The organism is Streptomyces sp. NPDC093149, from assembly GCF_044754145.1.
Taxonomy (GTDB): Bacteria; Actinomycetota; Actinomycetes; order Streptomycetales; family Streptomycetaceae; genus Streptomyces.
The window spans coordinates 113,962-158,089 of record NZ_JBIVON010000004.1 but is presented as its reverse complement, the minus strand read 5'-3'; the positions used below and the strand labels follow the sequence as shown (position 1 = coordinate 158,089).

General features: G+C 70.1%; 45 protein-coding genes and 1 pseudogene (1 of these 46 cut by a window edge). 30 read left to right on the top strand and 16 right to left on the bottom strand.

What is annotated here, in order from left to right; genetic code table 11:
• Nucleotides 1-306: 306 nt before the first annotated feature.
• A complete protein-coding gene (locus ACIQCZ_RS14335; RefSeq protein ID WP_402282371.1) occupies nt 307-531 on the bottom strand; it encodes a DivIVA domain-containing protein in 225 nt (74 codons plus the stop codon).
• 470 nt (nt 532-1,001) lie between these two features.
• Between ACIQCZ_RS14335 and ACIQCZ_RS14330 the strand changes: the two genes are divergently transcribed.
• Entirely contained in the window at nt 1,002-1,925 is a 924-nt protein-coding gene (locus ACIQCZ_RS14330) for a DMT family transporter (RefSeq protein WP_402282370.1), read from the top strand.
• On the opposite strand, the gene ACIQCZ_RS14325 is transcribed toward ACIQCZ_RS14330, so the two are convergent.
• Nucleotides 1,915-2,118: a hypothetical protein gene (locus ACIQCZ_RS14325; protein WP_402282369.1), complete on the bottom strand. Its 204-nt coding sequence runs from the start codon at nt 2,116-2,118 to the stop codon at nt 1,915-1,917. The two genes, ACIQCZ_RS14330 and ACIQCZ_RS14325, sit on opposite strands and share 11 nt — an antisense overlap.
• A 144-nt stretch (nt 2,119-2,262) precedes the next feature.
• On the opposite strand from ACIQCZ_RS14325, the gene ACIQCZ_RS14320 reads away from it, so the two are divergent.
• The 4 genes from ACIQCZ_RS14320 (at nt 2,263) to ACIQCZ_RS14305 (ending at nt 6,052) form a co-directional block, all read left to right on the top strand.
• Nucleotides 2,263-3,480, top strand: coding sequence for a sensor histidine kinase (locus ACIQCZ_RS14320; protein ID WP_402282368.1), 1,218 nt, complete (start codon nt 2,263-2,265; stop codon nt 3,478-3,480).
• A 155-nt stretch (nt 3,481-3,635) separates the two neighbouring features.
• Complete coding sequence (locus ACIQCZ_RS14315; RefSeq protein WP_402282366.1) at nt 3,636-4,370, top strand: response regulator; 735 nt, start codon at nt 3,636-3,638, stop codon at nt 4,368-4,370.
• Between the two features lie 55 nt (nt 4,371-4,425).
• The gene (locus ACIQCZ_RS14310; protein WP_402282365.1) at nt 4,426-5,616 is read left to right on the top strand and encodes a cytochrome P450; all 1,191 of its coding nucleotides are present in this window, start codon (nt 4,426-4,428) and stop codon (nt 5,614-5,616) included.
• A 16-nt stretch (nt 5,617-5,632) separates the two neighbouring features.
• Nucleotides 5,633-6,052: a PaaI family thioesterase gene (locus ACIQCZ_RS14305; RefSeq protein ID WP_361452089.1), complete on the top strand. Its 420-nt coding sequence runs from the start codon at nt 5,633-5,635 to the stop codon at nt 6,050-6,052.
• A 48-nt stretch (nt 6,053-6,100) separates the two neighbouring features.
• On the opposite strand, the gene ACIQCZ_RS14300 is transcribed toward ACIQCZ_RS14305, so the two are convergent.
• Nucleotides 6,101-7,138 (bottom strand): Gfo/Idh/MocA family oxidoreductase, encoded by a 1,038-nt coding sequence (locus ACIQCZ_RS14300; RefSeq protein ID WP_402282362.1) that lies wholly within the window; start codon nt 7,136-7,138, stop codon nt 6,101-6,103.
• Nucleotides 7,139-7,275: 137 nt separating this feature from the next.
• Between ACIQCZ_RS14300 and ACIQCZ_RS14295 the strand changes: the two genes are divergently transcribed.
• The 6 genes from ACIQCZ_RS14295 to ACIQCZ_RS14270 all read left to right on the top strand — a co-directional run bounded on the left by ACIQCZ_RS14295 (nt 7,276) and on the right by ACIQCZ_RS14270 (nt 13,169).
• The gene (locus ACIQCZ_RS14295) at nt 7,276-8,034 is read left to right on the top strand and encodes a GntR family transcriptional regulator (RefSeq protein WP_402282361.1); all 759 of its coding nucleotides are present in this window, start codon (nt 7,276-7,278) and stop codon (nt 8,032-8,034) included.
• 333 nt (nt 8,035-8,367) lie between these two features.
• Nucleotides 8,368-9,351: a sugar ABC transporter substrate-binding protein gene (locus ACIQCZ_RS14290; RefSeq protein ID WP_391740658.1), complete on the top strand. Its 984-nt coding sequence runs from the start codon at nt 8,368-8,370 to the stop codon at nt 9,349-9,351.
• On the top strand, nt 9,348-10,400 hold the full coding sequence (locus ACIQCZ_RS14285; RefSeq protein ID WP_402282360.1) for an ABC transporter permease: 1,053 nt from the start codon (nt 9,348-9,350) through the stop codon (nt 10,398-10,400). The genes ACIQCZ_RS14290 and ACIQCZ_RS14285 overlap by 4 nt, the downstream gene beginning before the upstream one ends.
• Nucleotides 10,397-11,269, top strand: a complete 873-nt coding sequence (locus tag ACIQCZ_RS14280; protein ID WP_402282359.1) for an ATP-binding cassette domain-containing protein — start codon at nt 10,397-10,399, stop codon at nt 11,267-11,269. The genes ACIQCZ_RS14285 and ACIQCZ_RS14280 overlap by 4 nt, the downstream gene beginning before the upstream one ends.
• Before the next feature lie 131 nt (nt 11,270-11,400).
• Nucleotides 11,401-12,564, top strand: a complete 1,164-nt coding sequence (locus ACIQCZ_RS14275; RefSeq protein ID WP_124721377.1) for an ROK family glucokinase — start codon at nt 11,401-11,403, stop codon at nt 12,562-12,564.
• Between the two features lie 14 nt (nt 12,565-12,578).
• Complete coding sequence (locus ACIQCZ_RS14270; RefSeq protein ID WP_402282357.1) at nt 12,579-13,169, top strand: hypothetical protein; 591 nt, start codon at nt 12,579-12,581, stop codon at nt 13,167-13,169.
• A gap of 329 nt (nt 13,170-13,498) precedes the next feature.
• Here the strand turns inward: ACIQCZ_RS14270 and ACIQCZ_RS14265 are convergent, their stop codons facing one another.
• The gene (locus ACIQCZ_RS14265) at nt 13,499-14,116 is read right to left on the bottom strand and encodes a hypothetical protein (protein ID WP_402282355.1); all 618 of its coding nucleotides are present in this window, start codon (nt 14,114-14,116) and stop codon (nt 13,499-13,501) included.
• 178 nt (nt 14,117-14,294) lie between these two features.
• On the opposite strand from ACIQCZ_RS14265, the gene ACIQCZ_RS14260 reads away from it, so the two are divergent.
• The gene (locus tag ACIQCZ_RS14260; protein ID WP_402282354.1) at nt 14,295-15,230 is read left to right on the top strand and encodes an SDR family oxidoreductase; all 936 of its coding nucleotides are present in this window, start codon (nt 14,295-14,297) and stop codon (nt 15,228-15,230) included.
• 271 nt (nt 15,231-15,501) lie between these two features.
• Here ACIQCZ_RS14260 and ACIQCZ_RS14255 read toward each other — a convergent pair whose 3' ends face one another.
• Nucleotides 15,502-16,686, bottom strand: coding sequence for an MFS transporter (locus tag ACIQCZ_RS14255; RefSeq protein WP_402282353.1), 1,185 nt, complete (start codon nt 16,684-16,686; stop codon nt 15,502-15,504).
• Nucleotides 16,687-16,852: 166 nt separating this feature from the next.
• Here ACIQCZ_RS14255 and ACIQCZ_RS14250 point away from each other — a divergent pair, with 166 nt between their 5' ends.
• On the top strand, nt 16,853-17,761 hold the full coding sequence (locus ACIQCZ_RS14250; RefSeq protein ID WP_402282352.1) for a helix-turn-helix transcriptional regulator: 909 nt from the start codon (nt 16,853-16,855) through the stop codon (nt 17,759-17,761).
• A 376-nt stretch (nt 17,762-18,137) separates the two neighbouring features.
• On the opposite strand, the gene ACIQCZ_RS14245 is transcribed toward ACIQCZ_RS14250, so the two are convergent.
• The gene (locus tag ACIQCZ_RS14245; RefSeq protein ID WP_402282350.1) at nt 18,138-18,704 is read right to left on the bottom strand and encodes a TetR/AcrR family transcriptional regulator; all 567 of its coding nucleotides are present in this window, start codon (nt 18,702-18,704) and stop codon (nt 18,138-18,140) included.
• A gap of 84 nt (nt 18,705-18,788) precedes the next feature.
• Between ACIQCZ_RS14245 and ACIQCZ_RS14240 the strand changes: the two genes are divergently transcribed.
• The 4 genes from ACIQCZ_RS14240 to ACIQCZ_RS14225 all read left to right on the top strand — a co-directional run bounded on the left by ACIQCZ_RS14240 (nt 18,789) and on the right by ACIQCZ_RS14225 (nt 22,266).
• Nucleotides 18,789-19,214: a nuclear transport factor 2 family protein gene (locus tag ACIQCZ_RS14240; protein WP_402282349.1), complete on the top strand. Its 426-nt coding sequence runs from the start codon at nt 18,789-18,791 to the stop codon at nt 19,212-19,214.
• Nucleotides 19,215-19,500: 286 nt separating this feature from the next.
• Nucleotides 19,501-20,778, top strand: coding sequence for a 4-carboxymuconolactone decarboxylase (gene pcaC, locus ACIQCZ_RS14235; protein WP_402282347.1), 1,278 nt, complete (start codon nt 19,501-19,503; stop codon nt 20,776-20,778).
• Nucleotides 20,779-20,790: 12 nt separating this feature from the next.
• Nucleotides 20,791-21,438, top strand: coding sequence for an MBL fold metallo-hydrolase (locus ACIQCZ_RS14230; protein WP_402282346.1), 648 nt, complete (start codon nt 20,791-20,793; stop codon nt 21,436-21,438).
• Between the two features lie 48 nt (nt 21,439-21,486).
• Nucleotides 21,487-22,266, top strand: coding sequence for an exodeoxyribonuclease III (locus tag ACIQCZ_RS14225; protein WP_402282345.1), 780 nt, complete (start codon nt 21,487-21,489; stop codon nt 22,264-22,266).
• A 19-nt stretch (nt 22,267-22,285) separates the two neighbouring features.
• Here ACIQCZ_RS14225 and ACIQCZ_RS14220 read toward each other — a convergent pair whose 3' ends face one another.
• The 6 genes from ACIQCZ_RS14220 to ACIQCZ_RS14195 form a co-directional block, all read right to left on the bottom strand.
• The gene (locus ACIQCZ_RS14220; protein WP_402282343.1) at nt 22,286-22,549 is read right to left on the bottom strand and encodes a mycoredoxin; all 264 of its coding nucleotides are present in this window, start codon (nt 22,547-22,549) and stop codon (nt 22,286-22,288) included.
• A 192-nt stretch (nt 22,550-22,741) separates the two neighbouring features.
• Nucleotides 22,742-23,920, bottom strand: a complete 1,179-nt coding sequence (locus ACIQCZ_RS14215; protein ID WP_402282341.1) for a Cmx/CmrA family chloramphenicol efflux MFS transporter — start codon at nt 23,918-23,920, stop codon at nt 22,742-22,744.
• Between the two features lie 849 nt (nt 23,921-24,769).
• Nucleotides 24,770-24,979: a hypothetical protein gene (locus ACIQCZ_RS14210; protein WP_351086487.1), complete on the bottom strand. Its 210-nt coding sequence runs from the start codon at nt 24,977-24,979 to the stop codon at nt 24,770-24,772.
• A gap of 217 nt (nt 24,980-25,196) precedes the next feature.
• Entirely contained in the window at nt 25,197-25,598 is a 402-nt protein-coding gene (locus ACIQCZ_RS14205) for a hypothetical protein (protein ID WP_402282339.1), read from the bottom strand.
• Nucleotides 25,599-25,793: 195 nt separating this feature from the next.
• On the bottom strand, nt 25,794-26,030 hold the full coding sequence (locus ACIQCZ_RS14200; RefSeq protein WP_402282338.1) for a hypothetical protein: 237 nt from the start codon (nt 26,028-26,030) through the stop codon (nt 25,794-25,796).
• Nucleotides 26,031-26,078: 48 nt separating this feature from the next.
• Nucleotides 26,079-26,252 carry a hypothetical protein gene (locus ACIQCZ_RS14195; RefSeq protein ID WP_402282336.1) on the bottom strand — a complete coding sequence of 58 codons (174 nt, stop codon included), beginning with the start codon at nt 26,250-26,252 and terminating at the stop codon, nt 26,079-26,081.
• 460 nt (nt 26,253-26,712) lie between these two features.
• On the opposite strand from ACIQCZ_RS14195, the gene ACIQCZ_RS14190 reads away from it, so the two are divergent.
• From ACIQCZ_RS14190 to ACIQCZ_RS14170, 5 genes are all read left to right on the top strand, one after another.
• Nucleotides 26,713-27,153, top strand: a complete 441-nt coding sequence (locus ACIQCZ_RS14190) for a DUF6278 family protein (protein WP_402282335.1) — start codon at nt 26,713-26,715, stop codon at nt 27,151-27,153.
• Nucleotides 27,154-27,277: 124 nt separating this feature from the next.
• Complete coding sequence (locus ACIQCZ_RS14185; protein ID WP_402282920.1) at nt 27,278-28,021, top strand: amino acid ABC transporter ATP-binding protein; 744 nt, start codon at nt 27,278-27,280, stop codon at nt 28,019-28,021.
• A gap of 12 nt (nt 28,022-28,033) precedes the next feature.
• On the top strand, nt 28,034-28,945 hold the full coding sequence (locus tag ACIQCZ_RS14180; protein WP_402282333.1) for a glutamate ABC transporter substrate-binding protein: 912 nt from the start codon (nt 28,034-28,036) through the stop codon (nt 28,943-28,945).
• 16 nt (nt 28,946-28,961) lie between these two features.
• Nucleotides 28,962-29,606: an amino acid ABC transporter permease gene (locus ACIQCZ_RS14175; protein ID WP_376216788.1), complete on the top strand. Its 645-nt coding sequence runs from the start codon at nt 28,962-28,964 to the stop codon at nt 29,604-29,606.
• Nucleotides 29,603-30,475, top strand: coding sequence for an amino acid ABC transporter permease (locus tag ACIQCZ_RS14170; RefSeq protein WP_402282331.1), 873 nt, complete (start codon nt 29,603-29,605; stop codon nt 30,473-30,475). The genes ACIQCZ_RS14175 and ACIQCZ_RS14170 overlap by 4 nt, the downstream gene beginning before the upstream one ends.
• Nucleotides 30,476-30,823: 348 nt before the next feature.
• Here the strand turns inward: ACIQCZ_RS14170 and ACIQCZ_RS14165 are convergent, their stop codons facing one another.
• Nucleotides 30,824-32,038: an Ig-like domain-containing protein gene (locus tag ACIQCZ_RS14165; RefSeq protein ID WP_402282918.1), complete on the bottom strand. Its 1,215-nt coding sequence runs from the start codon at nt 32,036-32,038 to the stop codon at nt 30,824-30,826.
• A 224-nt stretch (nt 32,039-32,262) separates the two neighbouring features.
• Here ACIQCZ_RS14165 and ACIQCZ_RS14160 point away from each other — a divergent pair, with 224 nt between their 5' ends.
• From ACIQCZ_RS14160 to ACIQCZ_RS14130, 7 genes are all read left to right on the top strand, one after another.
• Nucleotides 32,263-33,429, top strand: coding sequence for a lipid II:glycine glycyltransferase FemX (locus tag ACIQCZ_RS14160; protein ID WP_402282330.1), 1,167 nt, complete (start codon nt 32,263-32,265; stop codon nt 33,427-33,429).
• On the top strand, nt 33,426-35,087 hold the full coding sequence (gene murJ / locus ACIQCZ_RS14155; protein ID WP_402282328.1) for a murein biosynthesis integral membrane protein MurJ: 1,662 nt from the start codon (nt 33,426-33,428) through the stop codon (nt 35,085-35,087). The genes ACIQCZ_RS14160 and murJ overlap by 4 nt, the downstream gene beginning before the upstream one ends.
• 65 nt (nt 35,088-35,152) lie before the next feature.
• Complete coding sequence (locus ACIQCZ_RS14150; protein WP_376216796.1) at nt 35,153-35,836, top strand: response regulator; 684 nt, start codon at nt 35,153-35,155, stop codon at nt 35,834-35,836.
• Entirely contained in the window at nt 35,833-37,266 is a 1,434-nt protein-coding gene (locus tag ACIQCZ_RS14145) for an ATP-binding protein (protein WP_402282327.1), read from the top strand. The genes ACIQCZ_RS14150 and ACIQCZ_RS14145 overlap by 4 nt, the downstream gene beginning before the upstream one ends.
• Nucleotides 37,263-37,793 (top strand): hypothetical protein, encoded by a 531-nt coding sequence (locus tag ACIQCZ_RS14140; RefSeq protein ID WP_402282326.1) that lies wholly within the window; start codon nt 37,263-37,265, stop codon nt 37,791-37,793. Before ACIQCZ_RS14145 ends, ACIQCZ_RS14140 begins: the two co-directional genes overlap by 4 nt.
• 305 nt (nt 37,794-38,098) lie before the next feature.
• Nucleotides 38,099-38,806: a hypothetical protein gene (locus tag ACIQCZ_RS14135; protein ID WP_402282325.1), complete on the top strand. Its 708-nt coding sequence runs from the start codon at nt 38,099-38,101 to the stop codon at nt 38,804-38,806.
• A 152-nt stretch (nt 38,807-38,958) separates the two neighbouring features.
• On the top strand, nt 38,959-39,339 hold the full coding sequence (locus ACIQCZ_RS14130; RefSeq protein WP_402282323.1) for an antibiotic biosynthesis monooxygenase family protein: 381 nt from the start codon (nt 38,959-38,961) through the stop codon (nt 39,337-39,339).
• 151 nt (nt 39,340-39,490) lie between these two features.
• Here the strand turns inward: ACIQCZ_RS14130 and ACIQCZ_RS14125 are convergent, their stop codons facing one another.
• The 3 genes and pseudogenes from ACIQCZ_RS14125 to ACIQCZ_RS14115 all read right to left on the bottom strand — a co-directional run bounded on the left by ACIQCZ_RS14125 (nt 39,491) and on the right by ACIQCZ_RS14115 (nt 41,932).
• Nucleotides 39,491-40,126, bottom strand: a complete 636-nt coding sequence (locus tag ACIQCZ_RS14125) for a hypothetical protein (RefSeq protein ID WP_402282322.1) — start codon at nt 40,124-40,126, stop codon at nt 39,491-39,493.
• A gap of 219 nt (nt 40,127-40,345) precedes the next feature.
• Nucleotides 40,346-40,951 (bottom strand): cysteine hydrolase family protein, encoded by a 606-nt coding sequence (locus ACIQCZ_RS14120; RefSeq protein WP_402282320.1) that lies wholly within the window; start codon nt 40,949-40,951, stop codon nt 40,346-40,348.
• A gap of 406 nt (nt 40,952-41,357) precedes the next feature.
• A pseudogene (locus tag ACIQCZ_RS14115) lies at nt 41,358-41,932 on the bottom strand (DUF1062 domain-containing protein).
• 402 nt (nt 41,933-42,334) lie between these two features.
• Between ACIQCZ_RS14115 and ggt the strand changes: the two are divergent.
• Nucleotides 42,335-44,128, top strand: partial view of a gamma-glutamyltransferase gene (ggt, locus tag ACIQCZ_RS14110; RefSeq protein ID WP_402282319.1) — the 5' portion only. It continues 15 nt past the right edge of the window; only the first 1,794 of its 1,809 coding nucleotides appear in the window; it begins with the start codon at nt 42,335-42,337; its stop codon lies beyond the right edge, outside the window.

Here is a 44,128-nt window from a genome sequence, read left to right as displayed (position 1 = left end):
GGGGGGGGGGTTGGGGGCGGGGGGGGGGGGGGGGGGGGGGGGGGGGGGGGGGCGGGGGCGCGGGGGGGGGGGGGGGGGGGGCGGGGGGGGGGGGGGGGCGGGGGGGGCCGCCCCCCCCCCCCACGACGCGAGAGGTCCTTCAGAACTCTTCGTGCGCCTCGGGGTCCCCGCCGCATCTCCCGTGCGACCCGTCGGAGACGCGGACCGGCTCGTCCGCTGTCAGCTCGAACCCCAGGAGGCCGAACCGTTCCGACAGGGCGGGGCGGACCGCGGCGCCGGGCGGAGGCCGGTGCGGGTGAGCCCGGTTCACAGCCCTGCTGCCCTGCGCAATCGAGTGATGGCTTCGTCCACCTGGCCCCGCTCGTAGCCACGTCGGACCAGGTCGAAGCCCGGGAAATCGCTGGGCGGGCTGCCGTCGCGAAGCCGCGTGAGGTAGTCGTCGACCTGATCGCGGTCATAGCCGCGCCGGGCTATGTCGAAGCCGAACTGCTCGTGCGGCGGACGATCGTCGTGCCGACCCGGTCCGGACATGGGCCCCTCCTCCAGCAGGAATCGTTGCCCCACCCTCCCACGTCCGTACGGTCAGGCCGCGTGGCCCCCGTCCACGGTCACTTCCGTACCCGTTGGGTTCCTTGTGCTCGGGCCGTTGTTTCGACACGGACCAGGAAGGCCCTTCGGCCGTACGCGCACCGGCGGGAATCGGACGTCGAGGCGGGGCACGCGGCGCCGTCCGCCGGACCGACGGAATCCGGTCACCCGCGCGTGGCCCTCGGACGCTCCCGGAGGCGATGCGGCCGACCACTTCCACCCCGCTTCCCCGGAGGACGATCCCTCCTCGGCCGTGCGGGCGGCCGGTCGGGGCAGCGGAACTTCCGCTGGTGAGACGGGTGTTCCCACCGGAGGGAGCGGCCCGTTACGGTGAGCGCCCCGCGTGCGAGCCACCGAGGTCTCCACATGGCCCCGCCCCCTTCCCGTTGTGGAGAACCAGGAGAACCAGCCAGGTGTCCTCGATCGCCGCGCCGTCCCTCGCCCCGCCGCGCCGTGCCTGGCTCACCGATCTGCCCGTGCTGCTCGTGGCGGTCGTCTGGGGGTCCAGCTACCTCGCGGCCAAGGGCATCACCACCGCCCAGACCGTCGTCGCCGTCCTCGTACTGCGCTTCGTCGTGGTACTGCCCGTGCTGGCCGTGGCCGGCCGGCGCGGCCTGCGGGCACTGAGCGCGGCGCAGTGGCGGGGAGCGGGTCTGCTGGGCCTGGTCCTCAGCGGGATCTTCCTGGTGGAGACGTACGGAGTCGTGCACACCTCGGCCACCGACGCCGGGCTCGTCATCAGCCTCACGATGATCTTCACCCCGCTCGCCGAGGCCGCCGTGACCCGTGTCCGGCCGTCCCGGGCGTTTCTCGGCGCCGCAGGGCTCTCGGTGGCCGGTGTGGCACTGCTGACCCAGGGCGGCGGATTCACCGGCCCGTCGGCGGGCGACCTGCTGATGCTCGTGGCCGCCCTCGCCCGTACCGTGCACGTGCTGCTCATGGCCCGCATGAAATCGGTGCAGGGGGCGGACTCGCTGTCGCTGACCACGGTCCAGCTCGGCAGTGCCGTCGCCGTCTTCGCCGTGCTCGCGGCCGCGCCCGGCACCGGCCGGGCGCCGTGGACGGTGGCCGCGGGCTTCGGGGTCCGGGAGTGGGGCGGGCTGCTCTTCCTCTCCGTCTTCTGCACGCTCTTCGCCTTCTTCGTGCAGATGTGGTCGGTGCGCCGCACCTCGCCGTCCCGGGTCGGTCTGCTGCTCGGTACGGAACCGCTGTGGGCCGCCGCCGTGGGCATCGCGATCGGCGGTGAACGGCTCGGCGTCCTCGGTGCGGTGGGTGCTCTGCTGGTCCTGGTGGGCACCGGCCGGGGGCGCCGCGCGGTGAACCCCGCTACTCCTTGAGCCGGTCGGCCGCCACCATCACCGCCGCACCCGCCACGGCGAGCACGATGTTCACGAAGGTCGCGTAGGGACCGACGAAGTCCAGCCGCCGCACCAGAGTCCAAAACCGGAACCATCCCGTCCATTCGTTGACGAGTCCGGCGACCCCCTGGACGAAGACGAGGAAGCCGACCGACTCGCAGATTTTCTTCATGGCGGGAGCCTCCCGGCTCCCGTCGGCCCGCCGCGTCGGCCACCGGACTGCCGCGCCGCGCCGAAAGTCTCGCGTCCTGCGACTTTGGTGTCTCACTGTGCCGGGATCGTCGGCACCTGTGCCTGACCTGGGTAGTTTTGTCGTATGACGCGTACGGAGTACCCCTGGCTGCTGCCCTCGGCGATGGCCGACCCGGAGCTGCCCGGTGACCAGGCCGGCCGCTCACGACGCACCGTGCGGGACTGGATCGTCGACCTCACCGCCTTCCTCTGCGCCGCCGGCGTCGGCCTGCTCGCCGCGTCGGCTCTCGACGCCGACCGCACCACCCCGGACGGCGTCGTCTTCGTCGACTGCCTGATCGGAGCCGCCGCCTGCTGCTCCCTGTGGGTGCGACGGCGGTGGCCGGTCGGCCTCGCGGTGGGCCTGATCCTGGTCTCCACCGTCGAACCGGTCGCCGCGGGCGCCCTGCTCGTGGCCCTGTTCAGCGCGGCCGTGCACAGGCCGTTCCGCCCCGTGGCGGTCATCGGGGCACTCGCTCTGATCACGGCCCCCGTGCAGCCGTATCTGCGGCCCGACCCGGACACCTCGTTCACCGCGGCCACGGTCGTCGGCGTGCTGCTGTCGCTGCTGGTGCTCAGCTGGGGCATGGTCGTACGGTCCAGACGCCAGCTCGTCGTCACGCTGCGCGAGCGCGCCCGCCGGGCCGAGACCGAGGCGGAGCTCCGCGCCGAACAGGCACAGCGGCTGGCCCGCGAAGCCATCGCCCGGGAGATGCACGATGTGCTGGCCCACCGGCTGACCCTCCTCAGCGTCCACGCCGGTGCCCTCGAATTCCGCCCCGACGCGCCCCCGGCCCAGGTGGCGCGGGCCGCCGGGGTCATCCGGGACAGCGCGCACGAGGCGCTCCAGGACCTCCGCGAGATCATCGGAGTCCTGCGCAGCCCGGGGGAGAGCGACGACAACCGGCCGCAGCCCACCCTCGCCACCCTGGACTCCCTGATCGACGAGTCCCGGCTGGCCGGTATGAGGGTCACTCTCGACAGCCGCATCACCGACCCCGCCGCGGCCCCCGCCGCCACCGGCCGCACGGTCTACCGCATCGCCCAGGAGGGTCTGACCAACGCCCGTAAACACGCACCGGGCGCCGAGGTCGGTGTCACCGTCGCCGGCGGTCCTGGGGACGGGCTCACCATCGAGGTGCGCAATCCGGCGCCCACCGAACCGTTCGAGCAGGTCCCCGGCTCGGGCCAGGGGCTCATCGGCCTCACGGAACGCGCCACCCTGGCCGGGGGCCGTCTCGATCACGGGCCGGAGCCGGGCGGCGGCTTCGGCATCCGGGCCTGGCTGCCGTGGCCGGCCTGAGCGGCGCACGGTCCCGGGGTCTTCCGTTCGGATCGGGCCGGATCGGCGGGGCGCGGTGCCGGGGCACGCGAACCCGGCCCGATCCGAACGAGAGGCCCCGAGGCCGTCGCGGACCGGGGCACGTCAGGGGCCGGGGTCTGGCTACGGTTGTCGTCATGACCACCCCGACGCCCATGGATCCCGTGGCGCAGCCCGTCCGGCTGCTCATCGTCGACGACGACCCGCTCGTCCGGGCCGGGCTCACCCTCATGCTCGGCGGCGCCGACGACATCGACATCGTGGGGGAGGGGGCCGACGGCACCGAGGTCGTGGATCTCGTCGACCGGCTCCGCCCCGATGTGGTGCTGATGGACATCCGGATGCCGACCATGGACGGGCTGACGGCGACCGAGGCGCTGCGGGCCCGCCCCGACGCACCGGAGGTCATCGTCCTGACGACGTTCCACGCCGACGAACAGGTGCTGCGGGCCATCCGCGCCGGAGCCGCCGGATTTGTCCTGAAGGACACCCCTCCGGCCCGGATCGTCGACTCGGTGCGGAGGGTGGCGGCCGGTGATCCGGTGCTGTCGCCCGCGGTGACCCGCCGGCTGATGGCCCGCGCCGCCGGTACCGGCCCCGGGTCCGGCCGAGGCGGCCGGGTGGACCGCACCGACCGGGCGAGGCAGCGGATCGCGGCCCTCGCCGAACGGGAACGCGAGGTCGCGATCGCCGTCGGGCAGGGCCGTTCCAACGCCGAGATCGCCGCCACGCTCTATCTCAGCGTGGCGACCGTGAAGACCCAGGTGTCCCGGATCCTGGCCAAATTCGATTTCAACAACCGTGTCCAGATCGCGCTGTTGGTGCACGACGCGGGCCTGCTCGACGACGAAGGCGCAGACCGGGCCACATAGGCTGAAGCGGTCGATCGCCAGCGATCGAGCCGATCAGACCGGGAGGGGCGATCCCATGTCCGATGCCAGTTTCCATGTCGACTTCGATCTGCGCGGGGTCAAGGACTTCACCGCGAATCCCTATCCGCACTACGAGAAGTTGCGCGCCACGGGTCCCGTGCACACCGTCCGTACCGACGACTTCGACCGGGTCTGGCTCGTGGTGGGGTACGACGAGGGCCGCGCCGTCCTCGCCGACCAGCGCTTCGGCAAGGAGTGGCAGGGGCTGGTGGACCGGCCCGACGGGAACGATCCGATCTTCGCCAACATGCTGGAGCTCGACGCACCCCACCACACCCGGCTGCGCAAGCTCGTCACCCGGGAGTTCACCGCACGCCGGGTCGAGGCCCTGCGCCCCCGCGTCCAGCAGATCACCGACGAACTCCTCGACGCGATGGTGCCGGCCGGGCGGGCCGATCTCGTGGACGCGTTCGCCTTCCCGCTGCCGATGACCGTCATCTGCGAACTGATCGGTGTGCCGGACCTGGACCGCAACGCCTTCCGCCGGCTGTCGAACGGCGTCGTCACCCCGGCCACGCCGGAGCAGGAGCGCGAGGCCGTGGCCGCCATGGGGGCCTACCTCGGCGAACTGATCGAGGACAAGCGGTCCTCGCCCGGTGACGACCTGATGAGCGCGCTGGTCAGGGCGCGTGACGAGGAAGGGGACGGGCTGTCGCCCGACGAGCTCGTGGGCATGGCCTTCCTGCTGCTCGTCGCCGGGCACGAGACCACGGTCAACCTGATCTCCAACGGGGTACGGGCGTTGCTCGACCATCCGGACCAACTGGCCCTGCTCCGTGCGGACTTCGATCTGATCGACGGGGCCGTCGAGGAAATGCTGCGGTACGACGGACCGGTGGAGACCGCCACGTTCCGCTTCCCCCGCGAAACGGTCCGGGTCGGCCGGCGGGTCATTCCGGCGGGCGAGCCGGTCCTGGTCTCCCTGGCGGGCGCCGACCGCGACGCCGGCCGCTATCCGGAAGCGGACCGCTTCGACATCCGCCGTGACACCCAGGGGCATCTGGCCTTCGGACACGGCATCCACTTCTGCCTGGGTGCGCCGCTGGCCCGGATGGAGGGCCGGATCGCGATCCGGTCGCTGCTGGAGCGGTGCCCCGGTCTCGTACTGGACACGGACGGCGGGGAGCCGGACTGGCTCCCCGGCATGCTGATCCGTGGGGTGCGTGGGCTGCCCGTCCGCTGGTGAGGTAAAAAGCTCTGCCATGACGGGACTTGATTTGAAGATGGCACAGAAGGTGCTCGACAGTCAGCCGTTCAGCGGGCTGGTCGGGGCGAGGATCACCGCGTTCGGGGACGGTGCGGCCACCCTGGAGGTGGACATCCGTCAGGAGCTCCAGCAGCAGAACGGCTTCGTGCACGGCGGGGTCCTGGCCTACGCCGCCGACAACTCGATCACCTTCGCCGCCGGGACGACCCTCGGCCCGGCCGTGCTGACCGGCGGCTTCTCCATCCAGTACGTCCGGCCCGCCACCGGCCGCACACTCGTCGCCCGCGCCGAAGTCGTGCACACCGGCCGCCGCCAGGCCGTGGTCCGCTGCGAGCTGTTCGCCACGGGGGAAGAGGGGGCACGGACGCTCTGCGCGGTGGCCCAGGGGACCGTACTGTCCGCCACACCGTCCTGAAACGCCTCCGCCCCGCTCCCGGCCGCCGGGAGCGGGGCGCCGCGGGACTCATCCCGCGGCATGAGCGCCGGACCGGGCGGCCGCCCCGTCGGCGATCTCGGCGATCGCCACGGGGCGCCGCTCCCGCCGGGACACCTCGCACGCCTCGGCGATCAGCAGCGCGTACCACGCCTCCCGGCCGTCGCACGGATTGGGCAGCTCGCCCCGCACCACCCGTACGAACGCGTCCAGTTCCGCCTCGTACGCCGGGGCGAACCGCTCCAGGAAGCCCGGCCAGGGGCGGCGCGGCGCGGCCGGGCCCCGCGGCTCCGCCGAGGTGACCGGAGTGCGGTCGTCCAGGCCGACCGTGAGCTGGCCGAGCTCGCCCGCCAGCTCCATCCGCACGTCGTAACCGGCGCCGTTGCAGCGAGTGGCCGTCGCCGTGGCCAGGGTGCCGTCGTCGAGAGTCAGCAGGGCCGCCGCCGTGTCGACGTCACCCGCCGCCCGGAACATCCCGGGTCCGGCATCCGAGCCGGTGGCGTACACCTCGGTCACCTCACGGCCCGTCACCCACCGCAGCATGTCGAAGTCATGGACCAGGCAGTCCCGGTACAGCCCTCCGGAGAGCGGCAGATACGCGGCGGGCGGCGGTGCGGGGTCCATGGTCATGGCCCGTACGGTGTGCAGCCTGCCCAGCGCCCCGGCCCGCACCGCGGTGCGGGCCGCCTCGTACCCGGCGTCGAATCTGCGCATGAAGCCCAGTTGCAGGACGCTGCCCGCCCGGTCGACCTCGCACAGCGCGCCCAGCGTCCCCGGCAGGTCCAGCGCGATCGGCTTCTCGCAGAACACGGGCAGCCCCGCGCGCGCGGCCTGCCCGATCAGATCCGCGTGCGTCGAGGTGGCCGAGGCGATCACCACGGCGTCCACGCCCGCGCCGAACACCTCGGCGGCGCTGTCCGCGGCCCGCGCACCGAGGCGGTCCGCGACCTCGGCCGCCCGTGCCCCGTCGGTGTCCGTCACCACCAGGGCGTCGACCGCGGGATGGCGGGCCAGCACGCCCGCGTGGAAGGAGCCGATCCGGCCGGTGCCGATGAGTCCGATGCGCATGGACCCAACGTGCCGCCCACCGACTGCGCTGTCAACCATATGTCCTGACAAGGCGAGGTTTGTTCGATCTTCATGCTGTCCGGACAACAGGACGACCGGACTACCGGAGGTTCTGACGTGAGGGATACCCTCCACGCGTGCCCAAACCCACCACCGACCCCGCCGCACTCGAACTCGGTGTGGACCGCACCAGCCCGGTTCCGCTGTACTATCAGCTGGCCCAGCAGCTGGAGGCGGCCGTCGAGCAGGGCCGGCTGGCCCCCGGCAGCCTCCTCGGCAACGAGATCGAGCTCGCGGCCCGGCTCGGGCTGTCCCGCCCCACCGTCCGCCAGGCCATCCAGTCACTGGTCGACAAGGGACTGATGGTCCGCCGCCGAGGCGTCGGCACCCAGGTCGTGCACAGCCGGGTCCGGCGCCCCCTCGAACTGAGCAGCCTGTACGACGACCTGGAGGCGGCGGGCGGACACCCCACCACCCGTGTCCTGCGCAACACCGTCGAGCCCGCCGACGCCGCAGTCGCCGACGCGCTCGGAATCACCGAGGGCACCGACGTGCACCTCGTCGAGCGACTGCGGTACGCGCACGACGAGCCGCTGGCACTCCTGCGCAACCACCTGCCTCTCGGGATCGTCGGCCTGGAGACCGAACGGCTGGAGACCACCGGCCTCTACCGGATGATGCGCGGCGCCGGCATCACCCTGCACAGCGCCCGCCAGGCCGTCGGCGCCCGGCTCGCCACCGCCCAGGAAGCGGCCGCACTCGCCGAGACCGAGGGTGCCGCGCTGCTGACGATGGAACGCACCACCTTCGACGACACGGGGCGCGCGGTCGAGTTCGGTTCCCACATCTACCGGGCCTCGCGCTATTCCTTCGACTTCCAGTTGCTCGTACGGTGACGGGGGTCACCCGGGCCCGCGACGGATGCGGACCCGGGAGGAGGGACGTGGCTACCGGGGGATCGTGTGCGACGGCGTGAAGGAGACGGCGGCCGGGGGCGGCGTCGAGTTCTCCCACGCGGGGAACGAGGCAGGCGGGGAACGGGCCCGGCCCGTCCGGACCGCCCTGAACCGGAACGTCGACCTCCGCCCTGCCGGGCGGCGCCGTCGGCGGCTCGGGGATACTTGGCCGGCAGAGCAGGGTGTGAACCGTCCCCGGTCCACCAGGCAGCACAACGAGCAGCACAAGAAGGGCATGGCGTCGTGGCAAGGGTTCGGACAGGGGTACGTGCGATGGGCGCCGTGCTTGCGGCGGTGCTCGGGGTTTCCCTCGTGGGATGCAGCAGCACCGGTGGCAAGCGTGCGGAGGAGCGCGCGGCGCGGGCTGCCGCCGAGGGCCGGTCCGCGGTGAACACCCCCCGCTGGACCTTCGCCATGGTCACCCACTCGGGCGACGGCGACACGTTCTGGGACATCGTCCAGCGGGGCGCCGAGCAGGCGGCCGTCAAGGACAACATCAAGTTCCTGTACTCGCACAACGACGAGGCGCAGCAGCAGGCCCAGCTCGTCCAGGCGGCCATCGACCAGAAGGTCGACGGGCTGATCGTCACGCTCGCCAAGCCCGACGCGATGAAGGACGTCGTCGCCAAGGCCACCAAGGCCGGTATCCCGGTGATCACGGTGAACTCGGGCTCCGCGGAGTCCAAGCAGTTCGGTGCGCTCAGCCATATCGGCCAGGACGAGTCCATCGCGGGCGAGGCGGTCGGCGACGAGCTCAACGCACGGGGCCGCAAGAAGGCCCTGTGCATCCTGCACGAGCAGGGCAACGTCGGCCACGAGCAGCGCTGCGCCGGGGCGAAGAAGACCTTCGACGGGCAGATGCAGAACCTGTACGTCGAAGGCACCAACATGCCCGACGTCCAGGCGTCCATCGAGGCCAAGCTCCAGGCCGACAAGAACATCGACGCGGTCGTCACACTCGGCGCGCCGTTCGCGGACGCCGCCGTCAAGGCGAAGAAGACCGCCGGCAGCAAGGCCGAGATCGACACCTTCGACCTGAACGCCAAGGTCGCCACGGCCCTCCAGGACAAGACCCTCGGCTTCGCGGTCGACCAGCAGCCCTACCTCCAGGGGTACGAGGCCGTGGACCTGCTCTGGCTCCACCGCTACAACGGCAATGTGCTCGGCGGCGGCCGTCCGGTTCTCACCGGCCCGCAGATCATCACCTCGAAGGACGCCGCCGAACTCGCCGAGTACACGAAGCGGGGCACCCGATGAGCACGGTGACCGGTCCACCCGCCCCGGCCGTGGCCGACGAGCGGCTGCTGCGCACCTCACCGCTGCGCAAGCTGCTCGGCCGCCCCGAGCTCGGCTCGGTGGTCGGCGCCGCGGCCGTCTTCATCTTCTTCTCGATCGTCGCCGAAAGCTTTCTGCGCGCCTCCAGCCTCGGCACGGTGCTCTACGCGGCCTCCACCATCGGGATCATGGCCGCGCCGGTGGCGCTGCTGATGATCGGCGGCGAGTTCGACCTCTCCGCCGGGGTGCTGGTCACCAGCTCCGCGCTGATCTCGTCGATGTTCAGTTACCAGATGACGGCCAACGTCTGGGTCGGCGTCTTCGTGTCGCTGCTGGTCACACTGGCCATCGGGGCCTTCAACGGCTTCATGCTCACCCGGACCCGACTGCCGAGCTTCATCATCACGCTCGGTACGTTCCTGATGCTGACCGGCCTCAATCTGGGCTTCACCAAGCTGATCAGCGGGACCGTGTCGACCAAGACCATCGGTGACATGGAGGGCTTCGACTCGGCCCGTCGGGTCTTCGCCTCGCAGTGGACCATCGGCGGCGTCGAGTTCAAGGTCACCATCCTGTGGTGGGCCGTGCTCGTCGCGATCGCCACCTGGATCCTGCTCCGCACCCGCTTCGGCAACTGGATCTTCGCGGTCGGCGGCGAGGCCGACGCGGCCCGCGCGGTCGGCGTCCCGGTGATCCGTACCAAGATCGGGCTCTACCTCGGGGTCGCCTTCGCCGCCTGGGTCTCGGGGCAGCATCTGCTGTTCTCGTACGACGTGGTGCAGTCCGGCGAGGGCGTCGGCAACGAACTGATCTACATCATCGCGGCCGTCATCGGCGGCTGTCTGATCACCGGTGGCTACGGCTCCGCGATCGGCTCCGCGGTCGGTGCCTTCATCTTCGGCATGACCAGCAAGGGCATCGTGTACGCGGAGTGGAACCCGGACTGGTTCAAGTTCTTCCTCGGAGCCATGCTGCTCCTGGCCACCCTGCTCAACGCATGGGTACGCAAGCGCGCGGAGGCGACGAAATGACGGCCCCCCAGGCACCGGCCGGCCGGCCGGCCGACCAGGAGACGCCCCACCGGGCGCTCGTCGAGCTGGACCGCGTCAGCAAGTTCTACGGCAACATCAAGGCACTCCAGGACGTCTCGCTGGAGGTCCACGCGGGGGAGATCTCCTGCGTCCTCGGCGACAACGGAGCCGGCAAGTCCACACTGATCAAGATCATCGCGGGGCTGCACCGGCACGATGCCGGCACCTTTCTCGTCGACGGCGAGGAGACCACCCTCGTCAACCCGCGCGACGCCCTCGACCGCGGCATCGCCACGGTCTACCAGGACCTGGCCGTCGTCCCCCTGATGCCGGTCTGGCGCAACTTCTTCCTCGGCTCCGAGCCGACCACCGGCGCGGGCCCGTTCAAACGGCTCGACGTGCGGCTGATGCGCGAGACGACCCGTTCCGAGCTGCTGCGCATGGGGATCGACCTGCGCGACGTCGACCAGCCGATCGGCACGCTCTCCGGCGGCGAGCGCCAGTGCGTCGCCATCGCGCGGGCCGTCTACTTCGGGGCCAAGGTCCTCGTACTGGACGAGCCCACCGCCGCGCTCGGCGTCAAGCAGTCCGGGGTCGTCCTCAAGTACGTCGCGGCCGCCCGCGACGCGGGTCTCGGGGTGGTCCTCATCACGCACAACCCGCACCACGCGTTTCTCGTCGGCGACCGTTTCGTCCTCCTCAAGCGGGGCGCCATGTCCGGCAGCCACACCAGGGCGAACATCACCCTGGACGAGCTGACCCGCCAAATGGCGGGCGGCAGTGAGCTGGAGGAGCTCAGCCACGAACTGGAACGGGCCCCGGGGCCGACCCGTCTCGGCTCTCCCCCCGGCACCGACGGCCCGCGGTAGCCCGGACCGATACCCGCGCTCCCCCCACAGGTCCGCCCGCCGCGGCGCCCCAGCAGTGGCAGAATCGAGCTCGACGGGCGCCGTCCGCCGCCGGGAGCACCGCCTCCGGCCCCCCAGACCCCGCAGGGACGATGAGCACGTACCGCGACTTCACACACCGCGGCTCCGCCCGCGCCACCGTCCTGCGGACCGTGGGCACCCGGGAGCGACGCTCGCACCTCACGGCGCCACGGGTACCCACCGTCGGCATCGACATCGGGGGCACGAAGGTGATGGCTGGCGTCGTCGACGCCGACGGCAACATCCTGGAGCAGCTGCGCACCGAGACGCCGGACAAGTCCAAGAGCCCCAAGGTCGTCGAGGACACCATCGTCGAACTGGTACTGGACCTCTCCGACCGGCACGATGTGCACGCCGTCGGCATCGGGGCGGCGGGCTGGGTCGACGCGGACCGCTCGAAGGTGCTCTTCGCCCCGCACCTCGCCTGGCGCGACGAACCGCTGCGCGACGCCCTCGCCTCCCGCCTCGTCGTCCCCGTCATGGTCGACAACGACGCCAACACCGCCGCCTGGGCGGAGTGGCGCTTCGGAGCGGGCCGCGGCGAGGACCACCTCGTCATGATCACGCTCGGTACTGGCATCGGCGGCGCGATCCTGGAGGACGGTCAGGTCAAGCGCGGCAAGTACGGCGTCGCCGGTGAGTTCGGTCACATGCAGGTGGTTCCCGGAGGACATCGCTGCCCGTGCGGGAACCGCGGCTGCTGGGAGCAGTACAGCTCCGGCAACGCGCTCGTCCGCGAGGCCAAGGAACTGGCCGCGGCCGACTCCCCGGTGGCCCATGGCATCATCGAGCGGGTGAAGGGGAACATTCCCGACATCACCGGGCCGCTCATCACCGAGCTGGCCCGCGAGGGCGACGCGATGTGCGTCGAGCTCCTCCAGGACATCGGCCAGTGGCTCGGCGTCGGCATCGCCAACCTCGCCGCCGCGCTCGACCCCTCCTGCTTCGTCATCGGCGGCGGCGTCAGCGCGGCCGACGACCTGCTGATCGGCCCCGCCAGGGACGCCTTCAAACGCCACCTCACCGGCCGCGGCTACCGCCCCGAGGCCCGGATCGCGAAGGCACAGCTGGGCCCGGAGGCGGGTATGGTCGGCGCCGCCGACCTGGCCCGGCTGGTGGCCCGCAGATTCCGCCGTGCCAACCGTCGCCGCGTCGAGCGGTACGAGCGGTACGCCCAGATCTACGACCAGGCGGCCAGCACCATCCGGAACACGCGCAACACTCGTACCTCCTAGGGATCCCCAGAGACATGACCGCAGCCGAGCACCCCGTCCTGCCACGCCAGTCCTCGCCGCCCGACGACGACAAGCGGCCGCAGGACCGGCGCCGGATGATCCGCCGCCGTCTGATCACGGCGACCATCATCGTGCTGCTCATCGGCATCCCGGCCGGCTATCTGCTGATCTCCGCCGGACAGAGCCGCCGCTCCGGCCAGAACAAGGAGGCCGAGGCCTCCGTACAGGGAATGCGCGAGGGCTGGCCGTCCCGGTTGCAGCGCCGGATCTTCGAGCTGCCGATGCCCGGCAACTCCCTGGACGTGCGGTACTACGAGACCAACAACTGGAAGGCCAGCCGGCTGTATGTGGAGTTCCGCACCACGTCCGCCGGGCTCGACCGGTTCCTGAGCCGACTGGGCAGCAGCCGCGCCGACCTGCAGGCCGGAGAGGTCGGCATCAGTGCCCGCGACCAGAAGATCCCGGGCTGGAGCTTCGGGCCCGGCGTCGAGTGGGCGAGCACCACGCACACCAACGAGCGCCCGCGCCCCACCCAGAACATCACAGTGAACATGACCGACCCGATGAACCCTGTCGTCTATGTCGTATCCGCGGCGACCCCCTGAACGGTCCGGGCACTCCGGCGGCGCGCGTCCGACGAACGGTCACACCGCAGGAACCACGGCCGGGTTCCCGCGTTCGGTTCAAGTCCGGCCTGATCGCGACGAGAGACCTTGGGGCGTGTTTCGAAAGTAGCGTCGTCCGCCCGCAGGTCGTCCGGGGCCCGGACCACCGGGTAAGGCCGATGCGTGCTCCTGCTTCTCGCGAACGTGCCCTTCGGCGCGGCGAGCGTGAACGTGGCCGTGGCGGCGCGGCGAGCGTGCACGTGGCCGTGGCGGCGCGTGCGCGACAGATGCCGCGGGGCGCCACGGCCGGCGAGGGACCCGGCCCCGCGCTACTCGCTCAGTCCCACGACGCCCCAGCCCCGCCGGGTGGCCTCGGTCAGCACGCGCCCCCAGTCCTCCAGCAGGTCGGTGAACCCCTCGAAGTGCCCGACCCACCCACTGGCTGCGGCTGCGTGCTCGGCGAAGACCCCGCGCAGCTCGCCGAGCCGCGGGCGTACCCGCTCCCAGGTCGCGGCCAGCTCCCGCACGCTGTCGGGCGACCGTGCGAGCAGCACGCCGTAGAAGAGGGCGGGATCGTCGCTGAAGAAGCCCGCGTCCGTGCGCGACCCCTCACCGTCCGGACCGTCCCGGATCAGCCCGCTCAGCAAGGTGTCCAGTCCGGTCCGGATCTCAGGCTCGGCATGGTCGCGGAACTGTTGCCAGCGGTGCCCGGCCCAGAAGTGCGCCTTGAAGGAGCCGAGGGTGCCACGGAACTCGTAGATGTCGAAGCAGGCGCCGTGGGGTCCTCCCGGCCGCTCCCATTCGCCCTCCGCGGCGGGTTCTTCGCGGTGCCACAAGCCGGTCTCATCGGCGTACCAGGCCTCCCTCAGCCGGGCCAGCCGGTCGCGGGGAGGAACCTCGCCCAGCCATGACCAGTCGGCGATCAGCACGTTGATGTCCAGTCCCATGCGCGGAGCGTACTTCCGGTTCTTCCCGGACAACGCCCGGTTCGCGGACCGCGCCCCGGGCCCGTGAGACGGGTGAAAAAATACGACACAGGGTGTCGGGTTTTGGGTCGAGCATGGTGTCACCGGTCCGCGTCGATGACGGACGTGGACCAGGCCGTGCAGACAGACAAGGAACTCCATGGGATTCATGCCCGACACATCGACACCGGACCTCCGCGGAAAGGTCGCGCTGGTCGCGGGGGCCACACGGGGAGCCGGGCGCGGTATCGCCGTCCAGCTGGGCGCGGCGGGCGCGACGGTCTACGTCACCGGCCGCACGACGCGGGAACGGCGCTCGGAGTACGACCGGCCCGAGACGATCGAGGAGACCGCGGAGCTCGTCACCGCCGCGGGCGGAACCGGCATCGCGGTGCCGACCGACCACTTGGTGCCTGAGCAGGTCCGTGCGCTGGCCGAGCGCATCGACACCGAGCAGGGGCGGCTCGACGTGCTGGTCAACGATGTCTGGGGCGGAGAGCGGCTGTTCGCGTTCGACAAGCCGGTGTGGGAACACGACCTCGACGACGGACTGCGGCTGCTCCGACTGGGCGTGGAGACCCACGCGATCACCAGCCACTTCGCGCTGCCGCTGCTGGTGCGTCGACCGGGCGGACTCGTGGTCGAGATGACCGACGGGACGTCCGCGTACAACGGAACGCACTACCGCAACTCGTACTTCTACGACCTGGTCAAGAACAGCGTGCTGCGCATGGCTTTCGTGCTGGCACACGAGCTGGAGCGGCATGGCGGGACGGCGGTCGCGCTCACCCCGGGCTGGCTGCGTTCGGAGATGATGCTCGACACGTTCGGTGTCACCGAGGACAGCTGGCGCGACGCGCTGGCCACGGTGCCGCACTTCTGCATCTCGGAGAGCCCGTCGTACGTCGGACGCGCGGTCGCGGCGCTGGCCCGCGACGCCGACGTCGCGCGCTGGAACGGCCAGTCGCTGTCCAGCGGGCAACTCGCACAGGACTACGGCTTCACCGACCTCGACGGCTCACGCCCGGACTGCTGGCGCTACCTGGTCGAGGTCGACAGCGCCGGCAAGCCGGCGGACGCGACCGGGTATCGGTGACGGACACCGCTCACGGGCCGGGGCGTGAACAGCAGGAGAGGTGGCGGTGCAGGTCACGCACCTGACCGGCACAAGCCCCCCACTGCCGACGGCGGCCCGGCGGCCCGGCGACGCGTCGACCGAGACCTGCCCGCGCTGCCCGCGCCGACCCGGCGTCCGAGTGGTGGATCAGCTCCTTCGGCCGGGGCGGTCGGTCTTCGCGGTCGCTCAGCCGGAGAGCCATCACGGCGCACCCGCACCGTCTCGACCCCGACCGCTCCTCGACGAAGCACTACTGGTGCGTTGCCGCTGCCGGCACGTGCACCGGCACTGTCGCGGAACGTCGGTCGGTCAGGGCCGCGACCGTATAGACGACGAGCCCCAGGAGGGTCATCGCGCCTGCGGAGAGGTTCACGGCTGTGAAGGTGCCGCCGTTGTTCAGGACCGTCGCGCCGAGGAGCGAGCCAAGTGTGATGCCGGCACCGAAGGCTGCGGTGTTCGCGGTGCCGACGAGGGAGGACTCGTTTCCGGCGAAGCGGAGGACGAAGGTCTGGAGCGGGGTGAGGAGTCCGAAGCCGCATGCGCCGAGGAGGAAGAGCATCGGGACCGTGACGGCACGGTATTGCGCGGTGTACGCGAAAACCGTCAGAGCGCAGGCGAGCACGATCAGCAGCGTGATGGTTGTCGCGTGCAGTGCCCGGTCGGCTGCCCTGCCGGCGAGCCAGTTGCCCACAACGAGGCCGGCCCCGTAGATCGCGAGCAGCCATACGACATCCGTGGAGGAGAAACCGGTCACGGTCGTCAGGAGGGGTTCGATGTAGGTGAACGATGCGAAGAGTCCGCCGAATCCGATCGCCGTCGCGGCCAACGCCAGCCAAAGACGTGCGTTCGTGAAGGGGCGCAGACTCTCACGCAGGTTCGCGGCGGCATGGTCGCGATCGGTGGGAACGAGCACGGCGATCCCGGCCAGACTCGCGGCGCTCACCGCGGTGACGACGAGGAACGAGCCACGCCATCCCCAGACCTGTCCGGTGAGTGTGCCGGCGGGCATGCCGAGTACGTTCGCCAGGCTCAGGCCGGTGAAGACCAGCGCGATGGCACCGGCCTGCTTCCGGCGGGGCACCAGCCGGGACGCGGCAACCGAGGCCACGCCGAAGAATGCGGTGTGCGACCAGGCGGTGACGAAGCGGCTCACGAGCAGGAATGTGAAGGTGGGGCTGAGCGCTGCGACGAGGTTGCCGAGCGTGAAGAACACCATCAGGATCACGAGCACCCGCTTGGTCGGAAGCCGCAGGGTCGCCAGGGCCAGCAAAGGCCCGCACATCTGCCCGATTGCGTAGGCCGTGGTCACCAGGCCGGCATCCGCGACGGAGATGTCAAAGTCGGCGGCGAGCGAGGAAAGCAGTCCGTTGGTGAGGAATTCGGTGGTTCCGATCGCGAAAGCGCTGAGCGCCAGCGCCACAAGAGCAAGAGGCATCGAGCAGATCGCTCCTTGAGTCACAGGTCACAGTGAACGATCTCCAGCGTCGATCCCCCCTTCGTCGCCAACAAGCCATGTCTTTTTCGTAGGATCCGCATTCCTACCACTCACAGGGTCACCTTCACGTCCGATGCCGACGCACACGGTCGATATTCTGAGTGGCATGAAATTGCGCACCGAACTCGGGGAATTCCTCCGCAGCAGGCGTGCACGCATCACTCCGGACCGGCACGGCCTACCTGCCGGACGGGCCAGACGCGTCCCAGGGCTGCGCCGGGAAGAGATCGCCCGGCTCGCCGGGATCAGCCCTGCCTACTACACCCGGCTCGAACAGGGAGTCAGCGTCAACGCCTCCGACCAGGTCCTCGGTGCGGTTGCCCGAGTTCTGCTCCTTGACGCGACCGAGACTGCGCATTTGTTCGACCTGGCTCGCCCCGCCCCGGCAGCCAAACGTCGCCGACCCCCCGTCGAACGCGCTCCGAAACCGGTCCTCGACCTCTTGAACTCGATGCCGCAGGTCCCGGCCGTCCTCCTGGGCCGCCGCAACGACGTGCTCGGCTGGAACCAGCTCGCGCACCGACTGCTCGCCGGCCACCTCGACTTCGACGCACCGGCCGACCCTGCTACCCGACCGTCTGCCACCCGGATGCTGTTCCTCGACGCCCACGTACGCGCCATGGAAGCCGACTGGGAGCATTACGCCCGCACCCATGTCGCGTACCTCCGCATGCTGAGCGGCAGACGCCCCGACGACCGGGCCTTGGCCGAACTCATCGGCGAACTCACCATCCACAGCGCCGAGTTCGCCACCATGTGGGCAAGCGGTAACGTCCGCGAATGCACCTACGGCGACCGCACCCTGCACCACCCCGAAGTCGGCACCCTGACAGTCACCTACCACGCGATGAACCAACCGGCCATGCCCGACTACCGGATCGAGTTCTACACCGCCGAACCCGGAAGCCCATCCTCTGACGCACTGGGACTCCTCGCCCAGCACACCGCCTCCGTAGCTCCGGCATCGAGTGTTTCGTCCGGCATGCCGACGGCGTGGGATCGCTGTCCGGCGTGAGGATCCCGGCCGTCGTCCGGCCGGACCGGGCGGAACAGCTGGGACGCCAGAGCCACGACGGCGGGATCGAAGCCCAGAGCCAGGACCGCGTCCCGCTCCACCCACGATCCATGGCACGCCAAAGACCGCAAGGTCACTGCTCAATTGTCGCCGGTGAAGTTCTTCTGCCCCTTGAACGCGGTGAACTTCCGGACCCGTGAGGCAGGACCGAAGGGCTCAACCTTCTCAGCGGGCCGGCAGAGCGAGACGCTGGGCACCGTCGACGCCGACAGATCCCACCTGGACGTCCGATGTGTACCCCCAGGCGGGTACCGCCTCCACAGGCTCGCCCCCTCAGGGCGGGACCGCATGAGCGCACCGAGCATCGGCGCCGTTCTCAGCCCGGAGGTCCTGCCAGGGCCTTGAACGCCGGGCGCAGCAGGGCGGCGATGTGGTCGGCCGGGGCGCCACGAAGAGCGGTCAGGTTGAGGAACCGGTGGCCGATGGTGACGCCCAGCAAGGTGGTGACGAACAGTGCGGCGCGCAGCTCGGGGTCCTCGCCTGCGGGCAGGGCGGCGCTGACGCTGTCGATCTGCCGATCGAGGGCGACGCGGACGTGATCGGCTGCTGCCGGATCGGTGAGCATCGAGCGCAACATCGCCAGCGTGCCCTCGGGAAGGCCGCCGAGCTTGAGGCCGAGCGTGGCCAGCAGCTGATCGACGAGCACGTCGGTGTCAGTGGTCGCCGGTACTACGGGAAGCGCCTGCGCGGCTCGGGTGAAGAGCTCGCGCTTCGAGCCGAAGTACTGCATGACCAGAGCCGGGTCGACGCTCGCCGCAGTCGCCACGGCGCGGATGGTGGTGCGATCGAATCCCTTCTCGGCGAACAGCTCCCGGGCGCTGTCGAGGATGCGCGCCTCTGTCGCTCGGCGGCGGTCGGCGCGGGACTGGCGAGGAGTGGACACCCATTCACTCTACAGCCGTTGACCGAACTTCCGGCCGGCCCTACGGTAAGTGGGTCAACAAGCGTTGAGCGGATGGAGGCCCCTGTGCCGCATGTGGATACACCTGCTGTTCGCACCCCTCGCGAGGTGCTGAACCGCTACTACCAGGCCATGCTCGACAAGTCCCCGGACGACCTCGCCGATCTCTATGCCGTGGACGCGGTGCACGAGTTCCCGTTCACCTCGCCCGGCTTCCCTCCGCGCTACGAGGGGCGCGAGGCAGTGCGCGCGGGATACCGGGCGGCCTGGGGCGCAAGCCCCGTCCAGGTGCAGGAGGTCAGGAAGATCGCGGCCTACGAGACCGTCGATCCGGAAGTGATCATCGCCGAGCACGTCGTGGCAGGAACGCTGCCGACCGGACGCACCGACTTCACCGTCCCCGGTCTCTTGATCCTCCACATCCGCAGCGGACTGATCACGCGGGCCCGCGACTACATGGACAACTCGGCAGTCGCCAACGCCAGAGGATGAAAGCCGACCTGGCAGGGGCGGACCAACTCACCCGAGAACCAAGGCGAATCGGAGGAGAACCAAGGCGAATCGGACCAGATTCCTCGAATCGGACCGGATTCCTCGAGACGGACCGGTTCCTTGGAGACGGGACATCAACGGTCACCAGTACACGCCGGAGAACACGTACCCGGACTCTCGACGAGAGGGTTCCGGCAGTGCCGGACCTGTCGTCGCGCGAGGGACGAGACCCGCTGGGTTCGCCCCGGCGATGTGAGATTTCGTGGTACATGAGAGGGTCGGGCGGGTGAGCGTGACACCACCGAACACCCTGCAATACCGCTTTGACGGGCCAGAGGACGCACCGGTCCTGGTCCTGGGCCCCTATCTCGGCACCACATGGCACATGTGGGACCGGCAGATACCGGAGCTCACCCAGCAATGGAGAGTGCTCCGCTTCGACCTCCCCGGCCACGGCGGTGCCCCCGCCCACCCGACCTCCGCCGTCACCGAGCTCGCCGACCGACTGCTGGCCACCCTCGACGGACTCGGCGTCCAGCGCTTCGGGTACGCGGGCTGCTCCATGGGCGGCGCGATCGGCGCGGACCTCGCACTGCGTCACCCGCACCGGGTCGCCTCGCTCGCCCTGGTCGCAGCCTCGCCCCGGTTCGGCAGCGCCGACGAATTCCGCCAGCGCGGGGTGGTCGTGCGCACCAACGGTCTGGAGCCGATGGCCCGGACCGCACCGGAGCGCTGGTTCACCCCCGGGTTCGCCGCCGCCCAGCCGGCCATCGTCGAGTGGGCCGTCCAGATGGTCCGCACCACCGACCCCGGCTGCTACATCGCCGCCTGCGAAGCCCTCGCCGCCTTCGACATCCGTGCTGAACTCGGCCGCATCACCGTCCCGACCCTCGTCCTGGTCGGTGCCGAGGACCGGGTGACCGGGCCGGGAGACGCTCGCACCCTGGTCGCGGGCATACCGGACGCCAGGCTCGCCCTCGTCCCCGGCGCCTCGCACCTCGCCCCGGTCGAGCAGCCCGGAGCCGTCACCGATCTGCTCCTGACCCATTTCTCCACGGCCTGGCAGGACACCCTCGCCGCCATCCCCGTACCGCCGCACACCCCGCAGCTCTCCGCTCCCGTGCTGCCCGTCGCGGAGATCACCGCCGCCACCGCACAGCCCGAGACCCGCACCACCGGACGCACCGATCCGTACGAGTCCGGCATGAAGATGCGCCGCGAGGTGCTGGGCGACGCCCATGTGGACCGGGCCATGGCCGCCGCCGACGACTTCACCGGTGACTTCCAGGAGCTGATCACGCGCTACGCCTGGGGCGAGGTGTGGAACCGCGAGGGCCTGGACCGCCGCACCCGTAGCTGTGTCACGCTCACCGCGCTGGTCGCCTCCGGCCGTCTGGAGAGCCTGGCCGCGCATGTCAGGGCCGCACTGCGCAACGGCCTGGCCCCGGCCGAGATCAAGGAGGTGCTGATGCAAACCGCCGTGTACTGCGGCGTACCGGCCGCGAGCGCCGCCTTCTCGATCGCCCAGACAGTGATTCAGGAAGAAACGACGCCCCGTCCGTAGCAGGATGGGGCCATGAACCCCGCGCACCTGAAACTGACCAAGAAGACGCATTCCTGCATCCGCCTGGAGAAGGACGGGCAGACGCTCGTCATCGACCCGGGCGGCTTCTCGGAGCAGGACGCCGCCGTCGGCGCCGACGTGCTGCTGGTGACGCACGAGCACCCCGACCACTTCGACGAGGAGCGGTTGCGCGCCGGCATGGAGGCCAACCCGGCCGCCGAGATCTGGACCCTGCGCAGCGTCGCCGACCGGCTCGCCGCGGCCTTCCCCGGCCGTGTCCACACCGTCGGTCACGGCGACACCTTCTCCGCCGCGGGTTTCGAGGTACAGGTGCACGGCGAACTGCATGCGGTGATCCATCCGGACATCCCGCGGATCACCAACATCGGCTTCCTGGTGGACGGTTCCGTCTTCCACCCGGGCGACGCCCTCACCGTCCCCGACCGGCCGGTCGACACACTGATGCTTCCGGTGATGGCGCCCTGGAACAAGATCTCGGAGGTCATCGACTACGTACGCGAGGTCGGGCCGCGCCGCGCCATCGACATCCACGACGCACTGCTCACCGATCTGGCCCGCCCGATCTACGACACCCAGATCGGCAGCCTCGGCCGCACCGACCACGGCCGGCTGGCCCCCGGGGACTCGACCGGCCTGTGACCGGCACCGGTCCGGCGACTGTCAGTGGGAGCGGCTAGGTTTACGTACATGCGCATCGCCACCTGGAACGTCAATTCGATCACCGCCCGGCTCCCGAGGCTGCTGGCCTGGCTGGAGCGCACCGGCACGGATGTGCTGTGCATCCAGGAGACCAAGTGCACCGCCGAGCAGTTCCCTGCGGACGAGCTCCGCGAGCTCGGCTACGAATCCGCGGTCAACGCCACAGGCCGGTGGAACGGGGTCGCGCTGGTTTCCCGGGTCGGCCTGGCCGATGTCGTCAAGGGGCTGCCCGACGGCCCCGGGTACGAAGGAGTGGAGGAGCCCCGGGCGATCTCCGCGACCTGTGGCCCGGTCCGTGTCTGGTCGGTGTACGTGCCCAACGGCCGCGAGATCGAGCACCCGCACTACGCGTACAAGCTGCGCTGGTTCGAGGCCCTGCAGAAATCCGTCGCGGCGGACGCCGCCGGTTCGCAGCCCTTCGCGGTCCTGGGCGACTTCAACGTGGCCCCGACCGACGAGGACGTATGGGACCCGGCGCTGTTCGAGGGCGCGACCCATGTCACACCCGCCGAGCGGGCCGCGCTCGCCGCACTGCGCCAGGAGGGGCTGTCCGACGTCATGCCCCGCCCGCTCAAGTACGACCGTCCTTACACCTTCTGGGACTACCGGGAGCTGCGCTTCCCGAAGAACAAGGGCATGCGGATCGACCTCGTCTACGGCAACGCGCCCTTCGTCACGGCGGTCGAGGACAGCTATGTGGACCGCGAGGAGCGCAAGGGCAAGGGCGCGTCCGACCACGCCCCGGTCGTCGTGGACCTGGATCTCTGACGGCTCGCCCCGCCGGGGCTCACTCCTGCCGAGCCCCGGCGCGGACGGCCTCCAGCACCTGGCGCCTGGACGGATTCACCATGGGCCTGCCCGCCACGGTGACCGTCGGCACGGTCTCGTTCCCGTTCGCCACGGACCGGACGAAGGCCGCCGCCTCGGGGTCGCGCCAGATGTTCACCTCGCTGTACTGCAACTTCGTGAGCCGCAGTTGCAGGCGCAGCTTCATGCAGTACGGGCAGCCGGGCCTCCAGTAGACGACGATGCCGTCGCGGTCCTCGGTCACCGGAACCCCCTGTTCGCGTGTGTGCGGCAGATCCTAGTGCCGTCGGCTCCGAGCGGCGGATCCCGGCGTGCGGCGCCTTTGTCAGTGGCCGCCGATACGGTGGTCCATGTCCTTGTCCCGCTCGCTGGCTGCTTGCTGTGATCAGGACGGCCCCGCCCGTTCAGCGCCGGGCGGGGCTTCATCCATCGGCGGTCACACTGCGGGAACGCCGTCCCGACCGCGGTCGACGGCCCGGCGCGTGCCCAGTGATGCCCAGGCGGTTCCCAGCGCCAGGACCATAAGCAGCGCGCTCACCCACAGCGGCGACCGGAAGCCGAGTCCCGCATCGATCGCGAGGCCGCCGAACCAGGGGCCGAGCGCGCCGCCCACGTTGAACGCGGCCGTGGCGAACGAGCCGGACAGGGTCGGTGCGTCGGCTGCCAACCGGAACACCCATGAGATCAGAGCCGTCCCGGTGCCGAACGCGAGCATCCCCTGGACGAAGACGAGCGAGATCGTCGCGAACGGGCTCCCCGCACTCAGCGCGAACGCGGTCCAGCCGACGGCGAGCGAGACGAGGCCGGCCGTGGTGAGGGCGAGAGGCCGTGCGTCGACGAGCCGGCCCGCGGCGGTCACCCCGACGAACGAGCCCAGGCCGAACAGCGCGAGGAGGGCGGGCACCCAGGCGTCACCGAGCCCGGTGACATGGGTGGCGAGCGGTTCGAAGTAGGAGAACGCGCAGAACGTCGCCCCTTGGACGAGGGCGCTCGTCAGGAGGGTGAGCAGCAGCCGTGGCCGGGACAGGGTTCGCAGCTCGACGCCCGCGCGCGCGGGGGCGGCCTTCGGCCGTCCCCCCGGAATCGTCCTGGCGATCACGACGACGGCCGGTACGGAGACGAGGGCCACGGCCCAGAACGCCGACCGCCACCCCCAGTGCCCGCCCAGCGCCGCACCGGCGGGCACTCCGGCCACACACGCGATGGTGACGCCCCCGACCACCACGGACGTGGCGCGCGCTCGGGCCTCCGGGCCGACCATGGAAACCGCGGTCACCAGCGCCACGGCCCAGAATCCGGCGTTCGCCAGCGCCCCGACCACCCGGGTCGCGAGGAGCACCCCGTAGCCGAGGGTGAGCGCGCCGACGACATGGACGGCACTGAAGACACAGAGGAAGAACAGCAGCGCGCGGCGGCGCGGCCAGTTGCGGCTGAAGAGCGCCATCACCGGCGCCCCGACGATCATCCCGACCGCGAAGGCCGAGGTCAGCAGCCCCGCTGCCGGAATGGACACGTGGAGGTCGGCGGCGATGTCCGAGACGAGACCGGACAACATGAACTCGGATGTGCCCTGGGCGAAGACGGCGAGCCCGAGCGCGTACACAGCGAATGGCATGAGGAACCCCGTGGACGGCTGATGGATGGACCAGACAGGGGGTGTGGGCCGCGCCCGAACATGATGACGAGCGGCAACGCGGAAGAACGCCCATGGTCGTCATGGACGGAACCCGGCGACGCGGCAGGCGCCGGAGCCGGAGAATCCGCGCACGGATGCGTCACGTGCGCGTACGGGAAGACGCAGCCCACACTGCGGTGGTCGGGCGGCGGCAGCCGGGCGGGAACGACCTCGCGACCGGTACTCGACCGTGCGGGATCGGTTCGCCGACGACTTCGGCCACCGGCGGACCGGTGGCTAGTGTCTGTCGGACTCGGGGCTGGACATGATCGCGAAACTATCAGCTCGGATCTTCCGGCTCCACCTGTTTTCCGATGAAGCCCGCGGTGACGGCGACCTTGTGCCGGGCCCGGACCCGCCGCGTGGGCGGCTGCGAGGGGCGCGCGACCGTATGCCTCTCCGAGTGGTCGCGGACGGCGCGCACTGCTCGACAGGTGGAGCGGCGGCGGGAGTCCCCGATGGCCGGCCCGCCCGGCAGCCGCGCCTGAGGGGTGCAGTCTCCAGCCGTCGTCGAGCGATCCGGATGCTCTGATGTGCCGCCGTAGTGGCACCGCCACTCCTGCGTCGGACCACTCCCACAGCCTCCTCGGCCTCGGCGCTCTGGTGGCAACCTCGGTGTACAGGAGACTTGTTGGCTGACATTCCGCCGCGGCAGGTACAGCGGCACATCGACGACGGCGCCGCCGACACGGAGACGCTCCTCGACCTCGGAATCGTCGAGGAGCAGCCGGGACCGCGGTACGTCAGGCTGTTCCTCGTGCCTGACATTCCTCTTCGGCGGGGCTTTCGTCACGCCGCCTCGTACCGGTGCGCCCGCCTGCCGCGCCACTCGATCCAGTGCGGATCGTCGAGGAGATCCCAGGCGTCTTCGAGTCCGGCCCGTCTCAGGAACTCGACGAGGTCGCGGTCGTCGTGGGCGAGCCCGGCGATCTCCCCGTTGATCGTGACTCTCCGCCCGCCGGTGCGGGACAGGCCGTGGACGACTATCGGGGCGCTCATGTCTTCAGCGTGCACCCCTCGCCCGCTCACAGCACCCCGAGCTCCGTCACGGATTCCGTCCGCGAGCAGGGCGAGTGCCTTGTCCCGGTCGATGGCGCGGCGGTTCCGTGACATTCGGCGAAGCTTCGATGTCACGGAACACCGTCCCCTGTCACGCGGGCCTCGGCCCCGCTGCGTGCTCCGTCGGTGGGACCGCCTGGCCTGCTTGGGAGCAACGTCACTCAGGGCACAGCGTCCCCCGCAGTGCGGCATTCAACTGCTTGCCTTGTGCGTCCGTGAGCGGCCGGGCGTCGTTCCCGAATCGCTGCGCCGCAAGCCGATCCACCTTGTCGCCTCCGCCCGCGAGTGAGGAGCACTGGTTGCGGCCGGCGTCGATGGCCTTCTCCTCGTCCTCGACGATCCGCGGGTCCACGGCCCGAATCGCGCGAAGATATACCTCTCGGTCGGCACCGATCGGCGCGTCCGGGATGCCTGCGGCCTTCTCCGCAGTGCTGCCCCTGCCGGTGTCGGCTGAGGCGCTGCTGCCCGGTTCTGCCTTGTTCACATACCTCTGCTCAGTCGAACAGGCGGCAAGGGACAGCAGGGCGGCGGTGGCGATCAGGACAGCGGCGGGTCTCACGACGGCACTCCGAATGTAGGCGTGCAAGGTCTGACACGTGGGGCACGCGAATGGTTGCGCAGGCGCCGCACGGTGCCCGGGCCCGGTCGTCATACCGGCCCAGTACCGTGGACTCGTCCCGTTCGCGCCCATGGCCGGGCGCGGCTACGAGACCGCCCCTCACCCGGAACAGCGCCCGGGGGAGGGGGACGCGCGTCAGTCGTCGCCTTCCGGTTCCGGATGCAGCACGGCCTTCTTCACCGCCATCTCCAGCTCGAACCGGGACACCCCGGTCGCCTCGGCGTGCGCGGTCACCGCGGCCTGGAACTTCGCCGCCGCCTCACGCCACGGCTCCCACGCCTCCTTCGTGCAGGGCTCGGCGAGGGCCTTGCGCTGCTCTTCGGCGGCGGCACGTTCCAGAGTGATCAGTTCTTCAGGCACATCGATCGCCACGGCCGGATCGTAAACGGCAGCACTGCCGATCGAACGGAGCCGCGCAGGTCAGGCGGCTGTGACGACATCCGCCCGGACTGCGGCTTCCCACTCCACCAGCAGCCGCTGATACTCCGCCTCGCCCTTTGGTGACAGCGGGCCGGCAGCCCACAGTGCGCGGATGTCCGCGTTCACCGCGGCGGGCGAGCGCACAGGCGTGGCAGGCGAAGGCGTGATCGACATGGGAACAGGCTACGGGGATGCACTGACAATGAGCCTTTCCAGCCTCACGCCTCAGCGTGGGGTTGGAAAAGGCTCAATGGCCCCGACCGTGTCCGAGGCCGGGTGCCACGGGAAGCCCTCGGGGCGCCGCTCGCCCGGCTGGTTCGGTACGAAGCCGCACGGCCCGTACGGCACCGTCACCCCGGCGCCGCGGAGCGTCTCCACCGATCGGTCGAATCGGGTCGCAGTCCACACCCCCCGAGGTGCAGCGACCCGGGGCCGGTTTTGTGTCATGGTGGGCTGATGTTCGCACTTCGCCAAGTTGACGCGATGGGAGCCCGGTGGGAGTCGAGTGGGAGATGATCATGGTGAACGTGAGCGAACCGACGCTGACCGGGGCCGGCTGCTCGATCTCGCCTGTGTGTGATGCCGCCCAGGCCGGGCCCGTGTTCAGCGGCGACGCACCAAGGGGGAATCGATCATGAACATCCCTTTCTTGGACGACTGGCGTAAGCGTCACGAAGGTACGCGAGGGGCGGGGCTCGCCGCCGCCGTCGCGGCCGATCCGGAGGGCGTGGCCGAGCTTCTCGCCGAGTGCGAGCTGCTGCGTGTCCGGGCGGGACAGCGGGGGCTCGAACTCGACGACAGTCCGGCCTCGTTGGCGGCGCTCGACCAGCTGCCGCCGCGCTGGCGCGACGATCCCGAGGAACTGCCCTGGCTGGGCAACGACGCGGGGCTCTACCTCGGCACCGTCCTGGTGCGCAACGTCCCCGGTGCGGTCTGGAGCATCTGGCCGAGCGGGCAGCCTGTCGTGCGGCTCGCCTCGGGGCGGGAGATCGATGTGGTCGAGGCCGGGCTGGACTGGGCGATGGCAGGCAGCCCCGAACTCTCGCAGGTCTATTCGGAGTCGGCCGAGGGGTAGCGCTTTCATCAAAACCGGATAAGAAGCCTTATGCCCCATTTTTGCGTGTCGGAAGTGAAGTCCCCTTTTCGCGCTGGATAGTTTGCGCTGACCTCGACATAGCGACAAGTGGGTGGGGCAGCGTATGGCCGTCGATCCGTTGATCGAGCTGCGGGACGTCAACAAGTTCTACGGACAGTTGCACGTACTGCGCGACATCAATCTCACCGTCGGGCGCGGGGAGGTGGTGGTGGTCATCGGCCCCTCCGGATCCGGTAAATCGACGCTGTGCCGGACCATCAACCGGCTGGAGTCCATCGAGTCGGGCCGGATCGTGATCGACGGCAGACCGCTTCCGGAGGAGGGCAAGGGGCTGGCCCGGCTCCGTGCCGAAGTCGGTATGGTCTTCCAGTCGTTCAACCTGTTCGCGCACAAGACCGTGCTGGCCAATGTCTCGCTCGCCCAGCTCAAGGTCCGCAAGCGGAAGAAGGACGCGGCCGACCGGCGCTCCCGGGAGCTGCTGGAACGGGTCGGACTCGCCGCACACGCCGACAAGTTCCCCGCCCAGCTCTCCGGCGGCCAGCAGCAGCGCGTGGCCATCGCCCGCGCCCTCGCCATGGACCCCAAGGCACTGCTCTTCGACGAGCCCACCTCGGCACTCGACCCGGAGATGATCAACGAGGTGCTGGAGGTCATGCAGCAGCTCGCCCGGGACGGCATGACCATGGTCGTCGTCACCCACGAGATGGGCTTCGCCCGCTCCGCCGCCAACCGTGTGGTCTTCATGGCCGACGGCCGGATCGTCGAGGACCGCACTCCCGAGGCGTTCTTCACCGCTCCGGAGAGCGACCGCGCCAAGGACTTCCTGTCCAAGATCCTCAAGCACTGACGGGGGCTCCTGTTGCGTACGAGAAAGGTCCTGGCCGTCTGCGCCGGTCTCCTGCTGGCCGTGCTCGCCGCCGCCTGCGGCAAGGAGGGCAGCCCGCCGGTGAAGGGCCCGAAAGCCGATCAGTTGCCCGTGTACCAGGTCGACACGGGCTTCCGGCTGCCCGCATCACCGACCTGGACGAAGGCGAAGAAGCGGGGATACCTCCGGGTCGGGGCCAAGGAGGACCAGCCCTACCTCGGCGAGAAGGACCCGGCCACCGGCGTCTACTCAGGCTTCGACATCGAGATCGCCAAGATGATGGCGGCCTCGCTCGGCTTCGAGCCGAAGACGATCCGTTTCAGGACCATCGCCTCCGCCAACCGCGAGACGGCGCTGCAGAACGGTCAGATCGACTACTACGTCGGCACCTACACCATCAACGACATGCGCAAGAAACTCGTCGGCTTCGCGGGTCCCTACTTCATGGCCGGACAGTCGCTGCTCGTACGCACCGACGAGCACGACATCCACGGCCCGCAGGACCTGGCCGGCAGGACCGTCTGCTCGGCGGCCGGATCGACCCCGTACCAGCGCATCGCCGCCGACTACCCGAGGGCGATCCTGGTCGCCTACGACACGTACTCGATCTGCGTCGACAACCTGCTGACCTACCAGGTCGACGCCGTCACCACCGATGACGCGATCCTGCTGGGTTTCGCTGCCAAGGCGCCCAAGGAGCTGAAGGTGGTGGGCAAGCCCTTCTCCCAGGAGCCGTACGGCATCGGCGTCCCGCGCAGCGACAACGCGTTGCGGTTCGCCCTGGACGACGCCCTGGAGGCGAACCAGAAGAACGGCAACTGGAAGAAGGCGTTCGAGGCCACACTCGGTCTGTCCGGAGTGCCCGCGCCGACCCCGCCGCCCATCGACCGCTACCCGGCGACCTGAGAGGGCGGGGACCGACATGGACGTGCTCACGCAGAATTTCTCGCTCTACGGCAAGGGCTTCCTCGGCACGGTCGAGCTGACCGTCTACTCCTCGATCCTGGCCCTGCTCCTCGGCTTCCTCATGGCCTCCTGCCGGGTGGCTCCCGTGGGTTCGCTCCGGGTGCTCGGCACGGTCTGGGTGACGGTGCTGCGCAACACCCCGCTGACGCTGCTCTTCTTCGCCGTCCTGCTCGGACTGCCGCGCTTCGGACTGGTGCTTCCCTTCAAGGTCTTCGCCGTCCTGGCCCTCGGCTGCTACACCTCCGCGTTCATCTGCGAGGTGCTGCGCTCCGGCATCAACACCGTGCCGACGGGGCAGGGCGAGGCGGCCCGCAGCCTCGGCATGACGTTCGGCCAGACGCTGAACCACATCGTGCTGCCGCAGGCGTTCCGGTCGGTGATCCCACCGATCGGCTCGACACTGATCGCCCTCGCCAAGAACTCGGCGATCGCCGGGGCGTTCAGCGTCACCGAACTGCTCGGCACCTACAAGACCCTCAACGAGCTGGGGTACAGCATCATCTGGACCTTCGTCTGGATCGCCGTCGGCTACCTGATCATCACCCTGTCCATCAGTGCGCTCTTCCACATGATGGAGAAGCGCTGGGGAGTCGCCCGATGACCACCCGCACCCCGCCGTCCGCCACCGCGCTCTACGACATCCCGGGACCGGTCACGCGCAGACGCCACCGTGTCTACGGGATCGTCTCGACGGCACTGATCCTGGCGTTGGTGGGCTGGATCGTCCATCTGCTCTTCGGCACCGAACAGTTCACCACCGCCAAGTGGACCCCCTTCGAGTACAAGGGCATTCAGGAGCTGTTGCTGCGCGGACTGGGAAACACCCTCAAGGCGTTCGCGTACGCCGCGGTGCTCTCCCTCGTCCTCGGGGCGGTGCTCGCCGTCGGACGCCTGTCCGTCCACCGGGCCGTGCGCTGGATCTCGACGCTCCTGGTCGAGTTCTTCCGGGCGATGCCCGTACTGGTGATGATCTTCTTCATCTTCGTGGCGCTGAAGGTGCAGCCGCTGCCCGCGCTGGTCACCGGTCTGACGCTGTACAACGGCTCTGTGCTGGCCGAGGTGTTCCGTACCGGAATCAACTCGGTGGATCGGGGCCAGCGCGAGGCCGCGTACGCGCTGGGGCTGCGCAAGACGCAGGTCACCACTTACGTACTGGCCCCGCAGGCGGTGCGCGCCATGCTGCCCACGATCATCAGCCAGCTGGTGGTGGCACTCAAGGACACCTCGCTCGGCTATCTGATCACCTATGAGGAATTCCTCCACGCGGGCAAGCTCATCGCCTCCAATCTCGACTACGATCTTCCCTTCATCCCCGTGGTGATGGTGATCTCGCCGATCTACATCGGGATGTGCATGCTGCTCTCCTGGTTCGCGACCTGGGTGGCGAAGCAGGAGCGGCGCAATCCGAAGACGAAGGCCGTGGAGGTCGCACCGGCCGAACCAGGAACGCTGCTGCCGGGAGTGCAGTAGCCGGGATCCGCCGCGAAGCGGTCCCGAGGAGTGGTGCCCGCCCGGCAGCAGCCGGTGATCACTTCTCGCGCAGGACGACGGATCCGTGCGACGGGTCGTCCATGGGCGAGAAGAAGGTCAGCTGCGTGCCGGCCGGGCCGTGCTCGATGTACGGCGGCCGACGGCGTCGATCGACGTGGCGAATCGTTGACCGTCCGGGACGTCCTCGGTGCCGTTGCCTTCCCGCCCCCGCCCGAAGTGCGGAGGGGGAGGCAACGGCTCGGACGGTTCCCGCGGGGAAGAAGGACCCGGCAGACGTCCGCAGTGGTCCCCGGTTGCGGGGTCCGTGACGCGACGCGCCCGTGCGGCTCACTTCAGCGCACTCTTCGCCTGCCAGTCGGTCCAGCTCACATTCCACGCCCCGTATCCGTTGCCCTCCGCGACCGTGCCCTTGGCGTCGGCGCCGGTGATCTCGAACGGGTCGCCGACCCGCACCTGCCGGTACAGCGAAGCGGCGTTGGCGTCACTCATGCCGACACAGCCCGAACTGTGGTTGGCCACACCGAAGTAGGCGGCGTTCCACGGTGCCGCGTGGGCGTACATCCCAGACCAGGTCAGCCGCATCGACGAGTCGACCATCTTGTCGTAGGCATCGCCCAGGCCGACCGTCTCGGAGCGCATGTTGATCGTGCCCTCCTTGGCCATCAGCACGGCCGTGCCGCGCCAGGACGCCTTCTCGCCGCCCGGAGTGCCGGCCGACATGGGCACGTCCATGACGGTCTTTCCGTCCCTCTTCAGCGCCAGCCGGTGACGGTCGAGGTCGACCTTGACCACCTGGTCGGCGCCGATCGCGAAGGTGGTCCGGTAGTCGCGGACGAACCAGCCGCCGGACGGGCCCGAGTCGATGCCGTTGAGGTCGGCGTCGAGCGTCACCTTCGTACCGGGCTTCCAGTACTCCTTGGGCCGCCAGTCGACGCGGTCCTTGCCGGAGTAGTCCTGCAGCCAGCCCCAGGAGCCCTCGGTGTTGTTCGAGGTGGAGACCTTCAGGGCCTTCTCCACCGCGGCCCTGTCCTTCACCGGGTTGTCGAAGACGATCGACAGCGGCTGGGCGATGCCGACCGTGGTGTTCTTGCCGGGGGCCAGCGTCAGCTTGTTGACCTTCTCGGCCGCCGAGGTGGTGAAGCCGGCCTTGTCGCTGCCGCCCTCGGTGTCCTTCGCCTCGACGCTGTACGTGGTGCCGGGCGCGGCCGGCCGGTCCGATGTCCAGGTCCTGCCGTCGGCGGATATCCGGCCGGTGAGCGCGTCGCCCCCGGTCGCCTTCACCGTGACCGTCTTCAGCTTTCCGGCGCCCAGGGTCACCTTCACCGGCTCGCCGGGAGCGGCCCCGGTGCCCTTCAGGTTCACCGAGATTTTGGTGTCGTGCGCCGGTGCGACCCCGGTCGCCCCCTTGCCCGAGTCCGACGCGGAGGCGCCGGAACAGGCGGTGAGCGTGGCGCCGAGCACGGTGGTGCCGGCGATCAGGGTGAGCCGGACCGGGCGGACGAGCGGGGCGGTACGGCGTGTGCGCCGACGTGCGGAGAACAACGGAAACCTCCAAGGCATTGCTTCTCATTGGTGAAGAGGCGTTACCACCGACGATAGGTTCCACAAATCGGCCGAAAACCAGGAAATCCTCTGTGTGACATGGACCGCAGCACAACGGTCATCGTCCGGTCACATACGCCGCGCGGCTCCGTCACGGACCGCTGTGAGCATCCTGTGCAGCCCTGCGGAGCCGACAGCGGGGCGGACCAGGGAGGGCCACGAACATGTCAGCACTGCTCGCGACCGGGGACCGCAGCCGCGACCAGGAGCTACGGATACGCGGCCTGACCGCCGCCGAGCACCGGGCATTCGTCGCCACCCGCACGGAGGCGAGCTTTCTGCAGTATCCGTCCTGGGCCGGGGTGAAGGACCAGTGGACCTCGGAAACGGTCGGCTGGCACAGCGATCTCGGCGAACTGGCCGGGGCCGCGCTGGTGCTCTACCGGCAATTCCCGGGAACCCGCAAGTACTTCGCCTATCTGCCCGAGGGCCCGGTGGCCGACTGGGCCGATCCCGACATGGACCGCTGGCTGCGACCGCTCGTGGCCCATCTGCGCAAGGCGGGTGCCTTCGCCGTCCGGATCGGTCCCTCACCCGCGTACCGCCGTTGGGACACCGCCCGCCTCAAGGCGGCCACCGGCCCCGGCCGGAGGATCGGCGACGTGCTCGCCACCGAGGTGGACCCGCTCGGCACCGCCGTCGCCGAACGGCTCCGGGCCCGCGGCTGGCGCCGCTGCGGCGGCGACGGGGGAGAGGACGCCGACGCGCAGCCGCGCTACGTCTTCCGGGTCCCGCTCGCCGGGCGGACCCCCGACGAACTGTGGTCGGGACTCAACCAGGAATGGCGCCGCAACGTCCGCAGGGCCCAGAAGGCCGGGGTGCGGATCGTCATCGGCAGCGAGGCCGAACTCCCCGAATTCCACCGGCTGCTGAGGATCACCGAGGAGCGCGACGGCTTCCGGCTCGGCCGCTCCCTCGCGTACTACCAGCGGCAGTACGCCGTGCTCAACGCCGAGCGGCCCGGCCGGATGAGGCTCTACCTCGCCGTCCACCAGGGCGAGATCCTGGCCGCCCACACCATGATCAGCACCGGTCGGCGCGTCTGGTACCAGACCGGCGCCTCCGCCGACCACCGCCGCGAGGTCCGTCCCAGCAACGCGTTGCAGTGGAAGATGATGCTCGACGCCCATGAGCTCGGTGCCGATGTGCATGACATGCGCGGGGTACCCTCCACCCTTGACCCCGACGACCGCCCCTTCGGGCTGCTCCGTTGGAAGCTCGGCACCGGAGGCCAGGTCGTCGAGACCCTCGGAGAGTGGGAGACATCGGTGGGCGGAGCCGCCAACAACACCTTGTACCGTGCGTTCCAGGCATACCTGGCGCGCCGATGACGGCCACCGAGGCGGCCTCGAAGACCGCGGAACGCACATCCGGCTCGGTGCTGCGCAGCGGCGCCGTCATGGCGTCCGGCTCCGTCGTCTCCCGGGCGACCGGCTTCGTACGCTCGGCGGTCGTCGTCGCCGCGCTCGGCACCGGACTCCAGGCCGACGGCTACACCGTCGCCAACACCGTGCCCAACATCCTCTACACGCTGCTCATCGGCGGCGCGCTCAACGCCGTCTTCGTCCCGGAGCTGGTCCGGGCCGCCAGGAACCATGCCGACGGCGGAGCCGCGTACACCGACCGGCTGCTCACCCTCTGCACCATCGGGCTCCTCGCCCTCACCGCGCTGACGGTCGTCGGCGCACCGTGGATCGTCTCGGTCTACGCCCCCGACTACCACGGCGAACAGGCCGATCTCACCATCGCCCTGGCCCGCTACTGCCTGCCGCAGATCCTTTTCTACGGACTGTTCACCCTGCTCGGCCAAGTACTCAACGCCCGCGACCGGTTCGGCGCGATGATGTGGACCCCGGTCCTCAACAACCTGGTGATCATCGCCGTGTTCGGGATCTATCTCGGCGTGGCGACGGGCTCCGACGGTACGTTGACCTCGGCGCAGGCCGGGTGGCTCGGCTGGGGAACCACCGCCGGGATCGCGGTGCAGACGCTCGCCCTGGTGCCCGCGCTGCGGGCCGCGAAGTTCCGCTGGCGACCGCGGTTCGACTGGCGCGGCAGCGGTCTCACCCGACCGCTGCGCGCGGCAGGCTGGCTCGTCATGCTCGTGCTGACCAACCAGATCGCCTACTGGGTGGTCACCCGGCTCTCCACCGCCACCGGCCAGCATGCCGCCGAACAGCACGTGTCGGGCGGCGTCGGCTACACCGCGTACAGCTACGCCTATCAGCTCTGGGTGGTGCCGCACGGCATCGTGACCGTCTCCCTCGTCACGGCGCTGATGCCCCGGATGAGCCGGTCGGCTGCCGACGGCGACCTGACGGGTCTGCGGCGCGACGTCTCGTACGCGTTGCGCACCTCGGCCGCGGTCGTGGTGCCCGCCGTGGCCGTGCTGTGCGCGCTGGCGCCGTGGGTGATGGGGGCCGTGTACGGATACGGGCGCACCGACGCCGCGGACATCACGGCCATGGCGGGGATGATGACGGCGTTCGCGCCGGGGCTGATCGCCTACTCCGGGCAGTACGTGCTCTCCCGCGCGTTCTACGCGATGAGCGACACCCGCACGCCGTTCCTCCTCAATCTGGTCATCGCGGCGCTCAACGCCGGACTCTGTGTCGTCGCGTATCTGCTGCTGCCGGTCCGCTGGGCCGTGACCGGCATGGCCGGGGCGTACTCGGTGGCACTGTTCGCCGGCTTCGGCGTCACCGCGTACGTGCTGCACCGCAGGGTCTGCGCCGGCGCGGCCGCCCGGCCCTCGCTGCTGCGCTCGGCCGGCCTGTGGGCGCAGCTGCGACTGGTGGTGGCGAGTGTGCCCGCCGGGCTGCTGGGATATCTGGCCGCTCGCGCCTGCGAGGGATTCGGTGACTTCGCGGCGGTGGGTGCGGGGACCGCCGTACTGCTGCTCACGGTCGCGCTGCTGGCCCGGCCGCTCCGGCTGCGGGAGATCAGCGCCCTGATCGCGGCGGGCCGCGGGCGGCTGCGGCGGGCCTGATCCGCCGGGCGCACGGCCCGCTCATCGGTTCGAATTCACTCCTTGATCGCTGGGATACTGCTGCCATGCCTCGCGTGTTGCTGATCGAAGACGACCCCTCCGTACGGGAAGGGGTCGAGCTGGGGCTGCGGCGGCGCGGCCATGAACTGCGGGCCGTCGAGACCGGTGAGGCGGGGCTGGCCGCGCTGGGAGAGTTCCGGCCCGATCTGGTGCTCCTCGACCTGATGCTCCCCGGAATGAACGGGGTCCAGGTCTGCCGACGGGTCCGGGAGACCAGTCAGCTGCCGATCATCATGCTCACGGCGCGCGGCGACGACTTCGACGTGGTCGTCGGTCTGGAGGCCGGGGCCGACGACTACATCGTCAAACCCGCCCGCACCGAGGTGATCGAGGCCAGGATCCGTGCCGTACTGCGCAGGCTCGCCGAGCCCGCGGGACGCAGCGGCCTCGAACACCACGGCGAACTCGTCGTCGACCGCACCGGGCTCTCGGTCGCCAAGGCGGGGGAGCGGCTCCTCCTGGCGCCCTCGGAACTGAAGCTGCTGCTCCACCTCTCGGCCTCGCCCGAGCAGGTGTTCAGCAGGCAGCAACTCCTCGAATGCGTCTGGGAGCACAGCTACCACGGAGACGCCCGACTGGTCGACGCCTGCGTGCGGCGGCTGAGACAGAAGATCGAGGACGTGGCGGGCAGCCCGCGCTACATCCAGACCGTCCGCGGCTTCGGCTACCGCTTCGGGCCGCTCGCATGAAGCTCTTCGCCGCCCGGTTCGGACTGCGGACCCGCCTCATAGCCGCCTTCCTCCTGGTCGCGGCGATCAGTGCCGTCACCACCGCGACCCTGACCTACCGCGAGGCCCGCTCCGCCATCCTCCAACAGGCCCAGGACACGGCCGTCGACCAGTTCCGCGACCGGATCGCCGCGCTGGCCGTGACCCTGCCCGTGGACGAGGAACAACTGCGGCGAAACTGCCAGCATCTCGCCAGGGAGGGCAAGCCGCAGACCCGCGTCTTCGCCGAGTACGGGAAGATCCGGGTCTCCTCGTCGGACCGGCCCACCTCCAACGTGATCACCCCCGCACTGCGCGACGCCGTCCGCGGCAACGCGAGCGGCTCCTTCCAACGGGTCGTCAAGGACGGCAGGCCCTGGCTGACCGTCGGGATGCCCGCTCTGTTCGACCGGGGCGACGGACGCCAGCCCACCGGGCTCTTCCTCTACGCCGTGATACCGCTGACCACCGAGGAGGCCAATGTCAAGGCCATGGTCACCGCGGCCCGCGACGGCGCCCTGCCCGCACTTCTGATCGCGCTGGTGCCCGCCCTGCTCGCCGCCCGCAGCGTGCTGCGCCCGGTACGCGATCTGCGGCGGGCGGCGGCGGGCATCGGCCGGGGCGAGCTCGACACCCGTATCGAGGTCCGGGGCTCCGACGAACTGGCCGAACTCGCCTGGACGTTCAACGAGTCCTCGACAAAGCTCCAGGAGTCGGTGGAGGAGCTGCGGCGGGCGGAGGCGCGGGCCAGACGCTTCGCCTCGGACGTCTCGCACGAACTGCGCACCCCGCTCGCCGGTATGCTCGCCGTCACCGAGGTGCTCGACGAGGACGCCGCCCAGCTGAACTCCGACACCGCGGCGGCCGTCCGGCTGATCAGCGCCGAGACGGGGAAGCTCGCCACCCTCGTCGAGGATCTGATGGAGATCTCCCGCTTCGACGCGAAGGCGGCGGATCTGCATCTCGACGAGGTCGATGTCGCCGAGACGATCCGCAAGACCCTGCAGAGCAGGCACTGGGAGAACAGGGTGGACACCGAACTTCCCGACGGAGTGAGGGCGCTGCTCGACCCGCGTCGATTCGACGTCGTCGTCGCCAACCTCGTGGGAAATGCCCTCCGGCACGGTGCGCGGCCCGTCACCGTACGGCTGCGGACCGAATCGCGGGGCGCGACCACCTGGCTGGTGACCGAAGTCGCGGACAACGGACCGGGTATCGACCCGGCAGTGCTCCCGCACATCTTCGACCGGTTCTACAAGGCCGACGCGGCCCGCACCCGTTCGGCGGGCAGCGGGCTCGGTCTGGCGATCACTCAGGAGAACGTGCGGCTGCACGGCGGTACCGTGCACGCGGCCAACGAGCCCGGAGGCGGCGCGGTCCTCACCGTGGAACTGCCGCTGGAGGGGCAGTGAGAGGCGCACGAGCCCTCCGCCTCCTGCTGCCCTTCGTGCTGACGGTGGCCGGATGCGGGATACAGGCGACGGATGTCGTCGAGGTCGGCGACCCGGCGACGGTGGACGTGGCGCCGGGCGGCCCGGCGGGCACGCTCCTCTACTTCGTGTCCTCGTCCTCCGCGAGCCGGCTGATGCCGGTGGTGCGGCAGGTCGACCTGACGACGGCAGGCGACGCCGGCACCGGGGGCACGATGCGCGTGTGGCGCGGATCCGACAAGGCCTTGGCCATGCTCTTCGACGGCCCCACCAAGGCCGAGGCCGACGCCGGGCTGCGCACCGAACTGCCGTACATCCGGACACTGGGTCTGACTCTGGGGCCGGACGGGGTGACGGTCCGGCTGAGCACAGCCGTCACGGAACTCTCCGAGATCGCCCGGCAGCAGCTGATCTGCACGGCCGCCCAGGCCCGTACCGCGGACCGGGGTGCGGCGGTGAAGGTGATCGGCACCGACGGTGTCGTCGGGCCGGCCCACTGCTCCGTCTGACGCCCGCCCGGTCCATGGGGCCGGTATCGGCCCGTCGCCCGGAGCGAATTGCGCGGCGCCGGGACGGGAGCCTGCGCGGCCGGCGTCGCAACGGCGACGATCTCCACCACATCGGGCCCGTACGCCAGGGAGTTGACGGACCGTTGGCCCGGTCCGGCAGTCCGCGCAAGGCGCGGTGGGTCGTCAGCCGCAGCAAGTCACCGATGGTTGCCACGACCGGGTGCGTGGTGAATGATCTCGGAGGCGGAGGCCGCGTCCCTCCAGGGGCATCGGGGCATCGGGGCAAGGGGGCAGCAATCCTTTCGGTGATCGTCAATGTGCTGATCGGCCTGGCGACCAGTCTCATCGGTGGTGCGTGTGTATGGCTCTGGGAACGCGGCAAGCGGTCCCGCGTGGTACGGCGCAAGGCGGACTTCTTCGGTGTGGTGCCGGGGGAGACCTGCGTGATCGTCATCGGCAACAAGTACAACCTGCCGGACGCGACGAACCGCAAGGACGTCCGCGCCATCATCGAGGTGGCGACACTGGCCAGCCAGCTCGGCAGTGATGTCGTCACCGAATCCAGCAACGACTTCCGCGGCAGCAACGACGTCCGGACGGAGTTCTGCATCGGTGGCCCGCTCGGTGACGCCAACATCCGTACGGGTGGCCACCTGGCCGCGCATCTGCCGGGCGTCACCATCCTTCCGTACAGCGAGGGGCCTGAGTCGGGGGCCTTCGTCGTCGGCGGTCACCGGTATCTGTTCGAGAAGGGCAGCCTGGAATTCACGCTGGTGGCCAAATTCACGCCGCCGGAGGCCACCCGCCCGGTCTTCCTCATCTGCGGACACAGTTCTTTGGGGAACCAGGCAGCCATCCATTACCTCAAGCGGCACCACCGTGACGTGGCCCGCTCCCTCGAATCGCTGGACCGTTTCTGCATCCTGATCAAAGTGCCGGCCATCAGAACGTACGGTTTCCAGGCCGCCGCCCTGGAGCGTGACATCACAAGGGAGGCATTCACTCGGGGCTGACGTCATCTGGCCTCGTTGCCGTCGCCGGGAGTTGGAGGAGAGCTCGGACGGCTTCGGTCAAGAGCCCGCTCGCCGGCGTGCACCGGGCCGTCATGTATCCCGTTCGGGAAAGGCGCTGGATCGTCGGGCGCGTCCCGCCTTACGGTGGCGCCATGAGTGATCAACCCGAAGCGCCTGTCGCGCCCGTCGAGGCCTATGAACCCCCCTACTACGTGGCTGTCTTCACCGCGGTGCGAACCCAGGACCAGAGCGGCTACGGCGAGACCAACGCACGTATGGAAGACCTGGTGAAGGACGTCCCCGGGTTCCTGGGGATGGACCACGCGCAGACTCCTGGCGGGCTGGGCATCACCGTCGGGTACTTCCGCGACGCCGACGCCCTCACAAAGTGGCGGAGCGACGCCGAGCACCGCGCGGCGCAACAGCGCGGGCGAGCCGAGTGGTACCAGAGCTACACGCTGCATGTGGCGAAAGTGGAGCGGAGCCACGGGTTCACGCGAGCGCAGGTCCCCCAGGGCCCGACAGCAGTCTGACCGACCGAAGCCACCTCGGCGACCGTCCCGCCACGAGCTCGTATCGAACGGGGCGGCGCAGCACCATCCGGGCCCTCCACCGGCCGCCGCCCACAGATCGTGACGAACCCTCAGTGAGCCGATCCGGCTTCGGCGGTGTGGTAGCACCTGGTCATTGGCGTGACAGGACCACGGCCTCCCCGCCGAAGCCCACTGCCAACCTGCCGGTCCATGCCGAGGTCGTCCAGACCGGACTCGGGAACGCGAGGTCCGGACCGAGCTGCCGCCTGTCGGCCAAGTCCCACGCCCACGCCACATGGGCCTTGGTGCTGTTCAACCCGCAAGCAACGACGGCGGGGCGCCCGTCCAGCAGCGTCGTGTTCACCGATCGCTCCCTGACGATGATGTCTTCGGCCAGGGGCTCACCGATCGGTCGTGCGGTCATCGGGTCCCACAGGCGCAGGGTTCCGTCCTCACCGTCCGCGACCACGACAAGGTTGCCGTCGACCTCGATGACGTCGGCCGCAGACGCACCATGGGGGATTGATTCACCGATCTGCCGGCGTGTGCTCAGGTCCCAGAGGCGCACCGTGCCGTAGTCGTTGCCGAACTCCGCGGTGATGGTCGTGGCGACGGGGCGGCCGTGAACCACCGTGGTGGCGACGGCGAGCGTGAAACCGTCCTCGATGAGCGTCGCGCCGTGATCGGGCTGCCCGCTCGCCCGGTCCCGCATCCACGTCGTCAGGTCCCACATCCGCGTGGTGGTGCCGTCCGCCCCGCCGGACAGCACGCAAGGACGTCCGTTCACCTCAGCGACGCCCAGAGCGGATCAGGCCGTTACGTGATCACGGCCAACGCTACTGAACGGGTGTCGCGCGGACAGCGCGGTTCCAAGTGGCGGTACTCGTACCGGTGTTGTCGCGGATCACGCGGGCGAAGGCATGGACATGGTGTCAGAGCGTGTCCAGCTTCAAACACTGCCCCGCACAGCCGATGGAGCAGTGCTGTCGGACGTACTCCAGGAGGTTCAGGTCGCCGCGGACCTGCCGTCGGCTGTCCTCTCACCAGTGTGCGGACGGGGGGTGGTCGCTTTGAGCCAGTCGTCGACGGTGACGACGTCCGCCCACTGCGGGAACAGCTTCTCGGTGAGGAACCGGTGAATCTCGGCGTCCGTGTCCAGGCAGGCGTCGGCGAGGACGGTGAGGTCGAAGTCGAGGTCGTTGGCCTGGCACAGGGTGTGCAGCACCACGGCGCTGGTGGCGATGCCGGTGAGGACGAGGCTGTCGATGCCGTGCGCTCTGAGCACCACGTCGAGGTCACTGCCCGAGAACGCGCTCGCCCGTCTCTTGGTGACCACCACCTCGCCCGGCCGGGGCGCGACATCGGGGTGGATCTCGGTGCCGGGGTCGCCCTCGACATGGAGCCCGGCGCGCGCGACGGCGGTGAGTGCCCTGTTGCGCGGGCCGACTTCCGGAAATCCCGGGCGCAGTGCGATGACCACGTAGATGACGGGGATGTCTGCCGCCCGCGCACCGTCGATCGCCCTGCGCAGGCGCGGCAGGTATCCGGAGCCGTCGTCGGCGATGTCCACGATGGCTCGCTGGACGTCCATCACGAGAAGGGCGCTGCTCATACGGTCTCCAGGAATGACGTCGGTTCGGCGCTCGAGCGGGCCGGGTTCTCCAAGCTGGAGGAGGGCGCGGCCGTCGACACCGTGGCAGTGTGCCCGCCGGGGACGAGTTTCGCCAAGCGGCCCGCGAAGGCGAGGTGGTCCGGTGCGTCCGGGCCACGGCCGCCGAACCGCCGGTCTCGTCTCGCCCTCGACGGCGTCGACGAGTTGGGGCAGCACCATGGTGTCGAGGCGGTGCACGTCGTGAAGCCACCACGGAACACCGAACAGCACACAGCCTCATCGTCCCGGCTCAAGAGGCGCTTTCGCGTTACCGCTGAGGACCCGGACGGTGCCGCAAGTGACAGGCGAAGGCCGGGGCCTGTCCGGCGGATCGGACAGTGCCGGACAGGCCCCGGGCCGGAAGGGCTCAGCGCTCGAGCATGAAGGGGAAGCCGCCGGAGAGCTTGCCGCTCGGGCGCACGGCGGATATGGGCTTCCCCTCGGCGAGGGGTCTTTGGACCTCGGCTCGCGAAAAGCCGAAGCCGTCGGCGATCACGCGCACCGGCCGCACAGGTATCCGCGCCGCACGGCCCGAGGCCTGGCCACTATCGGCACGGGCTCCCACCGGCCGCGGTGCGCCCGGTGCGGCGGTGGACCGTACGGCGACTGCCAGGCAGGCCGTTCGGTTCGACCCGAGCCGCCGACGTCGCGGCGCCGTACGACCGGGTCCTGGAACAGTTCGGCCACCAGGCCGGGGTCATTGCCGTGCAGCAGGTCCAGGAGCTCGGGTTGCACGGAACGGACGTTCATCCGTTCCGGGGCAGTGGGCTCGGTGGCGTCCCCGCATTCGGTGCGCAGCGCGAGGAGCCACGCGTCGAGGAGCTTGTGGTTCGCGTCGACGCGGAATGTGCCGTGCGTCCGGCAGCGCTCGGAGGCGCACCTGTGGCAACGGCAAAGAACGATGGGCAGGCAGGTGGGCGCGAACACCCAGGTATTGGACACAGAAATACACCGGTTCCAGTGAGAAGACCGCAGCGAAAAGGAGCGCGGCACACATGTGCGTCGCGCGACGGATCAGCGCTCGAGGGGTCTCACTTGGTGTACAACGGCATGTCCTTGACCGGATGGCTATGGGCGGGAGCACGCTAACGGAACGAGGGAGTGCGGTTCCACCGGTTTTCCGGGCGCGTGGCGATGCCTCGTGGTGGGTGCCCGTGCCGCGCTCGGCCCGTCGGGCATGTCCTTGCCGTCCGGTGGGCGCCGGCCTGTTCGCCGTGCGAAGAGCTCTCCTGACTCATGGGCGGGCACGTCAGAGAGCATGAGATCCGCGGATTCACGGTGGTCCTGACGAGGCGGGCGGAGCGGCGCTACCCTGCGGCGAACAATCCTTCACTGGAGGTGTGCATGCGACGTTCCGTCGCGCGGAGTGTGTCGTTGTCGGCTGTTCTCGCCGCTGTCGTCACGGTCGGGGCAGCGGCCCCTTCCTCGTCCGCACCACCGACCGCGCCACCCCCCAAGTCGCCTGTAGCGGTGGGGTACGGAGGGGCGGTCGCCAGCGTCGACGCGGATGCGTCGGCCGCGGGCATCGAGGTGCTGCGCAAGGGCGGCAACGCGGTGGACGCCGCGGTGGCGACCGCGGCCGCGCTCGGTGTGACCGAGCCCTACTCGGCGGGTCTCGGCGGTGGCGGCTACTTCGTCTACTACGACGCCAGGAAGCATACCGTGGAGACGATCGACGGCCGGGAGACCGCACCGCGCAGCGCGGACTCCTCGCTCTTCCTGGAGAACGGCAAGCCGATCGCCTTCGACGCCGCCGTCACCAGTGGACTGGGCGTGGGCACCCCCGGCACCCCGGCCACCTGGGACACCGCGCTCGACACCTGGGGCAGCAAATCGCTGCGACAGGTGCTGAAGCCGGCCGAGCGGCTCGCCAGGGACGGCTTCGTCGTCGACAGCACGTTCCGCTCGCAGACCGAGGGGAATCAGGCGAGGTTCGCCGACTTCCCGGCGTCCAGGCAGCTCTTCCTGCCGGGCGGGCAACTGCCGGTGGTCGGCTCCGTCTTCAAGAATCCCGATCTGGCGCGTACGTACGAGCAGGTGGGCCGCAAGGGCGTCGACGAGCTGTACCGGGGCGAGCTGGCCGAGGACGTCGTACGGACCGTGCGCAACCCGCCGGTGGACCCGCGGTCCACCCGGGTCGTGCGTCCCGGCGACCTCACGGCCAAGGACCTGCGGTCCTACCGGGCGCTGCGGCAGGCTCCGACGAAGGTCGGCTACCGGGGCCTCGACGTGTACGGCATGGCGCCCTCCTCGTCCGGCGGCACGAGTGTCGGCGAGGCGCTCAACATCCTTGAGTCCACAGACCTTTCGAAGGCGAGCGAGGCGCGGTATCTGCACCGCTACATCGAGGCGAGCCGGATCGCGTTCGCCGACCGGGGGCGGTGGGTCGGCGACCCGGCGTTCGAGGACGTACCGACGCAGGGGCTCCTCAGCCGGCGGTTCGCCGACTCGCGGGAGTGCCTGATCAAGGACGACGCGGTGCTGACCAGCCCGCTGGCGCCGGGAGACCCCCGCCACCCGGTCGACTGCCGGGCCGGCGGCAAGGCCGCTCCGACGACGTACGAGGGCGAGAACACCACCCATCTGACGACGGCCGACAAGTGGGGCAACGTCGTCGCGTACACCCTGACGATCGAGCAGACCGGTGGCAGCGGCATCACCGTCCCGGGACGTGGCTTCCTGCTCAACAACGAGCTGACGGACTTCTCGTTCGCGCCCGCCGACCCGGCGGTCCACGACCCGAATCTGCCTGGTCCGGGCAAGCGTCCGCGCTCGTCGATCTCGCCGACGATCGTGCTGAAGCACGGAGAGCCGGTGCTGGCCCTGGGGTCGCCGGGTGGCGCCACCATCATCACGACCGTGCTGCAGTCGCTCATCGGCAAGGTCGACCGGGGGCTGCCGCTGGTCGACGCCATCGCGGCGCCGCGCGCCAGTCAGCGCAACTCGGCGACGACGGAGCTCGAACCGGGGCTGTGGAACAGTCCGGTACGGGGACAACTGGAGGCGCTGGGGCATGTCTTCAAGCTGAACCCGGAGATCGGGGCGGCGACGGGAGTGCAGCGGTTGCCGGACGGACGGTGGCTGGCGGCTGCGGAGAAGGTACGCCGCGGTGGGGGTTCGGCCATGGTCGTGAATCCG

What these genes read in the sequence shown, in the direction of transcription:
- ACIQCZ_RS14170 (WP_402282331.1), top strand. Translation starts at nt 29,603, where the DNA reads ATGACCACCCGCACCCCGCCGTCCGCCACCGCGCTCTACGACATCCCG.
- ACIQCZ_RS14190 (WP_402282335.1), top strand. Translation starts at nt 26,713, where the DNA reads ATGAACATCCCTTTCTTGGACGACTGGCGTAAGCGTCACGAAGGTACG.
- ACIQCZ_RS14195 (WP_402282336.1), bottom strand. Translation starts at nt 26,252, where the DNA reads ATGTCGATCACGCCTTCGCCTGCCACGCCTGTGCGCTCGCCCGCCGCG.
- ACIQCZ_RS14310 (WP_402282365.1), top strand. Translation starts at nt 4,426, where the DNA reads ATGTCCGATGCCAGTTTCCATGTCGACTTCGATCTGCGCGGGGTCAAG.
- ACIQCZ_RS14160 (WP_402282330.1), top strand. Translation starts at nt 32,263, where the DNA reads ATGTCAGCACTGCTCGCGACCGGGGACCGCAGCCGCGACCAGGAGCTA.
- ACIQCZ_RS14320 (WP_402282368.1), top strand. Translation starts at nt 2,263, where the DNA reads ATGACGCGTACGGAGTACCCCTGGCTGCTGCCCTCGGCGATGGCCGAC.
- ACIQCZ_RS14275 (WP_124721377.1), top strand. Translation starts at nt 11,401, where the DNA reads ATGAGCACGTACCGCGACTTCACACACCGCGGCTCCGCCCGCGCCACC.
- ACIQCZ_RS14250 (WP_402282352.1), top strand. Translation starts at nt 16,853, where the DNA reads ATGAAATTGCGCACCGAACTCGGGGAATTCCTCCGCAGCAGGCGTGCA.
- ACIQCZ_RS14260 (WP_402282354.1), top strand. Translation starts at nt 14,295, where the DNA reads ATGGGATTCATGCCCGACACATCGACACCGGACCTCCGCGGAAAGGTC.
- ACIQCZ_RS14185 (WP_402282920.1), top strand. Translation starts at nt 27,278, where the DNA reads ATGGCCGTCGATCCGTTGATCGAGCTGCGGGACGTCAACAAGTTCTAC.
- ACIQCZ_RS14270 (WP_402282357.1), top strand. Translation starts at nt 12,579, where the DNA reads ATGACCGCAGCCGAGCACCCCGTCCTGCCACGCCAGTCCTCGCCGCCC.
- ACIQCZ_RS14280 (WP_402282359.1), top strand. Translation starts at nt 10,397, where the DNA reads ATGACGGCCCCCCAGGCACCGGCCGGCCGGCCGGCCGACCAGGAGACG.
- ACIQCZ_RS14130 (WP_402282323.1), top strand. Translation starts at nt 38,959, where the DNA reads ATGAGTGATCAACCCGAAGCGCCTGTCGCGCCCGTCGAGGCCTATGAA.
- ACIQCZ_RS14215 (WP_402282341.1), bottom strand. Translation starts at nt 23,920, where the DNA reads ATGCCATTCGCTGTGTACGCGCTCGGGCTCGCCGTCTTCGCCCAGGGC.
- ACIQCZ_RS14315 (WP_402282366.1), top strand. Translation starts at nt 3,636, where the DNA reads ATGACCACCCCGACGCCCATGGATCCCGTGGCGCAGCCCGTCCGGCTG.
- ACIQCZ_RS14255 (WP_402282353.1), bottom strand. Translation starts at nt 16,686, where the DNA reads ATGCCTCTTGCTCTTGTGGCGCTGGCGCTCAGCGCTTTCGCGATCGGA.
- ACIQCZ_RS14300 (WP_402282362.1), bottom strand. Translation starts at nt 7,138, where the DNA reads ATGCGCATCGGACTCATCGGCACCGGCCGGATCGGCTCCTTCCACGCG.
- ACIQCZ_RS14325 (WP_402282369.1), bottom strand. Translation starts at nt 2,118, where the DNA reads ATGAAGAAAATCTGCGAGTCGGTCGGCTTCCTCGTCTTCGTCCAGGGG.
- ACIQCZ_RS14175 (WP_376216788.1), top strand. Translation starts at nt 28,962, where the DNA reads ATGGACGTGCTCACGCAGAATTTCTCGCTCTACGGCAAGGGCTTCCTC.
- ACIQCZ_RS14230 (WP_402282346.1), top strand. Translation starts at nt 20,791, where the DNA reads ATGAACCCCGCGCACCTGAAACTGACCAAGAAGACGCATTCCTGCATC.
- ACIQCZ_RS14265 (WP_402282355.1), bottom strand. Translation starts at nt 14,116, where the DNA reads ATGGGACTGGACATCAACGTGCTGATCGCCGACTGGTCATGGCTGGGC.
- ACIQCZ_RS14145 (WP_402282327.1), top strand. Translation starts at nt 35,833, where the DNA reads ATGAAGCTCTTCGCCGCCCGGTTCGGACTGCGGACCCGCCTCATAGCC.
- murJ (WP_402282328.1), top strand. Translation starts at nt 33,426, where the DNA reads ATGACGGCCACCGAGGCGGCCTCGAAGACCGCGGAACGCACATCCGGC.
- ACIQCZ_RS14290 (WP_391740658.1), top strand. Translation starts at nt 8,368, where the DNA reads ATGGGCGCCGTGCTTGCGGCGGTGCTCGGGGTTTCCCTCGTGGGATGC.
- ACIQCZ_RS14150 (WP_376216796.1), top strand. Translation starts at nt 35,153, where the DNA reads ATGCCTCGCGTGTTGCTGATCGAAGACGACCCCTCCGTACGGGAAGGG.
- ACIQCZ_RS14335 (WP_402282371.1), bottom strand. Translation starts at nt 531, where the DNA reads ATGTCCGGACCGGGTCGGCACGACGATCGTCCGCCGCACGAGCAGTTC.
- ACIQCZ_RS14225 (WP_402282345.1), top strand. Translation starts at nt 21,487, where the DNA reads ATGCGCATCGCCACCTGGAACGTCAATTCGATCACCGCCCGGCTCCCG.
- ACIQCZ_RS14210 (WP_351086487.1), bottom strand. Translation starts at nt 24,979, where the DNA reads ATGAGCGCCCCGATAGTCGTCCACGGCCTGTCCCGCACCGGCGGGCGG.
- ACIQCZ_RS14285 (WP_402282360.1), top strand. Translation starts at nt 9,348, where the DNA reads ATGAGCACGGTGACCGGTCCACCCGCCCCGGCCGTGGCCGACGAGCGG.
- ACIQCZ_RS14120 (WP_402282320.1), bottom strand. Translation starts at nt 40,951, where the DNA reads ATGAGCAGCGCCCTTCTCGTGATGGACGTCCAGCGAGCCATCGTGGAC.
- ACIQCZ_RS14305 (WP_361452089.1), top strand. Translation starts at nt 5,633, where the DNA reads ATGACGGGACTTGATTTGAAGATGGCACAGAAGGTGCTCGACAGTCAG.